We start from the raw sequence: 56,649 nt of genomic DNA on the forward strand, positions 1-56,649 counted from the left end.
CTGCTGCCGTTCTTCTCCTTCATGACCTTCCTCATCGCGGTCCCGACCGGTGTGAAGTTCTTCAACTGGATCGGCACCATGTGGAAGGGCTCGCTCTCCTTCGAGACACCCATGCTCTGGGCCACCGGCTTCCTGATCACGTTCGTGTTCGGCGGGCTGACGGGGGTGCTGCTGGCCTCGCCGCCCCTCGACTTCCATGTCTCCGACTCGTACTTCGTGGTGGCCCACTTCCACTACGTGATCTTCGGGACGGTGGTGTTCGCGATGTTCTCCGGCTTCCACTTCTGGTGGCCGAAGTTCACCGGCAGGATGCTGGACGAGCGCCTGGGCAAGATCACCTTCTGGACGCTGTTCATCGGCTTCCACGGCACGTTCCTGGTCCAGCACTGGCTGGGCGCCGAGGGCATGCAGCGGCGGATCCCCGACTATCTGGCGGTGGAGGGTCTGACGACCCTCAACACGGTGTCGAGCGTCTTCTCGTTCCTGCTGGGGATGTCGATGCTGCCGTTCTTCTACAACGTGTGGAAGACGGCCAGGTACGGCGAGCGGGTCACGGCCGACGACCCGTGGGGCTACGGCCGTTCCCTGGAGTGGGCGACCTCCTGCCCGCCGCCGCGGCACAACTTCGCCGCCCTGCCCAGGATCCGCAGCGAGTCCCCGGCGTTCGACCTGCACCACGCGCGGGTCGCGGCGGCGGAGCGGGAGCTGACGCTCCGATGACCGCGACGGGCGAACCGCCCGTGGACCTGCGGGCGTTCCACAACGAGGTCGAGGGTCATCTGCTCGTCGCAGCGGCACGTGCGGAGGCCCGCGCCGCCGCCGCCCGCTTCGCCGCCGGTCTCGACTGGCTGCCGGCGGCGCAACGGGCGGAGGTGGAGCGGCGGTTCGCGCAGGAGTACCTCACCCTCGCCCGGGCCTCCTGGGAACGCACGGCGCACCGCGGGGAGGAACTGCGGAGCGAGTACGAGGCGCTCTACCGGGGACTGAGGGCGCGGTTGCTGGCCGGCCTGCTGCTGGGGCTCGCACTGGTCGTGGGGGTGGACTTCGTCGTGCTCGCGGCGGGCTAGCGGATCAGCCCTTCGGCGCGGGGCGCGGCACCTCGATGAGGCCGGCGTAGCTGTCCCGTCCGTGGCCCACGGCGCTCGCCTTCTCCATCGCGGTCCTGAGCAGTCCGGGGAGGGCGTCGTCGACGCTACGGGCCTGTGCCGCGTGGATCAGATGGCCGGTGGCCGCGATCCGCACGTCGACGGTGGCGTCGTCGCCCGGGGCCGGGGTCTGACTCAGCCGCGCGGGCTCCACCCCGGTGGCCGCAGGATGCCCAGCAGTTGGCGGACCAGTTCGTCGACGACCTCGTCCAGGGTGGCGTCCACCCAGCCGGCGCTCCAGTCGTGCAGCAGGCCGTTGACGCTGCCGATGAAGCCGGTCGCCGCGAGCCGGTAGTCGCGCGGGGCGGCCTCCCCGCGCGCGGCGGCCGTCCCGGCCTCGGCACAGATGAGGTCGACCCAGTTGGCGCGGCGGGCGAGCCGCTGCTCCTCCAGGCGCGGGCTGACGCCGATGATCTCGACGAAGGTGATGCGGATCCGGCGCGGATCGGCGGCCAGGTTCCCGGCGTAGGCGCGGAAGATGGCCGTGGCGCGCTCGGCCAGCGGCAGGTCCGCCGCCGCGGCGGCCGCCTCCAGCACCGCCGCCTCGGCCCAGCCGTTGACCTCCAGGTGCAGCGCGGCGAGCACGTCCTCCAGGGTGCGGAACTCCTCGTAGAACTGACGGGTCGACAGGCCGGCCGCCTCGCTGAGCGCCGCGACGGTGGTGGCGCGGAAGCCGGGGGCGGCGCCGAACAGGTCGAGCGCGGCGTCGAGGAACCGCCGGCGCCGCTCGGCCTGCCGCTCCTCGGCGGTCCTGCCGCCGTAGCGGCCGGTCGGCGCTCTGAGTCTGCCCGCCACCGGCTCTCCCCTCTTCGGGCACGCATTCCTCGTTCGTGCACCGATTTTGTCGTGTACGCAGTCTTGTGGAGAAGCCGCTCCTTCCTTACTTTGCAGTAAGTTCACTCTAAAAGCACGTGTGTTCAGATTCCTCACCCCCACCGCAGAGGAGGGATCAGCCATGTCCGTCTTCCGACGACGGCACCTGTGCTCCCTGACCGCCGCCCTCGCCCTCGCCCTGACCACCGCCCTCCCCGCGACCGCCACCGCGTCGGCCCCGGGCTCCTCCGCAGCGCTGCGCGAGGTGCTGTTCGTGGGCAACAACTGGGAGGGCACCGCCGACGTCCTGAAGTCCACCGGCGACTTCGCGAGGATCGGCCGGATCGACGTCATCCCCGACAAGGACGAGCGGATGGCGGAGATCAACGCCGATCCGATCAGATGGATCGCCTTCATGACGATCCGCAACAGCGTCGGCGAGGGACACGACCAGTTCGTGGACGACATGTACTCCACGCCGGACGGCAGGTCGGTGGTCGTGTCCCGCCCCAGCTTCGCCGACGTCGTCTCGATCGACCTCGCCACCGGGCGAATCAACTGGCGCTTCCCGGTGTCCGGTTTCCGCGCCGACCACATGGCCGTCTCCCCCGACGGCAAGCGGGTCGCGGTGTCGGCCTCCACCGGCAACGCCGTGCACGTGCTGGACATCGAGACCGGCAGGCAGCTCGGCAGAGCCGCCACCGGCGACAAGCCGCACGAGAACATCTTCACCAAGGACGGCCGGTACATCTACAACATGTCGATCGGGGAGGTGAACACGCAGACCGACGCGCCCTGGCTGGATTGGACGAAGGGCGACCGCCGCATCACCGTCATCGACGCGACCACGTACCAGCAGGTCAAGGTCATCGACATGCGGTCACGCCTGGACGCGATCGGGCTGAAGGACTTCTCGGACGCGGTGCGCCCGGCCGTGTTCTCACCGGACGAGTCGAAGCTGTACTTCCAGGTGTCGTTCTTCAACGGCTTCTTCGAGTACGACCTGGCCGCCGACAAGATCACCCGCACGAAGACCCTGCCGAAGAACCCGGCTACCAGCGACGACCGCACCACCTTCGTCAACGACTCGCGCCACCACGGCCTGTCCATGAGCCCGGACGGCAGGAAGCTGTGCGTGGCCGGGACCATGGACGACTACGCCACGGTCGTCGACCGCGCGACCCTCCAGGAGGGCCCGCTCGTCACCGCCTCCAAGCCCTACTGGGCCACGGTCAGCGGTGACGGCAAGGCCTGTGTGGTCTCCGAGAGCGGCACCGACCAGGTCACGGCCATCGACTTCGCCACCGGCAGGAAGGCCGTGTCCGTACCGGTCGGCGACCACCCGCAACGTGTCCGGCTCGGTCAGGTGGTCGCCGGCTGGACGAGCCCGTCCGCTAGCTGACCTCCTTCGCCGCCCAGGCCGCCAGCTCCGAGCGGGCCGCGGCGAGCAGGTCCGCCGGGGGAGCCGTCGCCCCGTTGGTCACCAGCGCGTAGTGCAGGACCCCGGAGTCCCGCGCGGTGAGCAGCAGGCGGCGGCTTCCCGTGCCGCCCGGCTCCTCGGCCACCCCGACCGGGGCCGTCGCGGTGTACGCCGGCGGGGCGTGGACGGTGCCCAGGTCGGAGACGACCGTGGTGGACGCCACCGGGAAACTCGCCGGCAGATGCAGCTCGGTCGGCGCCGGACCGCCGTCCGACCGCCACAGCAGCAGCCCGTACTGGCCCTGCCCCACCAGCCGTTGCACGCTCGGCAGGTAGTTCGGCACCGGGTTCCAGGTGAGGGTCGTCGAACCAGAGGGAGCCGGACCGGGGCGCGGCGGTGGCGGGCGGGACGCCCGCCACCGCCGTCGAGCCGAAGAGGACGGCCAGGACGACCAGGGGACGCGCTCGGATAGTCGGCATGTCCACTACAGTCCGGTGATATCCGGACACCGTCAACACCCCTGACTCCGGAGTAAGTTACCGCTCGCCGGACGCGCCCACCTCAGCCGCTCAGCCGTCGCGTCACGTTCAGCAGGTACTCCTTCCTGTTCAGCGGGTTGTGGTCGGTGCGCGGACGCTCGGGAACGGTGCCGTGCGTGACCGGGGCGTAGTGCGCGAACGCACTTTCCAGTTCGCCCTCGCCCCGGGTGAGCCCCGGCAGCCGCTGTTCCAGGGCGTGCACCCGGGCCGCCGGCACGGTGCCCTGCAGGACGCAGAGGCCGTCCCGGTGGTGCGTCGCCTCCGGCACCGCCCCGAGGCCGGCGAGGGCCGGGAGCAGGGCGCCCAGGGTGTCGGCCGGCGCCTCGACGCGGAAGCGGTGCAGGGGCTCGTGCACCCGTGTCCCGGCCCGCCGCAGCGCCTCGACCAGCACCAGCGGGGTCACGCCGCGGAAGTCGGCGCCGGTGCTCGACATGCTCTTGTCGAACCCCTGGTGGGCGTGGCTCTGCCGGGGCGAGTAGCCGCTGTGCGTCATGGTGACCACGCAGTCGGGGACCTGCCAGCCGTGCAGCCCCTGGTCGAGGGTCTCGCGCACGGTGTCCTCGACGGCCTTGAAGAAGGCGTACGGCATGGAGCCCAGCTCCACCTCCAGCCGGAAGGAGACGCCCGAGCCCGGCGGTGCGGGCTCGACACGCAGCCCGACCGTCGCCAGGAACGGGTTCGGGTCCTTCTTGTTGAACTCGACGGCGTGCCCGGTGCCGACGAGTCGTTCGACGCACAGCGGCGTGGTCTCGCGGAAGGTGACGTCGAGGCCGTACTCGTCGGCGAGGGTGGCCTGGATGACCTCCTTCTGCACCTCGCCGTAGAGGGAGACGGAGGTCTCCTGGCGCCGTTCGTCGTGGCGCAGGCCGATCAGCGGGTCCTGCTCGGCGAGTTGGCCGAGGGCCAGGTGGAGCGCTCCCCGGTGGGTGTGCGGGCCGGGGACGACGACCGTCTCCAGGGTGGGCGGGGCGAAGACAGGCTCGTAGGCCTTGCGGGGTTCGCCGAGGGCGTCGCCGATCCTGATGTCGCCGAGCCCTCGAAGCCGGGCGATCCGGCCGGCGGCGACGGCGTCCGCGCGGGTGTCGGTGCCGTGGCCGAAGACGCTGATCGCGGTGACCCGGCCCTCGGCGCCGGCCGCGCCGAAGGGGATCCGGTCGCGCACGCGCAGGGTGCCGGAGAACATCCGGGCGTAGGCGATCTTCTCCCCCGCCGGGCCCCGCTCGACCTTGAACACGGTGCCGGAGACCGGCCCGTCCGGGTCCCCGTCGGCCGCCGGCAGCAGTTCCTCGATCCCGGACAGCAGCGCCTTCACACCGGCGCCCGTGGCGGCGGAGCCGAAATAGACCGGGTGGACCAGCGTCTCCCGGGTCAGAGCGACGAGGGAGCAGCGCAGGAGCGTGTCGGTGACCCGGTCGTCGAGGTACGCGGCCAGCAGGGCGTCGTCGTGCTCGGTCAGCACGTCGAGGGCGCCGGCCGAGCCGGGTCCGGGCCCGGGGACGAAGCGTGCCCGGCGGGTTCCGAGGCCGGTGACGGTCCCCATGGGGACGATTCCGGGCGTCAGCCGGGACGAGATCTCCCGCAGGACCTCCTCGTGGCGTGCGCCGCCGCGGTCGATCTTGTTGACGAACAACAGCGTCGGGATGCGCAGCCGCCGCAGCGTCCGCATCAGCACCCGCGTCTGCGCCTGTACGCCCTCGACGGCGGAGATCACGAGGACGGCGCCGTCCAGCACGCCGAGGACGCGTTCCACCTCGGCGATGAAGTCCGGATGGCCGGGGGTGTCGATGAGGTTGACGGTCACGCCGTCGAGCGGGAAGGAGACCACGGCGGACTTGATGGTGATGCCGCGCTGCCGCTCCAGCGCGAGGGTGTCGGTGCGGGTGTTCCCGTCGTCGACGCTGCCGATCTCGTCGATCACCCCGGCCGAATGGAGCAGCCGCTCGGTCAGGCTGGTCTTACCGGCGTCGACATGGGCGAGAATCCCGAGGTTGAGCAGGTGCACGAAGCGTCATGTCCTTCGAGGAGTGAGCCGTTGCTGACTGGGGGGACATGCACGCAGTGCGGCGCATCGGGATCTCCTCGGGACTCGGTGACATGGCTGTCCCGTGCAGTGCAGCAGAACGGCGCCACTGGCCACAACGGAATTACCCCCGCCGGGGTACCCGGCGGGGGTGCGCGAAGGAGAGGAGCGGCTGGTGCGTGACGTCCTGCCGGTGCTCGGCGGCTGGTACGCGGCCGGGGTTCCGTTCGGCCTCGCGACCGTGGTGGGGGTCAGCCGCAGCGCGCCGCGCGACCCGGGCGCGGCGATGGCGGTGGGCCCGGACGAGGAGGTCGTGGGCAGTGTGTCGGGGGGCTGTGTCGAGGGTGCGGTGTTCGAGCTGGCGCGGGAGGTGGTGGCGAGCGGCGCGGCCCGGCTGGAGACCTTCGGCTACAGCGACGAGGACGCCTTCTCCGTCGGTCTGACCTGCGGTGGCGAGATCACGGTGCTGGTGCGTGCCGTGTCGCCCGAGCTGGATCCCGCGTTCGGCGCGGTCGCGCGGTCCGTGGCGGCGGGCGAGCCGGTGATCGTGGCCGCCGTCACCGACGGACCCGCGCGGCGCGGTGCGGCGCTCGCCGTCTGGCCGGACCGGGTGCTCGGCACGCTCGGCGCGAGCGGCCTGGACGCGGCTGTCACGGCGGACGCGCGCGGGGGACTCGCCCTCGGCGCGACCGGCCTGCGGCACTACGGCCCCGAGGGGCAGCGCCGGGAGGACGCCGTCGCCGTGTTCCTGCAGTCGTTCGCTCCGCCGCCGCGGATGCTGGTCTTCGGGGCGATCGACTACGCGGCGGCCGTGGCCCGGGTCGGTGGTTTCCTCGGCTACCGGGTCACCGTCTGCGACGCCCGGCCGGTCTTCGCCACGCCCCGGCGCTTCCCCGAGGACGTGGAGGTGGTCGCGCGGTGGCCGCACCGCTATCTGCGCGAGACGGACACCGACGACCGCACGGTCATCTGCGTCCTCACCCACGACCCCAAGTTCGACGTGCCGCTGCTGACGGAGGCGCTGCGCCGGCCGGCCGCGTACATCGGGGCGATGGGCAGCCGCCGCACGCACGACGACCGGGCGGCACGGCTGGCCGCGGCGGGACTGACCGAGCGGGAGCTGGCGCGGCTGCGCTCACCGGTGGGGCTCGACCTGGGGGCCCGTACGCCCGAGGAGGTGGCGGTGTCCGTCGCCGCGGAGATCGTGGCACTGCGCTGGGGCGGCACCGGCGTGCCGCTGTCCGCGACGAAGGGGGCAGTGCATCCGCACCGGTCCTCCTGATCATCAGCCACGGCGGCACATCAGTACGGGTCCGTTCAGCGCGGGGTGCGGGGTGGCAGCCGGTGCAGTTCGACGTCCGTGAGGCGCCCGTCGGCGACCGTGGCGGTCATGTACGTGCAGTGCGGCTGGCGGCGGCGGTCCGTCGGGGAACCCGGGTTGAGCAGGCGCAGGCCGGTGGGGGCCGTGGTGTCCCAGGGGATGTGGCTGTGGCCGAAGACCAGCACGTCCAGGTCGGGGAAGCGGGCGGCGCACCGCTGTTCCCTGCCCTGTCTGGCGCCCGTCTCGTGGATCGTGCCGAACCGCACTCCTTCCAGTTCCGCGTACGCCACCTCCGGCAGCCGGGCGCGCAGCTCCGGCCCGTCGTTGTTGCCGTACACCCCGACGAGCCGGCGGCAGCGGGCCTCCAGCAGATCGAGGGTGTCCGTGTCGACCCAGTCCCCGGCGTGGAAGACGACATCGGCGTACGGGAGTTCGGCGAGCAGGGGGGCGGGCAGGCTCTTGGCGCGCTTGGGCAGGTGGGTGTCGGACATCAGGAGCAGTCGCACGTCCTCACTCTAGAGGGTGCCCTTCGATATCCACTTATACGGATGAATCGACCGGTCGCCCGCCAGGACCGGGTGCGTGTCCCCTTTCGACGCTCCTCGACCCCGGCTGCGCTTCCGGGGCCGACTACGACTTCCCCGCCCGCGACTTCCCCCGGACCGGAACCGCGCTGCCGGTGACGCGTCGCCTGTGCACGCTCGCACTGAACCGGCGGGTCGATCCGCCGACCGAGGATCTCCGGCTGGGCACGCTCGCCGCCCACCACGGCGTCCACCAGGTCAGGGCGCAGGCCGTCGAGGCCGGGCTGAACGTCATGGCGTCCGTCAGCCGGCACACCAGCACGCTGGTCACCGTGGATCTCGCCGGCCGAACCATTTTGACCGCGAACAGACAGACAGCGCAGCTCAGTTGCCCGCGGGCCGGATGATCACGGCGAGGTCTCGAAAGGTGAGGGGGCCTCGTCGAGCGGGTTAGCATCGGGCAACGCGCAGTACAACAGGACGTCTACGGCAAGCGACCCGAAGGGGCCCGGAAACCCGATGCCGGTCAAGGTCAGCGTCATCGTCCCCGTCTACAACCCGGGGATCTACATCGAGGACTGCATCTCCTCGCTGCAGCGGCAGTCGCTGCCTCCCGACGAGTACGAGGTGATCTTCGTCGACGACGGCTCGACCGACCAGACTCCGGCCCGGCTCGACGCGCTCGCCGCCGAGGACCCCCGGATGAAGGTCATCCACCAGGAGAACTCCGGCTGGTCGGGCAAGCCCCGCAACGTCGGCATCGAGGCCTCCCGGGGCGAGTTCGTGATGTTCGTCGACAACGACGACTACCTGGGCGACGAGGCCCTGGAGCGGATGTACGACTACGGCGTCGCCAACGGCGCCGACGTGATCGTGGGCAAGATGGCCGGCAAGGGCCGCGGGGTGCCGGTGGAGCTGTTCCGCCGCAACCACCCGCGCGCCACCGTCGAGAACGCCCCGCTCATCGACAGCCTCACCCCGCACAAGATGATCCGGCGGGCCTTCCTCGACCGCATCGGCCTGCGCTTCCCCGAGGGCAGGCGGCGCCTGGAGGACCACGTCTTCATCGCGGAGGCGTATCTGCGCGCGGAGAACGTCTCCGTGCTCAGCGACTACGTCTGCTACTACCACCTGCGGCGCGACGACGGCTCCAACGCCGGCTTCGAACGCTTCGACCCCGTCGGCTACTTCAAGAACCTGCGCGAGGCCCTCGACGTCGTCGAGCGGTACACCGAGCCGGGTCCGGTGCGTGACCGGCTGTTCCGCCGCTGGCTGCGCGTGGAGATGGTGGAGCGGCTGCGGGCCCGGCGGTTCGTGAAGCTGCCGGACGACTACCGCAGGGAGCTGTTCGCCGAGATCCACCAGGTCGTGGTCGAGCGGTTCGGGCCCGGGGTGGCGGCCGGCCTGCAGCCGACGCAGCAGGTCGTCGCCGCGCTGACGGCCGCCGACCGGTACGACGACGTGGTGGCGTTCGCCGAGTGGGAGGCGGGTGTCGCGCCCAAGGCGGCGCCCGGGGACGTCGAGTGGCGGGACGGCTCCCTCCGGATCGGTTTCACGGCCGAGTACGTGTCCGCGGGCGAGCCGATGGTGTTCCCCGCCGACGCCGAGGCGGCGCCGCTGACCGACGTGCCGAAGGACGTGACCGAGGCGGTGCGCTGGGTGGCCTCGGAGACCGCCGCGCGCTTCGGGCAGGCCACGGCCGACCTGCTGCTGCGGGAGCGTTCCAGCGCCGCGCAGTACTTCCAGCCGGTCGAGTTCACCCGCGAGACCGTGCCCGCCGGGGACGGCGAGCAGGTGCGGCTGGTGCTGCGGGCGACCGCCACGGTCGACCCCGCCGCCCTGCCGGCCGGCGGCGTCTGGGACGCGCTGGTCCGGGTCAAGCTGGGCGGCTGGACCAAGGAGTGCCGGCTGGGCCCGGCGCCCCGTGAGGACCGGCCCGCGCCGGGTGCCGGCGTCGTCGGCGACCGCACGGCCCTGCCGTACTGGACGCAGCCGCACGGCAACCTCTCCCTGGAGTTCAACACCCGCGGCAAGCGGCTCGGGCTGGGCGGAGTGCGGCGGACGGACGTCACCGCCTCCGGCAGTCGCTTCCAGGTCCCTGTTCCGCTGCACGTCCCGGCAGAGACGGAGGTGCGGCTGCGGCTCGTCTCCCGCAGCCGGTTCTTCGACGCGGCCGGCCTCCTCTCCCCCGCCCCGGACGGGTCGGTGCTGGAGGCGGACCTGCCCGCCGAGGACCTCTCGAACGGGGTCTGGCGCGTCGCGCTGTGCCCCACCCCGGGGGGCGAGCAGCCGCGCTTCACCGGCCTGCCGTTCGCGCTGCGCGCCGCCGACGGCAGGGCGCAGGTCGTGGAGGTGCCGCGGCCCGGAGTGGCGCTGCGGCTGGCACGGCGGGCGCGGCGCGTGCTCGGCAGGACGCGCCGCACGGTGTTGTCCCGGATCAGGACCGGAGGAAAGTGACGGAATGCGACCACTGGGGATAGAAGGCGCCTGGGTTCTGGAGCCCAAGGTCTTCCCGGACGACCGGGGCAGCTTCCACGAGTGGTTGCGGGGCGAGGAGTTCCGCGAGGCGACGGGCCGCGACCTGTCCCTGGCCCAGGCCAACTGCTCGGTCTCCCGGCGGGGTGTGCTGCGGGGCGTGCACTTCGCCGACGTGCCGCCCAGCCAGGCCAAGTACGTCACGTGCGTGCGCGGTGCCGTCCTGGACGTGGTGGTCGACATCCGCGTGGGCTCCCCCACCTACGGGCGGTGGGAGGCCGTACGGCTGGACGACGACACCCGTGCGGCGGTCTTCCTCGCCGAGGGCCTGGGCCATGCCTTCATGGCGCTGACCGACGACGCGACGGTGGTGTACCTGTGCTCGGCGGGGTACGCCCCGGAGCGCGAGCACGGCATCCACCCGCTCGACGCGGCGCTCGGCATCGAGTGGCCCGAGGGCATCACGCCGGTGCTGTCCCCCAAGGACGAGCAGGCCCTGACGCTGGCCGAGGCGGAACGGCAGGGGCTGCTGCCGTCGTACGAGGCGTGCCTCGCGTACTACGAGGAGCTGCGCGGCGGACGGCGATCCGGCTGACGCTGCGCGAGCACCGACGGCGCCGGCCGCCCTCCGGGGCGGCCGGCGCCGGTGTCTCAGCGACTGACGCCGACCTGTTCCAGGGCCCTGCGCAGGGGCTCCCAGCCCACGGATCGCGGCAGACCGCGGTTGCGGGCCTGGACCAGCGGGCGCCAGAAGCCGGCTTCGAGGAGCGTCTCGGGGCGTACGGCCCCGGCCCGCTCCAGGACCGCCTCGGGCACCTTCTGCGGGTCCGGGACCTTGTACTCGGCCATGATCTCGTCGTACTTGTCGTGCAGGACCCGGTTCTTCGGATCGGCGCCGAAGACGACCAGCTGGCCGGTGGGCGCGGTGTCCACCTGGATGGTGACCAGGTCGGGGCGGTAGCGGGCCAGCACCTCGGTGATCTTGAAGACGTCACCGGTCCAGGCGTTGGTGTGCCGGTCGCGGGCCGCCTCGTCGATGCTGCGCGGCAGCATGTCGTCGAGGACGATCACACTGCCCCAGTCCGAGTACTTCTCGACGTTCATGAAGTCGCGCAGCGCGAACTCGAACAGGTGCATGCCGTCGATGAAGGAGAGGTCGAGCGTGGTGCGGCGCCAGTAGCCGATCGGGCTGCGGCCCCGGCGCAGGTTGCGCAGCGGGTGCCGGCCGCCCTTGAGGTGCTGCAGCGGGTTGTCGCGGGCGAAGAAGTCGTCACTGGTGGCCTTCACCAGGTGGACGTCGCACTTCAGCTCCGAGACCACCTTGAAGGCGGGGTCGATCGCGATGCTGGGGACGCGGGACAGCGTCAAACTGCGCCCGTCGTTGACGCCGATCTCCAGGTAGTTGCGGTTGGCGCTGACCTTGTGCAGTTCCCGGAGGAACTCATGGCGTTTCACGAGGAAGACCTTCCTTGCGGATGCGGGGCAGTGCTTCATGCAGGGCGGAGCGCCACTCGCGCGGCAGCGGCAGGCCGATCTCCTGCCACCGGCGGTGTGCGAGGGCGCTGTAGGCCGGGCGGGGCGCGGGCCGCGGGAAGGCCGCGCTGCTGGTGGGGCGCACCCGGTCGGGGTCGGCGCCGATGAGGGCGAACACCTCGCGGGCCAGCTCGTACCAGCTGGCCTCGCCGGAGTTCGTGGCGTGGAAGACGCCGGACGTGTCCGGGCCGAGCCGGGGGCCGAGGTCGGCGATCCGCTCGGCGACGTCCGCGCTCCAGGTGGGCTGGCCGCGCTGGTCGTCGACGACGTCGAGGGTGTCGCGGCGCGCTTCGAGATCGATCATGGTTCGTACGAAGTTGCCGCCGTGGGCGCCGTACAGCCACGCCGTGCGCACGATCGCGCTCGCCCCGGGCAGTTCCTCCCGTACGGCCCGCTCCCCCGCCAGCTTGGTGCGGCCGTAGGCGGTGCGCGGGCCTGTCGGGTGATCCTCCGGGTAGGGGGTGGTGCGGGACTCGCCGGAGAAGACGTAGTCCGTGGAGACGTGGATCAGCCGGGCGTCGTGGGCGGCGCAGGCCCGGGCGAGCAGGCGCGGGCCCTCGCCGTTGATCCGCAGGGCGCGGGCCTCGTCGGTCTCGGCGTCGTCGACGGCCGTGTAGGCGGCGCAGTTCACGACGAGGTCGGGGGCGTGTTCCCGGACGGCCGTGCCGACGGCCTCGGGGTTCGTGATGTCCAGGGCGGCGCGGTCGAGGGCCACGACCGTCTCACCGCGCCGGGTGAGCTCCTCGGTGACGTCGTGCCCGAGCATGCCGCCCGCGCCGGTGATCAGCCACTTCATGCCCGCTCCTGGGCGACGCGCCGCTTCAGGGGTTCCCACCAGGCGCGGTTGTCGCGGTACCAGGCGACGGTCTCGGCGAGGCCGGTGGTGAAGTCGTGGCGGGGACGGTAGCCGAGTTCGTCGCGGGCCTTGGACCAGTCGACGGAGTAGCGCAGGTCGTGACCCTTGCGGTCCTCGACGTACTCGACCCGGTCCCAGTCCGCGCCGCAGGCCTTCAGGAGCAGGCCGGTGAGCTCCTTGTTGCTGAGCTCGGTGCCGCCGCCGATGTTGTAGACCTCGCCGGGCCGGCCCTTGGTGCGGACCAGGTCGACGCCCTGGCAGTGGTCGTCGACGTGCAGCCAGTCGCGGACGTTGCGGCCCTCGCCGTACAGCGGCACCGTCAGCCCGTCGAGGAGGTTGGTCACGAACAGCGGGATGACCTTCTCGGGGAACTGGTGCGGGCCGTAGTTGTTGGAGCACCGGGTGACGCGCACGTCCAGGCCGTGGGTGCGGTGGTAGGCCAGGGCGAGCAGGTCGGAGGAGGCCTTGGAGGCCGAGTACGGGGAGTTCGGCTGCAGCGGGTGGGTCTCCGGCCAGGAGCCGGTCTCGATGGAGCCGTAGACCTCGTCGGTGGAGACGTGCACGAACGGGCCCGTGCCGTGGCGCAGGGCGGCGTCGAGCAGGGTCTGGGTGCCGAGCACGTTGGTGCGGACGAAGTCGGCGGCGCCGGTGATGGAGCGGTCCACGTGGGACTCGGCGGCGAAGTGCACGACCTGGTCGGCGTCGGCCACCAGCTTGTCGACCAGTTCGGCGTCGCAGATGTCGCCTTGGACGAACTCCAGCCTGGGGTGTGTCAGTTCGAGGTTGTCGAGGGTGCCGGCGTAGGTGAGCTTGTCCAGCACAGTGACGCGCGGCGCGTCGGGCGCGTCCGAGGCGAGCAGTGCGCGCACGTAACGGGAGCCGATGAAGCCGGCGGCACCGGTGACGAGGAGGTTCATGACGTGATCCGCACCTTGCTCATGAAGTGATCTGCACCTTGCTGTGGTCTCCGAGGACGAAACGGTAGGCGCTGGGGACGCTGGGCGCCGGCGTCACCTCGACGTGCCGGCCGATCAGCGAGGCCTCGATCCGGCCGACGCCCAGGATCGAGGAGTCCCGCAGCACGATGGAGAACTCCAGTTCGCTGTCGGTGATCCGGCAGTTCTCCGCGACGGAGGTGAAGGGGCCCACGTAGGAGTTGCTGACGAGCGTGCCCGAGCCTATGACGACGGGTCCGACGACACGGGAGTTGACGATCCGGGCGCCCTCCTCCACCACGACCCGTCCGATGGTCTCCGATGCCTCGTCCACGTCGCCGTCGATGCGGCGCTCCACGCCTTCGAGGACGGTGCGGTTCACCTCGAGCATGTCGCCGACGTTGCCGGTGTCCTTCCAGTAGCCCTTGATGACCGTGGAGCGCACGTCGGCGCGGGCGTCGATGAGGTGCTGGATGGCGTGGGTGATCTCCAGTTCGCCGCGCCAGGACGGTTCGATGGCGCGGACGGCCTCGTGGATGAGGGGCGTGAACATGTAGACGCCGACGAGGGCGAAGTCGCTCTTGGGCTCCTCGGGCTTCTCCTCCAGCCCGATCACCTGGCCGGACGGGTCGAGTTCGGCGACGCCGAAGGCGCGCGGGTCGGCCACGCGTGTGAGGAGGATCTGCGCGTCGGGCCGGTGGGTGCGGAACTCGTCGACGAGGCCGGTGATGCCGCCGACGATGAAGTTGTCGCCGAGGTACATCACGAAGTCGTCGTCGCCGAGGAAGTCCCGGGCGATCAGGACCGCGTGGGCCAGCCCGAGGGGCCGTTCCTGGGGGATGTAGGTGACGTTCAGGCCGAACTTCGACCCGTCCCCCACCGCTTCCTCGATCTCCGCGGCCGTGTCCCCGACGATCATGCCCACGTCCGTGATGCCGGCGTCGGCGATCGACTCCAAACCGTAGAAAAGCACGGCCTTGTTGGCCACGGGCACCAGTTGCTTGGCCGACGTGTGAGTGATCGGCCTCAGCCGCGTTCCTGCACCACCGGACAGCACGAGAGCCTTCATTCAGCTCACCTTAGCCGCCATCCGGCGGATGTGAACATCACTTCTTTCGGTCGTCGACGCGTGCGGTTCTCCGGCACGTCACCGAGCGGCTTCCCGCGGAGCGGTCAGTCCTCACCCCGGACGATGTTCCACTCCGGGCCGGAGTGCGCGGGGGCGGCCCGGTCCTCCACGGCGGGGAGGCAGGTGCGCGGCGCGGCCTTGCCGCGCAGGCGGCGCGCCTTCGACCAGCCGGTCTCGGGCCGGCGGAGGAGCATCTTGTCAGGGCTGTCCATGGGCGTCACGACTCATCATCTTCCTTCTGCGTCCGCGGGTGTTCGAGTCCCCAGGGAGAAGGCGAACAAACACGGGCGCGGACGCCGGCACGCCCTCCCCCAACCCCTCGTGACGGTCCCGCCGTTCACCGGAACGTGCGACGGCCCCGCACACGGGGCGGGTGTGCGGGGCCGTCGGCCGGGTCGCCTCGGTCAGGTGTCGGGACGCGCGGCGCTGATGTCGCCGAGCGCGACTCCGGGTCGCGTTCCATGGCCAGGTCGCCCAGGGAGACGATGCCGACGGGGTGCCCGTGGCCGACGACCGGGATCCGGCGCACGGAGTGCTCACGCATCGGCTCCACGGCCTGCCCGAGGTCCTCCTCCGGGCGACGGTGACCAGCTCGTCGCTGCAGGCGCCGGCCACGGTGGTCTGCTCGGGGTCGCCGCCCCGGCTGAGGCACCGCACCACCAGGTCCCGGTCGGTGACCACCCCGCGCAGATCGTCGCCGTCCGTCACCGGGACGACCCCGAGGTCCTCGTCGCGCATGAGGCGCGCCACCTCGGCGACGGAGGTCTGCGGCTCGACGGTGACCGGGTCGGCGGTCATGATGTCGCGGACATGCCGAGCCATGACGTTCCTCTTCCTTCGGCTCGTGCGGTTCTCTCCGTCCTGTGCGGTCCGGGTGCCCGGACCGCACCCGCCGTCACCAGCCGCGTCCGGCCTCCAGCAGGCGGTCGCGGACGAGGGCGACGTGCGGGTTGCCGGAGGTGCCGGGTCGCTGGACGAGGTAACCGGTGTTGATCGGCGCGTCCTCGGGGGCGGCGAGGGGGACGAGGGCCCCGGAGGCCAGTTCACCGGCGCACAGGTAGCGGGGCAGGACGCTGAAGCCGGCGCCGGCCGAGACCAGCGCCAGGACGGCCCTGAGATCCGGTACCGAGACGGCCGCGCGGCAGTTCAGGCGCCGGCCGAAGACGTGCCGCCAGTAGCGGCGCACAATGGGCAGGTCCTCGGCGTACGTGATCAGCGGCACGCCGTGCAGTGCGGCGGGCCCCTCGGCGGCCAGCCGCTCGGTGATCCGGACGGCCCAGGCGGGGGCGGCGACCAGGACGAACTCCTCGTCCGTGAGCGGCACGGCCGACAGGGTGCGGCCGCGGGGCCGGGTCGTGGCGATCACCAGGTCGTGGCGGCCGGCCCGCAGTTCGTCGAGCAGGGGCTCGGTCAGCCCCATGGTGACGCGCAGCCGTACGCCCTCGGTGACGAGCGGGGCCAGGGCGGGCAGGGCGCGGGTGGACAGCAGCTCGGCGGGCCCGGCCAGGTGGACCGGCTCGGCGTGCGTCTCCTCGCGGGGGCCGTGGCCGGTGGCCTCGGCGAGCGCGTCGAGGGGGGCCGCGACCCGGGCGGCGAGTTCGTCGGCGACGGCCGTCGGCGCGACGCCGCGCGGCAGCCGTTCGAACAGCTCCCTGCGGGTCTGGCGCTCCAGTGAGCGGATCTGCGTGGTGACCGTCGGCTGGGACAGCCCCAGGATCTGCGCGGCGGCCGTGAAGGAGCCGGAGCGGTAGACGGCCAGGAAGGTGCGCAGCAGGTTGAGGTCGGGCTGGGCGGGCGTCCCGGCCGCGCCGAGGGGGTCCGGAGGTCTCACGCGTCCGAGCCTACCGGCCCGAGCCATGCGGATTCCTATGGCAGCCATCGATTACGCCATTGGAAAACGGGTGGTCCGGGCGCCTACGGTCGTCCGTGTCCCAGTCATCGCCGCGCTGTCCCACCGCGGCCGTCCCCACGGAGATGCACCACCATGTCGAAGATCCTCTTCGTCGTCACCGGCGCCGACAGCTGGACGCTGGCCGACGGCACCCAGCACCCCACCGGCTTCTGGGCCGAGGAGGCCGTCGCCCCCTACGAGGCGTTCCGGGCCGCCGGGCACGAGGTCGTCGTGGCCACGCCCGGCGGTGTCGTGCCCACCGTCGACCGGGCTTCGCTGGCTCCCGAGGTGAACGGGGGCGAGGAGAACGCCGGCCGGATCGCGAAGGCGCTGGAGTCCTTCACCGAACTGCGGAGTCCTCTCCGCCTGGAGGACGTCCGGCTGGACGACTACGCGGCCGTCTTCTACCCGGGCGGCCACGGCCCGATGGAGGACCTCGCGGTGAACGCGGACTCGGGCCGGCTGCTGGCCCGGGCCCTGGAGTCGGGCCGGCCGCTCGGTGTGGTCTGCCACGGCCCGGCCGCGCTGCTGGCGGCGGTGGACGCCGACGGCAGCAACGTCTTCGCCGGGTACGAGGTCGCCGCGTTCACCAACGCCGAGGAGATCCAGGGCGGCCTCGCCGACCGCGCGAAGTGGCTGCTCCAGGACCGGCTCACCGAGGCGGGCGTGACCGTACGGGCCGGTGAGCCGTGGGCCCCGCACGTGGTCACCGACCGCAACCTGGTCACGGGCCAGAACCCGGCCTCGTCGGCACCGCTGGCCGAGGAGCTCCTGAAGCGGCTGGGCTGAACCGCGGAAACCGCCGGGTCCGGCCGACCGCGGGGGATACGAAGTGGCCGAGCCCGGGAAACCGCCGGGCCGGTCGCGACGGGACCCCGTCCCGGGGCGTGCGCCACCGTCCGGCCGGGCGCGGCGGACACCAGTCGGCCGAACCCGGGGAACCGCCGAGCCGGCCGCGGCAGGAGCGCCCCGGGGAGCGCCCGCCAGGCTCCGGCCGGCCGCCGCGGATGCCAGGCGGCCGAACCCCCGGGAAACCGCCGGGACGGTCGCGGCGGGCCCCCGGCCCCGGGCGGGTGCGCCGCTCAGCGGTCCAGGTCCAGGTCCAGTACCAGTTCCGCCCACACCTGCTTGCCGCCGCTGACCGGCAGGGTGCCCCAGGTCGCCGAGAGGGCCTCGACGAGCAGGATGCCGCGGCCGCCGGTGGCCTCCCAGCCGATGCTGGTGGGTCGGACCGGGGTGCGCGGCGATGCGTCGGCGACTGCGACCCGCAGGCGGTTGTTGATGAGCGTCAGGTCCATGCGGACACGGCCGTCGGTGTGGACCAGGGCGTTGGTGACGAGTTCGGAGACCACGACGAGCACGGCGTCGTGGTCTTCGGTGACGCCCCAGGAGCGCAGCGTGCGCCGGACGAAACGGCGGGCCTGCCCGACCGCCTGCGGGACCCGCCACACCGTCCAGCTCTCCCGCAGCGGGCGCAGGTCCATGCCGTCGTAGCGCAGCAGGAGCAGGGCGACGTCGTCGCTGCGCCGGGCCTCGTCGAGGAGGGCGTCGGCGACGAGCCCAAGGTCGACCGGGACGGCTTCGGCCAGCCGGCCGGCCAGCCGGTCCATACCCTGGTCGATGTCGGCCTCGGGCGTCTCGACGAGGCCGTCCGTGGCCAGGGCGATCAGCGTGCCGGGCGGCAGCCGCAGCGGGCTCATGGGGAAGTCGGCCCGGGTGATCACCCCGAGGGGCGGGCCGCCCTCGGCCTCCGCGACCTCCGTCCGGCCGTCCGGGTAGCGCAGCACCGGCGGCAGGTGCCCGGCCCGCACGCACCAGGCGGAGCCCTCCTCCAGGTCGAGGTCGACGTAGCAGCAGGTGGCGAAGAGCTCGCTGTCCATGTCCATGAGCAGCCGGTTGGTGTGCGCGACCACCACGTCCGGCGGGTGCCCCTCGACGGCGTAGGCGCGCAGGGCGGTGCGCATCTGGCCCATGAGCGTGGCGGCGCCGGCGCTGTGGCCCTGGACGTCGCCGATGACGAGGCCGACGTGGTGGTCGGGCAGCGGGATGACGTCGTACCAGTCGCCGCCCAGTTCGAGCCCCGCGGTGCTGGGCAGGTAGCGGGCGACGGCCACCGCGCCCGGCAGCTGGGGCAGGCGGCGCGGCAGCAGCTGGCGCTGGAGCATGCCGACGAGTTCGTGTTCGGCGTCGAAGGCCCGGGCCCGCACGAGGGCCTGTCCGGCGAGGCCGGCGCACGCGGTGAGCAGGGCCCGCTCGTCGGCGCCGAAGTCGTGCGGGGCGTCCCAGCCGATCAGGCAGGCCCCGGCCATGCGGTTGCCTGCGGGCAGCGGCAGGACGGCGAGACCGCCGGGCCCGACCTCGCCGAGTGCGCGTTCCAGGGGGCTGCCGGCGGGCCAGATCCGGGCCCGGCCCTCGCGCAGCGCGGCGGCGAGGGTGGGCATGGCACGCACGGGCGCGTCGGGCCACTCGCCGCGCCACTCGGCACGCCACAGCTCGGGCCAGGCCTCGGGTTCGGGCGGGTCGAGGACGGTGACGACGAGCCGGTCGCTCTCCAGCTCGGCGAGCGCGATCCGGTCGGCCCTGAGCGGCCGGCGCAGCGCCGCGACCACGGCCTTGCCGACGTCGCGCACGGTGACGGCGGTGGCCAGCGCGGCGGCCAGGCGCTGCACGCGGGCCACGTCGGTGACGTCGGAGCGCAGGGTGGAGGCGTCGGCGACGGTCCCCACGAGCCGGGCGGGCCGGCCCTCGCCGCCGGGCACCAGGCGCCCGCGCAGCCGGAGCCACTTCGGTGGCCCGGCGGGCTGGAGCACGCGGAACTCCAGCTCCCGGTCGCCGATGGACATGTGGTCGGCCTCCACCACCGACATCAGGGACGGCAGGTCCTCCGGCACGGTGAGGCCGAGCAGGGTCTCGACGCGGCCGTCGAACCCGCCGGGATCGAGGCCGAACAGGTCCAGCAGGTCGTCGCCGACCCGGACCCGGCCGGTGTCCATGGCCAGGCTGAACGCGCCCGGCGGCAGCTCGGCGCCCTCGGCGGGCGCGGCCGGGGCGGTGTAGGCGACGGCCTCGGCGACGAGTTCCAGGCACTCGCGGTCGTCGGGGCCGAAGCCGTCGGGGCGCTCGCTGACGGCGAGCAGGCAGCCGCCGCCGTTGCCGTGGACGGGCAGGGCCGTCAGGTGGAAGTCCCGGGACGGTGTACGCCGGGACTGTGCGCGCGCGGCGAGTTCCGCCGGGCCGAGGGAGACGGGCCGGCCGTCGCGGTGGGCCTCGGCGACCGGGGACCGGCCGGCGCGCGGGTAGGTGTCGCGCAGTCCGTACAGGGTTCTGGGCACCCCGGCCGACTCGACCAGGCACAGCAGTTCGCCGTCCGCGCTGGGCGTGTAGACGGCGGCGAACGCCGCACCGGCGAAGACGAGTGCCTGTTCGAGGACGCGGCGCACCCGGTCGGGTGACTCCTGATCGGCCGCGACCGCTTTGAGGGCACCTTCGGCACGCGGCGTTCGCGTTCCGCGTTCTCGGGCGCCCGGACTGACCACGTTGGCCATTACAGCGCTAATGAGACACCCGCGCAGCCCCTGTGAGCGTTCCGTGCGCCCGCGCTCACCCGTGCACTCGAAAGGTGTCGAACGTGTCATGACCCCTGCGTTCCGCACGGTGACTCGTGACAGCCTTGACCGTGCGGGCCCCTCGGCCGGCCGGCAGGCACAAGTTCGTCCCGGACCGCACCTGCCGCACCTGCGCATCACCAAGTGCGCTGGGGCGCCGGAGAAGGCGCTGCGCTTCTCCAACGGCGACGGGGTACGGGGCCCGACACCCGCGACGGGCGCGAGGTCGTCGCGAAGGAGGGCCGGCCGCACGCGGGGCCCGCCTCGGACGGCGCTTCGGGGGCCGACTCCGTGTGACCGACGGTAACCGGCGCCGTCGCCGTCCGTTCGTCGTGCGCGACGGGCCGCCAGGGGGGAGATTTGTTCCTGGGCCCGGTCGCGCGGCCGTGCGAGGAGGTGGTCGGCGTGTCCGACGGGCAGTCGTCCGCGCAGGCGCCGGCAGCCGCCAGGGCGCCGGTCGGCCGGCCACTGCTGTCCCTGGCGCTGGCCTCGATGATGGACGAGGTGCACGCCCACTCCGGCGCGGTGTACCTGCTCGCGCCGGACCAGCCCGTGCTGGAGATGGCGGTCATGGCCGGGCTGCCCCGGGCGTTCGCCGCGCCCTGGGAACGGGTGGGGCTGAGCGCGCCGATCCCGGTGGCCGACGCGGCGCGCGAACGACGGCTGGTGTGGGTCGGCGGCGAGGAGGAGATGGCCCGCCGGTACCCCCGCATCGCCGTGGTGCTGCCCTATCCGTTCGCCCTCGCGGCGGTGCCGATCGCCACCGACTCCACGGTGTACGGCGCGGTCTTCGTGACCTGGCCGGGTGCGCATCCGACGGAGCTGTCCGACCACGAGCGCGAGCACCTGACGGCGGCCTGCGCCCGGCTGGCGGTCCGGCTGGAGCGGGCCGCCGAGCACAGCATCCCGCCGCACCCCGAACCCGACCTGGTCGCCGCGCCCCTGGTGGGCGGCGTGGCCGGGACGCTCGGCACGGTCGAGGCGGCCCGGATGGTGAGCCGGCTGCCCTACGGGCTGGTGTCGCTGGATCTGCACGGGCGGATCGGCTTCGTCAACGCGGCGGCGGCCGAGCTGCTGAACGTCCCGGTCAGCCGGCTGCTGGGCACGCAGCTGTGGGCGTCGGTGCCGTGGCTCAACGACCCGGTCTACGAGGACCGGTACCGGGCCGCGCTGTTCAGCCAGCACATCACCTCGTTCGTGGCGCTGCGCCCGCCCGGCGAGTGGCTGTCGTTCCGGCTGTATCCGAGCACGACGGGCCTGAGCGTGCGCATCACCCGGTCCCGGGCGGTGTCGGAGATGAACCGGACCGCGCCGCCGCCCGACGGGACGCCGTCCCGGCTGGTCACCATCTCGCAGGTGCTGAACCTGGCCGGGGCGCTCACCGAGGCGGTCGGGGTGCAGGACGTGGTGCAACTGGTCGCCGACGAGATCGCACCGGCCGTGGGCAGCCAGGCCCTGGTCGTGCTGGGCTCGCGGGCGAACCGGCTGCGGGTGCTCGGGCACCGCGGCTACCCGGACGCGCACGTGGTCGAGCGGTTCGACGGCCTGCCGCTGACCGAGCCGACGCCGGGCACGCAGGTGCTGCGGACGGGCGTGCCGGCGTTCTTCGAGTCGCAGGAGCAGCTGGAGCGCCTGTACCCGGCGCGGCTCGCCACGCCCGACGGCTTCGCGGCATGGGCCTATCTGCCGCTGATCGCCCAGGGGCGGCCGGTGGGGACGTGCGTGCTCGCCTACGCCGAGCCGCATCCCTTCCCGACCGAGGAGCGGGCGATCATGACCAGCCTGGCCGGGCTGATCGCCCAGGCGCTGGAGCGGGCGCTCCTCTACGACGCCAAGCACCGGCTCGCGCACGGCCTCCAGGAGGCGCTGCTGCCGCACTCGCTGCCGTCGCTGCCCGGCATCGTGGCGACGGGCCGCTATGTGCCGGCCACACAGGGCATGGACATCGGCGGCGACTTCTACGACCTGGTGCGCACGCAGGGCATGGCCGCGGCGGTGATCGGGGACGTCCAGGGCCACAACGTCACGGCGGCCGGGCTGATGGGGCAGGTGCGTACGGCGGTCCGGGCGTACACGGCCGTGGGCCAGGCTCCCGAGGAGGTCATGCGCAGCACCAACCGGCTGCTGCTGGAGCTGGGATCCGACCTGTTCGCCAGCTGCCTGTACCTGCGGCTCGACCCGGCGCAGGGGCGGGCCGTGATGTCCCGGGCGGGCCACCCCCCGCCGTTGCTGAGGCGGCCGGACGGGCGGGTGCGCGTCCTCGATCTGGCCGGGGGGCCGCTGCTCGGCATCGACGCCGGGGCGATGTACCCGACGACGGAGGTCGCCCTCACCCCCGGCTCCCTGCTCGTCCTCTACACCGACGGGCTGGTGGAGTCCCCCGGCACGGACTTCGAGGAAGCCCTGGCGGACCTGGGCCGCCGCCTGGCCGACGCCGGCGACCAGCCGCTGGACGAACTGGCCGACAGCCTCGTCCACCACGACCGCCATCACGCCGACAGCGAGGAACGCCTCGACGACATCGCCCTGCTGCTGATCAGAGCAGTCGGCTAGAACGACAGCCGCCCGGGGATCCGACCACGCGGGGCCGTCTGCCGGACGCAGACCGCCCTGGCCCCGGGCGTGGCGACCGGGTCCCAGGCAGCCGGCCCGTGGCGCGAGACCGCAGCCGCCCGCGCGCCGGAAGGCCCGTCCGTCACACCACCGGGCCGGCGAGCACCGGGCGGCACCAAACCACACAGACCGCTCGCCCCGGCTCCCGGCTCGCGGCTCGCGGCTCCCGGCTCGCGGCTCCCCGCTCCCGGCTCGCGCGATCCTCGGCGGGGCCGAAAATATCTGGCCGGGCCGCCTTCGATCCCGCACGCTGCGCGGCCGGAACACCGGCCACCGCCGAAGCACACGCTCCGAACCCGGAAGCGGGCCCACAGACCGCAGCCGCCAGGCCGCGCGGCCCGCGTGCCCGAGTCGCCGGCACCGGCAGGGCGACGGGCCGGTCCTCCCGCCGGAGGGCCGGCCCGTTTCACCGGCGGCCGGAATCGTGGCCGGACGGTGGCTGGGACGTCGGACAGCCGGTCCGGTTCCGCCAGGAAGGGGGGCGGGACCGGACCGGCTGCCGACGTGGTGGGGTCAGCGCGACTCGGTCAGACCCGAGTCGTCCCCGACGCCCTGGCCGGTGTCCTGACCGGCCCCGGCTCCTTCACCCGCACCGGCACCGGCCTCTTCACCCGCACCGGCCTCTTCACCCGCACCGGCCTCTTCACCCGCGCCCGCACCGGCCTCCTCGCCCGCACCGGCCTCCTCGCCCGCACCGGCCTCCTCGCCCGCACCGGCCTCCTCGCCCGCACCGGCCTCTTCACCGGCACCGGCCTCCTCGCCCGCGCCCGCTCCGCCGCCCGCGGCTCCGCCGCCGAGGGTCGCGCCGACCGCCTCCAGCGCCGTGGTGACCGGCTGGAAGAAGGTCTCGCCGCCGACCGTGCAGTCACCGCTGCCGCCGGAGGTCAGGCCGATCGCGAGTCCGTCCTGGGTGAACAGCGAACCGCCGCTGTCACCGGGCTCGGCGCAGACGTTGGTCTGGATGAGGCCGGTGACCGTGCCCTCCGGGTAGTTCACCGTGGCGTCGAGGCCGAGGACCTGGCCGTCGGCGAGCCCGGTGGTGCTGCCCATCCGGAAGACCTCCTGGCCGACGGTCGCCTCCGCGGCCTCGGTGATCCGCACCGTCTGGTTGCCGAGGTTGACCTCGCTGGGCGCCTCGGTCGCCGGGTCGTCGTACTTCACGAGTGCGAAGTCACCGTCGCCGGGGAACGTCGACTGGTCGACCGTGGCGATCGGCCGGCCGCCCTGCGCGTCGGACCACTCGTTGCCGCCGAGGGTGCAGTGACCGGCCGTCAGGAACGCCGGGGAGCCGTCGCCCGCGGTGACGTTGAAGCCGAGGGAGCAGCGCGAGCCGCCTGCGAAGATGGCGTCGCCGCCGGAGACGAACGGCTTGAAGGTGCCCGCGGACTTCTTGATGGTCGCCATGCCGGAGCCGAGGCTGCGCACGGTGGATTCCAGCCTGTCCCACTTGGCGCCGGTCACGGTGCTGTCGGCCGTCACCAGGAGCTTGTTGGTGCGCGGGTCGATCGACCACGAGGTGCCCGCGATGGTCGCCTCGGACTTCAGCGTGGACGCGCCCTGCTGGAGCTCCGACCAGCTGTTGTCGACCTCGCGCACCTTCGCGCCGGCCGCCTTCGCCTGCACGATCACGTTGTTGTTGTCGCCCGGTACGACGTTGACGACGAGCTGCTGGTTGCCGCCGTCGTAGTAGGAGCCGCCGAACGCGTCACCGAGGAGCCCGGCGAGCTGCGAGGCGAGATCCGAGGCGTCGCCGGCCTTCAGGGTCTTCGGCGCGGCGGCCGTACCGTCGGACGAACCGTCCTGCGACGCGTTGGCGTTGGGCAGCAGGATCGCGGCCGCGCCGAGCGCCACCACGCTGCCCGCCGCTATCGCGGCCTTGCGCTTCGGAATTCGCTTGTGACTCAAACTTCTCTCCTCCTGGGGGACGGAGTGGGGGCCGCCGTCCGGCAGCTCGTTGGGGGGCGCCTGGATGGCTGTTGGTACGCACGGGCCGCGCGGGGCGTTCAATCCCGTTTGCACATCGCCTCTTCGCATCACGGAGTCAGCCGGCCACCATCGGCCCGGCACGCTCCGCAAGGAAGCAGGAACGTTCCGTTGCGATCGCCGAGTTGAATCCCACCTCCAGCGAATCTGCACATCGCATGCTCAACCCGGTCACCGAAAAGCAGGTCCTCCGCCTGCCCTTCGCGTCGGTCACGCCTTTGGGGCCGGAGTGCCGGATTCGCCGTCCCGCGATACAAGAGCTGAATTGAGCCGATGCCGTGGCGCATGTGAAGAAGTCGCCACCAAGGCGTGCGCGGTTCTGCACGGATAAGCGCTTCTGCGTCGCAAGTTGCCTGGTGGGAGGGGTGGTTGATTGGAATCCCGCGCCCGCAGCGTGCTTTGATCCATCGCACCGCGGGGGCCGCGAAGGGCATTTGGAAACGGATGTCCGGCGCTCGTGGTCGCGGCCGTCATCTGTCCCCAGAGGGGGCCGCTCCCCCCTTGTGAGATATCCAATGAAGGGAAGTTCCATCATGAACTCCACCCCCCAGGTTGAGACCGTCGAGATCGCCGACGCCGAGCTCGACGCCGTCTCCGGCGGCCTGTCCGTGAACGCCGTGAGCACCGTCACCGAGACGGTGGACGGCATCGCTCCGGTTTCCGGCCTGGTGAACACCGCCGTCGGCACCGTCGAGGGTGTCACCGGCCTGAACACGGCCCCGGTCACCAACCTGGTCGCCGGTCTCTGATCCGGCCTCACGCCGTTGACTCCCGGAGCCGCAGCCGGCGGTTCCGGGATCTTCGGGTGCCGTGACCAGGCGCCCCGACAGCCTCCGCCACATCTGTAAGAACCTCTTCTACGGGTGAGGGAAGTTCCTTGCAGTTCCGCCAACAGGCCCTCGCCAAGCTCCAGTCGCCGGAGGAGCTCGACCTTCCGGTGCGGTTCGCGCGCCCGCAGGGCTGGCTCGTGCTCTCGGTGACGGTCGTCGCGATGGCGGCCGCCTCGGTGTGGGCGGTGACCGGCTCGGTGGCCTCCACCGTCAGTGCGCCCGCCATCCTCACGCACGGCCGGGGCAGTTACGTCCTGCAGAGCCCCGTCGCGGGCCAGGTCACCGCCGTCCTGGCCCGCCAGGGTGAGCAGCTCCCGGCGAACTCCCCCGTGCTCAAGGTCCGCACCCCCGGGGGCGAGACCGTCGTCCGCACGCTCGACGCCGGCCGGGTCTCCGCGCTCGCCGCGACCGTCGGGCAGATCATCCGGACCGGCGCGGACGTCGCCGCCGTGGAGAAGGTCGCCCGCACCGGGGACCCCCTCTACGCCACGCTCTACGTGCCCGCCCAGAACGCCGCCGCGATCCCCGAGGGCGCCGCCGTCGACCTGACCGTCCAGTCGGTTCCGACGCAGGAGTACGGCGTGCTGCGTGGCCATGTGAAGTCCGTGGACCGCTCGGCCCAGTCGCCGCAGCAGATCGCCGCGTTCCTCGGGGACAGCCAGCTCGGCGAGCAGTTCACGAGGAAGGGCAGGCCGGTGGCCGTGACGGTCCGGCTGGACAAGTCCTCCGCCACGAAGAGCGGTTACGCGTGGTCCTCCGCGGAGGGTCCGCCGTTCAAGCTGACGTCCATGACGCCGGCCTCCGGCTCGATCAAGCTGGCCGACCAGCGTCCCGTCGACTGGCTGCTGCCATGAGCGCGACCGCACAGGAGAACCGGGGCAGGCGCCGCGCCGCCCCGCCGAAACGCAAGGTGCCCAAGACCGCGGCGAAGACCGTACGCACCCCCACCGTCCTGCAGATGGAGGCCGTCGAGTGCGGCGCCGCCTCCCTGGCGATGGTGCTCGGCCACTACGGCAGGCACGTGCCTCTGGAGGAGCTGCGCATCGCCTGCGGCGTCTCGCGGGACGGCTCGCGCGCCAGCAACCTGCTGAAGGCGGCCCGCAGCTACGGCCTGACGGCCAAGGGCATGCAGATGGACCTGGCGGCCCTCGCCGAGGTGAAGTCGCCGGCCATCCTGTTCTGGGAGTTCAACCACTACGTCGTCTACGACGGCATGGGCCGCCGCTTCGGCCGCCGGGGCGTCTACATCAACGACCCGGGCAAGGGCCGCCGGTTCGTGCCCATGGAGGACTTCGACGGCAGCTTCACCGGTGTCGTGCTGGTCATGGAGCCCGGCGAGGACTTCACCCGGGGCGGCCGCAAGCCGGGCGTGCTGGGCGCGATGCCCGCCCGGCTGCGCGGCACCGCGGGCACCATGCCGGCCGCCGTCCTGGCGAGCCTGCTGCTGGTGGCCGTCGGTGCGGCGGTGCCCGCGCTCAGCCGCACCTACATCGACGAGTTCCTGATCGGCGGCCGGACCTCGCTGCTGGGCGTGCTGTTCACGGCGATGGCGGCGTGCGTGCTGCTCACGGTCGTGCTGACCTGGCTGCAGCAGGCCAACCTGCTGCACGGCCGGATCATCTCCTCGACCCTGTCCAGCGCCCGCTTCCTGCGGCATCTGCTGCGGCTGCCGGTGACGTTCTTCTCCCAGCGCAGCCCGGCCGACCTCGTCCAGCGGCTCCAGTCCAACGACGCGGTCGCCGAGACCCTCTCCCGCGACCTCGCGGCGGCGGGCGTGGACGCGATCGTGGTGGTGCTGTACGCGGTGCTGCTGTACACCTACGACCCGCAGCTGACGTTCGTCGGCATCGGCGTGGCCCTGCTGAACATCGTGGCCATGCGGGTCGTGGTGCGGCTGCGCGCCACCCGCACGGCGAAGCTGCGCGCCGACACGGCCCGGCTCACCAACACCGCCTACACCGGGCTGCAGCTCATCGAGACGATGAAGGCGACCGGTGGCGAGGACGGCTACTTCCGCAAGTGGGCCGGGCAGCACGCCACCACCCTGGAGGAGCAGCAGCGGCTCGGGGTGCCGAGCGCCTGGCTGGGCGTGGTCGCGCCGACGCTCGCCACCCTCAACAGCGCGCTGATCCTGTGGATCGGCGGCCTGCGGGCGGTCGAGGGGCACATCTCGGTCGGCCTGCTGGTCGCCTTCCAGGCCCTGGTCACCCGGTTCACCGCCCCGCTGACCCGGCTGAACGGCGTCGCCGGCCGCATCCAGGACTTCGCCGCGGACGTGGCCCGGCTCAAGGACGTGGAGAACTTCAAGGCAGACCCGCTCTACGGCCGCCCCGGCGCCGGCGAGTCGACGCGGCGCCTGACGGGTCATGTGGAGCTGGAGAACATCACCTTCGGTTACAGCCCGCTCGACAAGCCGCTGCTCACCGGCTTCGACCTGACCGTCGGGCCCGGGCAGCAGGTGGCGCTGGTCGGCGGCTCCGGCTCCGGCAAGTCCACGGTGTCGCGGCTGATCTCCGGCCTGTACGCGCCGTGGGAGGGCGTGATCCGCATCGACGGGCAGCGCATCGAGGACATCCCGCGCGGGGCGCTGGCCGCCTCCGTCTCCTTCGTCGACCAGGACGTGTTCCTCTTCGAGGGCACGGTCCGCGACAACGTGGCGCTGTGGGACCCGTCGATCCCGGACGACGCGGTCGAGGACGCACTGCGCGACGCCGCCCTGTACGACGTGATCACGCGCCGGCCCGGCGGCATCCACAGCAGGGTCGAGCAGGACGGCCGCAACTTCTCCGGCGGGCAGCGCCAGCGCCTGGAGATCGCCCGGGCCCTGGTGCGCCGCCCGAGCATCCTGGTGCTCGACGAGGTGACCAGCGCGCTCGACGCGGAGACCGAGCTGGTCGTGATGGACAACCTGCGCCGGCGCGGCTGCGCCTGCGTGGTGATCGCGCACCGGCTGAGCACCGTGCGCGACAGCGACGAGATCGTCGTCCTGCAGCACGGCACGGTCGTGGAGCGGGGTCGGCACGAGGAACTGGTGGCGCGCGGCGGCGCCTACGCGGCACTGGTCAGGGAACGGTGACATGACGACCGTCCACGAAGGACACGACGGGGACCTCGTCCTGGGCGCCTTCGGGCAGCTGGGCTCGCGCCTCGACTGCGCCGGGTTCAGCCGCCTGGACCTGGAGGGCCCGCAGGTGCTGTGGCTGGTCGCGGCCGGCGCGGTCGACCTGTTCGCGGTCGACGCCGGCCGGCAGGGCCACTGGCACCACCTGGGCCGGCTGGAGGCGGGCTCGCTGGTGCTCGGCCCGGTGGCCGGACCGCAGCACACCCTGGTGGCCCGCCCGCTGCGGGACTGTGTGGTGCACCGCATCGGCCTGCGCGAGCTGTACCAGCCCGCCCACACCGCGACCTGGTCGTACGACAGTCACGGCGACCCGCAGTACGTGCCGCCGACGACGAGCCCCCTGGAGTACGCGCTCGCCCTCGGCGTCGGCCGCAGCCTGTCCATCCTGTTCCAGGCACCGATGGCCACGGAACGGGCGGCCGCCCCCACGGACGACGACGTGTTCTGGATGCAGGTGCCGCCGGGCAGCGTGCAGTACGGCTCGCTCTACGGCGCAGAGGCGGCGGCGGACCTGCTGATGGACCCGGCGCTGTGGCAGTCCATGGTCGACCAGCAGTACCGGCTGCTGACCACGCTGGACCGCTGGATCGAGCAGCTGGAGCGCACCCACGAGGACCGCACCGCCGAGGGCATCAAGGCCGGTGAGGCGGTACGCGCCCAGGCCGATCAAACCCTGCTCGCCTCCATCGGCAAGCGGTCGGCGAAGCGGACCACCGCGGCCGACGCCGACGCGACCTACGCGGCGTGCAAGCTGGTCGCGCGAGCGGCCGGCATCAGCCTCTCGGAGCCCACGCAGAAGGGCACCGGAGGTGACCGCCTCGACCCGGTCGAGCAGATCGCCCTGGCCTCCCGGGTGCGTACCCGGGCCGTACGGCTGGACGGCCGCTGGTGGCGGGACGACGTCGGGCCGCTGGTGGGCCGGCGGGCCCTGTCGGGCGCGCCGGTGGCGCTGCTGTGGCGACGCGGCGGATACGTGGCGGTCCACCCTTCCACCGGGCGCGAGACACCGGTCGAGAAGGCGAACGCCGACGAGTTCGAGCCGCGCGCGGTGATGTTCTACCGGCCGCTGCCCGAGCGGGGGCTCGGTCCGCTGCGGCTGCTGCGGTTCTGTGTGCGGGGCATGCGCGGCGACCTGACGGCTCTGCTGCTCAGCGGGCTGGTCACGGTGGCGATCGGGGCACTGGTGCCCATCGCGACGGGCAAGGTGCTCGGCGAGTTCGTGCCCAGGGCGCAGACGGACCTGATCGTCCAGGTGTGCCTGGCGGTGATGCTCAGCAGTGTGGTCGCCGCGGCCTTCATGCTGTTGCAGAACCTCACCATCCTGCGGTTGGAGGGCCGTATCGAGGCCACGCTCCAGCCGGCCGTGTGGGACCGGTTGCTGCGGCTGCCGACGAAGTTCTTCACCGAGCGCTCCACCGGCGAACTGGCCAGCGCGGCCATGGGCATCAGCTCCGTCCGCCGGCTGCTCGCGGGGGTCGGGCCCACGGTCGCCCAGTCGGTGACGGTCGGGGTGATGAACCTCGGGCTGCTGCTGTGGTTCAGCGTGCCGATGGCGATGGCCGCGATCGGCATGCTCGTCGTCATCGCCGCGGTGTTCCTGGGACTCGGTCTGTGGCAGGTGCGCTGGCAGCGACGGCTGGTGGTGCTCTCCAACAAGCTCAACAACCAGGCGTTCCAGACCCTGCGCGGCCTGCCCAAGCTGCGGGTGGCCGCCGCCGAGAACTACGCCTACGCCGCCTGGGCGTCGGAGTTCGCGCGCAGCCGGGAACTGCAGCAGCGGGTCGGCCGCATCAAGAACATCACCTCGGTGCTGGGCGCGGTGTACCTGCCGCTGTGCACGCTGCTGATGTTCATGCTGCTGGCCGGTCCGGCCCGGGGCTCGATGTCGGCGGCGGCGTTCCTCACGTTCAACACGTCGGTGACGATGCTGCTGACCTCCGTCACCCAGCTCACCGGCGCGTTCGTCTCGGCGGTGGCGGCGCTGCCGCTGTTCGAGGAGATCAAGCCGGTGCTGGACGCCACGCCCGAGGTGCGCGCGGCGAGCACCCGGCCGGGTCCGCTGACCGGGGCGATCGAGGCGCGGCGGTTGTCCTTCCGCTACGCGGACGACGGGCCGCTGGTCCTGGACGACGTGTCGTTCGAGGTGCGGCCGGGCGAGTTCGTGGCGATCGTCGGCCCGAGCGGCTGCGGCAAGTCGACGCTGCTGCGTCTGCTGATCGGCTTCGACCGTCCCGTGTCGGGCAGCGTGCTGTACGACGGTCAGGACCTGGCGGCCCTCGACCAGTCCGCGGTGCGCCGCCAGTGCGGTGTGGTGCTGCAGCACGCGCAGCCGTTCACCGGCTCGGTCCTGGACGTCATCTGCGGCACCGAGCCGTACACGCCGGAGGAGGCGATGGCGGCGGCCGAGATGGCCGGGCTCGCCGAGGACATCAAGCGGATGCCGATGGGCCTGCACACCATCGTGTCGGGCAGCGGGGCCGTCTCCGGCGGCCAGCGCCAGCGGCTGATGATCGCCCAGGCGCTGATCCGCCGGCCTCGGATCCTCTTCTTCGACGAGGCGACCAGTGCCCTCGACAACGAGACGCAGCGCACGGTGATCGAGAGCACCAAGGCCCTCAACGCCACCCGGATCGTCATCGCGCACCGCCTGTCGACCGTGCTGGACGCCGACCGGGTCGTGGTGATGGAGGAGGGCAAGGTCATCCAGCAGGGCCCGCCCGCGCAGCTCCTCGCCGACACGAACGGCCGGCTGCACGAGCTGGTGCGGCGCCAGATGGCGTGACGGAGCGCACCCGCCGGACCTCCGAGGGCGCATCCTCGGCCATCCCGCGGGCGGAGCCGTTGGCCCGGGCCGGAAATGGGTACCCACCGCGCATGCGAATCAGCGTGGTGGACGTGGGATCGAACACGGTCAGACTTGTGGTCGCGGACGCGGAGGACGGGGTACCGCTGCCCGTGCACACCGCCAAGTGGCGTCTGAGGCTGTCCGAGCAGGTCACACCGTCGGGACCCATCCCGGAGCAGGCCGTGGAACAGCTGGTGCACGCGGTCGCGGAGGCGAGCAGGACGGCCACCCGGTGGGGCGCGGCCGGGCCGTTGGCCTTCGCGACCGCCGTGGTGCGCAACGCGCCGAACCGGCAGGAGGTGCTGCACACCGTCCGCACCCGCACGGGCGTGGACCTGTGCACGCTGCCCGGTGAGGTCGAGGCCGAGCTGACGTTTCTCGGGGCCCGCCGCTGGATGGGCTGGCGCTCGGGCCCCCTCGCCCTGCTGGACATCGGCGGCGGCACCCTGGAGGTCGCCTTCGGGCGCGGCCGGCTGCCGGACTTCGTGGCGTCGCTGCCACTGGGGGCGCGGCGGCTCACCCACGAGCACTTCGAGGACGAGGACCCGCCGTCGCCCGAGCAACTGCGTGCCCTGCGCCGCAAGGTCCGCCACCAGCTGCGGGACGTCGCGGCCCGGATCCGCTGGGAGGGCCCGCGCACGGCGGTCGCCACCTCCCGCACCTTCCAGCAGCTGGGCCGGCTGTGCGGCGCCGCGCCCGGACGCCACGGCCCGTTCGTGGACCGCGAGATGCGCCGGGAAGACCTGCGGGAGGCCATCAAGCAGCTGGCCGCCCTGCCCGCGGCGGAACGCGCGCGCCTGCCCGGCATCTCCGCGCCGCGGGCCGCGCAGAGCCTGGCCGGGGCCGTCGTCGGGCACACGGCGATGAAACTGACCGGCCTGCGCTCCCTCACCGTCTGCCCCTGGGCGATCCGCGAGGGTGTGATGCTGCGGCACATCGAGGACGGCCCGTCCTGGTGGGCGGAGGTGACCCGGCGCAACGCGGAGGCCGCCCCGGCCGAACCCGTACCGCTGCGCATCGCGACCGCCTCGACATGAGCCCGTGCCCTGCCCGGGGCGGCGGCAGCACCCGACGCACCGGCGATTCGCGTTCCGCACCGAGGAAAGGAGACCCCGTGTCCCACGACCAGCACCGCGACCACTCCGGCAAGCAGCCCGAGACGGCTCTGGAGGAGGTCCTGCACGAGATCGAGGACGCCGAGACCCGTACGCAGGACTCCGCCGGGCAGCGGCGCCACCTGGGCGAGGCCGCAGACGCCACCACCCCGAACACCGGCGCCCAGGAGCAGGCCGGAGGGGACTGAGTCCCACGGCGCCATGACCAAGGTCTCCCACTCCGGCGGTGACCTGGGGCCGCCTTCGGGTACCCGGCGCTCATGGAGCACGAAGAACCAGGACTGCCGACGCCGCGCGGCCCGCTGAGCCGGGGCGTCGAGGCGTATCTGCGGGGCGCGGGCCGGCTGCCCCGCATGGAGGACGTCGCCCGGGCCGCCGTGTACGGCGAGGACCTCCAGCTCGCCCTCTACGTCTGCTACGAGCTGCACTACCGCGGTTTCGCCGGGGTGCCCCCGGAGCGCGAGTGGGACCCCGACCTGCTGCGCGTGCGGGCGGCCATGGAGCACCGCTTCCTGTCCGCCCTGCGCACGGATGCCCGGGTCCACGACAGCGTGGACGAGGCCCTGGCGGCCCTGCTGGTCGAGCCCGTGGAGGGCACGGGCGTCTCGTACTTCCTGCGCGACGAGGGCGAACTGTGGCACCTGCGCGAGTACGCGGCACAGCGGTCGCTGTACCACCTCAAGGAGGCGGACCCGCACGCCTGGGTGCTGCCGCGGCTGTGGGGGCGGGCGAAGGCCGGGATGGCGGCGGTGGAGTTCGACGAGTGGGGCGGGGGGCGCGCCGACCGCGTGCACGCCCGCCTGTTCGCCGACCTGATGACGGACCTGGGCCTGGACACCACCTACGGCCGCTACCTCGACGCGGCGTCCGCCGAAGCGCTGGTCACCGTGAACATGATGTCCCTCTTCGGTCTGCACCGCTCCCTCCGGGGCGCCCTGGTCGGCCATTTCGCGACGGTCGAGATCACCTCGTCACCGGGTTCGCGGCGGCTCGCCGAGGCGATGCGCCGCAACGGCGCCGGGCCAGCGGCCGAGCACTTCTACGACGAGCACGTCGAGGCCGACGCGGTCCACGAGCAGGTCGTGCGGCACGAGGTCATCGGTGGTCTGCTGGAGCAGGAGCCCCATCTGGCCCCGGACGTCGCCTTCGGCATCGACGCCACCGAATTCGTCGAGGAGCGCTTCGGTGCCCGGCTGCTCGCCGACTGGCGTGCGTCACGTTCGTCACTGCGGGAACCGCTGGCCCGCGAAGCGACCCATATCTCCTGAGCAGCGGGGTACTCGGCGGCCGTGAATCCACTGGTACTCCCGGGCGTGTACGCCCCACAGGAAGACACCGAGCTGCTGGCCGGTGCCCTGTCCGACGAAGCGCTCCCCCCGGGCGCGGAGGTACTCGACGTGGGCACCGGCTCCGGCGCCCTGGCCCTGGAGGCCGCCCGCCGCGGTCTGCGGGTCACCGCCGTCGACGTGTCCTGGGGCGCCGTGCTGGCCGCCCGGCTGAACGCCCGGCGGGCAGGGCTGCGGGTCCGCATCCGGCACGGGAACCTCTTCGGGCCGGTGCGCGGAGAGACGTTCGACCTGATCCTGGCCAATCCGCCGTACGTACCGGCGCCGCACGGCCACCGTGAGCCGCGCGGCGCGGCCCGGGCGTGGGACGCGGGCGGCGACGGGCGGCTCGTCGTCGACCGGATCTGCCGGGAGGCGCCCGCGGCGCTGCGGCCGGGCGGTGTGCTGTTGCTGGTGCAGTCGGCGCTCAGCGACCCGGACCTCACCGTCCGGCAGTTGCGCACGGCCGGTCTGAAGGCCGCGGTGACCCGCCGGCAGCACATTCCGTTCGGTCCCGTGCTGCGCGGCCGGGAACGCTGGCTGCGGGAGCAGGGGCTGCTGTCCGCCGAGGAGGACAAGGAAGAGCTGGTGGTGATCCGTGCCGAACTCCCCGTCTGACCGGTCCGAGGCACCGCGCCGCGTCTCCGTGCAGCGCAAGGGCCCGTTGCTGATGGAGGGCCCGGTGGAGGTGGAGCTGGAGGACGGCTCCGTCGTCTCCTCCGACCGCTTCCGCGTGGCCCTGTGCACCTGCCGCCGCAGCCGCCGCTACCCGTGGTGCGACACGAGCCATCGTGACCGGGCCTGAGGCACCGGGACGCGACCGGGCCCGGGACGTGAGAAAGGCCCGGGGGCCGGCGGGCGGCCCCACTCCGCCCGCCGGCCCCCTTGTACGAGATCGCGGCCCCCGTGACAGCGGCCCGGCTCCCCAGCCACGGCCCGCTGTGGATCACGGGAACGGCGCGATCCCGGTTCATGGGAGTGCCGGCCCCTAGAAGGAGAAGACGCCCGTTCCGTAGGCGTTCTTCATGCACTCGTTGGAGAAGGTGCGCTCGTAGGAGACGCGCTGGCCCTGCCAGACGCCGTCCACGGTGACGACCACCGGGTCGTACTGCTTGGTGCACATCACGCCCTCCGTGGCGGTCAGGGCGTCGAAGTCGCCGCTGACGCCGCGCAGCTCCGCGCAGGCCTCGGCGGCGGCCGGGTGCGTGCCCGCCGGCCGCGGGGCACAGGTCAGGGTGACCGCGCGTTCCGGAGTCGCGGAGATCGCGCTCTCGCCGTGGCCCACCGTGAGGACGAGGGCCGACGGGGCGTAGAGCGCGGTGGGGGCCTGACCCGCGTCGGCGAGCGCGGCCCCGGAGAGGGGCCCGCAGACGGCGGTGGCCGTCAGTCCGACAGTCATGGCCCAGCGCGCGGTGGTCCGCATTGTGTGCATCCTTCCGCTCGATTACAGGGTGTGCCGGCCCGTGCTCGGTCGGTGCCGGGTCGGCGAGCGCCACTCTGCCGAGTCCGCCGCGGAAACACACATCGACCCCACGGGTTTCAGTAACATTGCGTATTGAATCAGTGGCGCGAAGTTACGGAATCGGAGCGGGTGAAGCCCGCAACCGCACGGCCTCCGGCATCACGAAGCGGCCAGATGGCCGATTCTCATGTGCTCCTTAATAGGCCTGAAACATTCCGATTCCGCTCCCAGGTGACCACTTTGCAACCGCTTGCGTTCATGCTCCGTCTCCCCGAAGGCCTCTTCGAGGACCTGACCGAGGTCACGGCCAGGGGCCCTGAGCCGGGACCTTCCATACCGCTCGGTATCGTCGCCCGCACGGCACGGTCTCGACGAGGAGACGACGAGAGGCGGATACGTACGGTGGCCAAGCACTGGGCGGACTTCCAGTACGAGATCTATCTGAACGGGATGACGGGTGCCGTACCGCGGCTGCCCACCGATCTGACCCGGCTGGAGGAGCTGACCGAGCAGCGGCTCGGGCCCGGCCCGGTCGGCTACGTGGCGGGCAGCGCGGGCGCCGGCAGTACCGCCCGGGCCAACCGGGCCGCCCTGGAGCGGCGCCGGATCGTGCCGCGCATGCTGCGGGACGTGCACGAACGGGACCTGTCGGTGGAGGTGCTGGGCCGTGCCCTGCCGGCCCCGCTGGCGCTCGCCCCGGTCGGCGTGCTGTCGATCATGCACCCGGACGCCGAGTCCGCCGCGGCCCGTGCCGCCGCCGCACAGGGCGTGCCGTACATCCTGTCCTCGGCGTCCAGCACGCCCCTGGAGCAGGTCGCCGAGGCGATGGGCGACGCCGAGCGGTGGTTCCAGCTGTACTGGCCGAAGGACCCGGAGGTGGCGCGCAGCTTCCTCACCCGGGCGAAGGCGGCGGGGTTCGGCGTGCTCGTCGTCACCCTGGACACGCCGCTGCTGGCCTGGCGGCCCCGCGACCTCGACCAGGCCTATCTGCCGTTCCTGCACGGCGTGGGCACGGCGAACTACTTCTCCGACCCGGCCTTCCAGGCGGGCCTGGCCAAGCCGGTGCACGAGGATCCGAACGCGGCCGTGATGCGGTTCGTCGGCATGTTCTCGGACCCGGCCAAGACCTGGCCGGACCTGGCGTTCCTGCGGGAGAACTGGGACGGGCCGATCGTCCTCAAGGGCGTACTGCACCCGGACGACGCCCGGCTGGCCGCCGACGCGGGCATGGACGGCGTGGTCGTCTCCAACCACGGCGGACGGCAGGTGGCCGGCTCCGTCGCGGCGGCCGACGCGCTGCCCCGCGTGGTGGAGGCCGTCGGCGACCGGCTCACCGTCCTCTTCGACAGCGGCGTGCGCACCGGCGACGACGTCTTCAAGGCCCTCGCCCTCGGTGCCCGCGCCGTCCTGGTCGGCCGCCCCTACGTCTACGGCCTCGGTCTGGACGGGCAGGCCGGCGTCGAGCACGTCATCCGCTGTCTGCTGGCCGAACTCGATCTCACCCTCGCCCTGTCGGGCCACGCCACGCCGGGCACGATCGGGCCGGGCGACCTCGTCGAGGACCCGGCGTGACGACGGGACCGCGCGGCCCGAGTTCCGCGCGGCCCCGTCCGGCCCGAAGGGCCCCGGTTCAGCCGGTGCGGCCGGCCGGGACGGTCACCTGGCGGGCCGCCGGGCTCTGCCGCTCCTCGATCGACAGGGAACCGGACGCCGTCGCCACGGGCTCGGCCCGCCAGCGCTGGGCGTCGGAGCGGTCGCGGACCTTGACGACGATGTCGGCGTCCGGGTCGTCGTCGGCCGGGGCGAGGGCGAGCTGCTCGTCCCAGCGGGGCAGCAGCTCTCCGCGGACGGTGAGGTCGTAGCGCACGTCGTCGCCCCGCTCGGCATCCTCGTCGGCGCAGGTGCCGAGGACCACGACGCCGGCGTCCTTGTGGGAGTCCAGGCACAGCCCGGGATCCGCGACGCTGCGCAGCGACCCGTCCTTCTCGTACGTCCACTGCTGGGTCCACACCGTCGAGCACGGTGCCAGCTTCGTCCCCGATCCCTCCTTCGGCAGGCCCCTGATGTCGAGGCACAGGTCGGCGCCGGTGTTGCGCAGCCGTGTCACGCCCGGCGCGGTGGGCAGTCCGGCCGTGCCGGGCGGCGTCGCGGCGGTGGCACCGCCGCCTCCGGCGGCGCTGTCGGAGCCGGCCGGGTCGGCCTTCCCGCCGTCGTACGACGAGGTGCTCAGGACGAGCACGGTCGCCAGCACGCCGGCCGACACCGCGCCGACGCCCGAGAGCAGCGCCCGGGAGGAGCGCAGGGCCTGCGGGATCCGCGCGCCGGGGACGCGCGCCGGCAGCGGGACGCGGGAGAGCAGCCGGCGGCCGCCGGTGCCGCGCCGCCCTCCGCGCCGGCCGGCGCGACCGCCCCGCGTGCCGTGCACGGCCCGGCCCGGACGGGAATCGAGGTAGCGGCGGGCGCCCCAGCCCAGCACCGCTTCGGCGATCAGCGGGCCCAGTGGCCCCTCGAAGTGCCCCAGCTGCTCGGCCGCGTCCCGGCAGTAGCGGCACTGGGCCACGTGGTCCTGGACGTCCGGCAGGAGGGCGCCGCCCCGGCGGATGGGGACGTCGAGCAGGCGGTTGTAGAACCGGCAGTCCTGGGTCGGCGCGAGTTCGCGATGGGCCCGTACACAGCCTTCGCGGAATGTGTCACGCGCCTGTTCGAGGGCGGCCGAGGCGATGTCGGTGTCCATGCCCAGCAGACCGGCCGGGACGGTTATGGGATCGGCCTCGACCTCGACGTGCCAGAGCAAACAGCGCGCGGCCGCGGGAAGTGCCTGGAATGCCCGCTCCGTGAGGGCCCGATTTTCGGGGGTCATGGACGTGGCCGCACGCAGTCCGCGTCCTCCGGCCGGTTTCTGCAGTGCGGGCAGAACGGCCGATATTCGATCGTCGCCGGACCACTCGCGGATCGTGTCGCGCACGGTCACCAGAAGGGCCGGGCGCAGCGCGACGGCCGACTCCCCGAAGGCGAGGCGGTTGAGGGTCCGGTGGAAGGCGGTCCCGGTGACCATCGCGGCGACCTGCGCCGAGGAGGCGAGACAGATGACCGCGTAGTCGTGCACCGGCTGATAGTGCCGCGCCATGAGCAGCGCGACGGAATGGGCGGCTACCCCGCCCTCCGGGCTGCCTCTCAACGGGGCGGCGAGGCTTTCGTCGGATTCCCCCGGATCCCCGCCGGGCGGGGGATACGGAGGTCGAGGGGGGTGGGGGGTGGGCACTGAGATGGTTCCTTCCCACGCGCAGGTGGCACACAGAAGTCCTGCCGCCGAAAAAGGAGCCCGGTTGGTGCGTACCTTTTTGGGCGCGGCGCGGGGGGTGCGAATTCGCCGACGGGAATCGGACCCGGTCAACAAATGCCGTGCGACTCTTGGTCATTCCCCCCGCACATGCGTTGCACTCTTGCACAATCCCCACACGGCCAACAAGGCGCACGGACAACATCCCTGCCATTGACAGAAAGTCAGAACGGAACGCCTCTTCGCAGGTCGCACCGGTTTTCGATCCTTCATATCTGCCAGGCGCGCAGCCGGTCCGCCGCGCCGTAGACGTCGGTCGTGCCGGACATCAGATCGCGGGCCAGATCGACGAGGGCGCCGTACGGCGGGTCGATGCCGACGCCGCTGACGAACATGTAGGCCACGGCCGTCGCACAGGCGAAGCGGGCGTTGGCCGAGGGCAGCGGCCGCAGTACGGCGAGGGTGTGCAGCAGCGCGGCGGCCCGCCACGCCGGGTCGGAGTTCACCCCGAGGCGCGGCGGGTCGACGCGGTGCCGGGCGACGGCGGCGACCAGCGCGGAGAAGTCGTTGATCGTGGGCTGGTCCGGCAGGACCTCTTCGTGGCGCTGGAGCAGCCAGGGCACGTCGATATGGAGGACGGGTGCCATCGGTCAGACGGCCCGTCCCTCGCCCTTGGTGGGCGGTTCGTCCTCGGGGAAGGCGGCGGCGAACTCGTCGGCGTGGGTCGCGAAGAACCGCCGGAAGGCCTCCGCTCCCTCCTGCAGCGCACGGTGGCGGGCTATGTCGGCGGCGGCCGCCTCCCGCACGAGCGCCTTCATGGACGTACCGCGCTCCTTGGCGATCTGCCGCAGGTCCTCAAGTTCGCGGTCGCTGAACTCGACGTTGAGAGCTGGCATGCCTTCACGGTAGCGCTCGGGTACTGGCCCGTAAATAGCCCCAGGTCACACCGAGTACGGACCGGTACCGCCCAGGCGTCCCGCCCGTCCGGGAGCTGAGAGGTGGGTCACATCCACCAGGGGGATGTCACATTGCGGGGCCCTGCCCTGCTCGCAGAGGTGAGCGCGTACACGGGAGGGCCACGCATGACCGAGATCTCCGCACCCGGCACCGACGCCCCGCTCGACGAGGCGACCGGGGTCTTCGTCGACCACCGCGAGCTGCTGTTCGGCGTCGTCTACAACATGCTCGGCAGCGTCGCCGACACCGAGGACGTCCTGCAGGAGACATGGCTGTCCTGGACCGCCCGCGGCGGGGGTGCTCCGCTGGCCGGGGTCGACAACCCCCGCGCCTATCTGGTCCGGGTGGCGGTCAACCACGCGCTGCGCCGCCGCGCCGCGATCAGCCGGCGGCGGGAGACGTACGTCGGCCCGTGGCTGCCCGAGCCGCTGGTCGCCGACGAGGACGCCGGCACCGCCGACGGCCCGGCCCTGCGCGGCGAGGCGGTGTCGCTGGCGATGCTGGTGGTCCTGGAGTCACTGACGCCACTGGAGCGGGCGGTGTTCGTGCTGGGCGAGGTGTTCGGCTATCCGCACGCCGAGATCGCCGGCATCATCGACCGCTCCCCCGCCGCCGTGCGTCAGCTGGCGCACCGGGCACGGGAGCACGTGCACGCGCGGCGTCCGCGCTACCAGGCGCATCCGCGGGTGCGCCGGGAGGCGACCGAGCGGTTCGTGCGGGCGGCGCTCGGCGGGGACATCGCCGAGCTGATGGAGGTCCTCGCGCCGGACGTGACCGCGTGGACGGACGCCGGAGGCAAGCGCCGGCGGGCGGGCCTGCGCCCGGTGCACGGCCGGGACAAGGTGACCCGCCTGCTCACCTCGGGCCGGGGCGGACCGGAGCACCCGGTGTGGCGCTACCGGCGCGTCAACGGCGACGACGCGGCGGTGCTGTTCGACGGCGACGCGCCCTTCGCCGTGCTGGTCCTGGACCTCACCCCGGAGGGTGACCGGGTGCGCGGCATCTACGTCGTGGCCAACCCCGACAAGCTGGCCCACCTGTCCCGGGAGGCGGCGTGAGCGCGGGGCGGGGCGAGCGGGTCACCGACTGGTTCGACGGCCGGCTCGGCGTCCACACGCTCGGCAGGAAGTACCTGCGCAAGGTGTTCCCCGACCACTGGTCGTTCCTGCTCGGTGAGATCTGCCTGTACAGCTTCGTGGTGCTGGTCCTCACGGGCGTGTACCTGACGCTGTTCTTCCACCCGTCGATGAACGAGGTGGTCTACGACGGGAGTTACACCCCGCTGAACGGGGTGCGCATGTCCGAGGCGTACGCCTCCACCCTGGACATCAGTTTCGACGTGCGCGGCGGGCTGCTGATCCGGCAGCTGCACCACTGGGCGGCGCTGGTCTTCGCCGCCGGGATGCTGACGCACATGATGCGGCACTTCTTCACGGGCTCGTTCCGCAAACCCCGTGAGGTCAACTGGCTGTTCGGCTGGCTGCTGCTCTTCCTCGGCCTGTTCGAGGGGCTGTTCGGCTACTCGCTGCCGGACGACCTGCTGTCGGGCACGGGCCTGCGGTTCGTGCACGGCGCGCTGCTGTCGGTGCCGATCGTGGGGACGTACCTGGCGATGTTCCTGTTCGGCGGCGAGTTCCCCGGTGACGACATCGTGGCCCGCTTCTACGCGCTGCACGTGCTGCTGGTCCCCGGGGTGATGGCGGCGTTGATCGTGGTCCACCTGCTGCTCGTCGTGTACCACAAGCACACCCAGTTCGCGGGGCCCGGGCGCACCGAACGCAACATCGTGGGGACGCCGTTCATGCCGGTGTACCTGGCGAAGGCCGGCGGTTTCTTCTTCCTGGTGTCCGGGGTGCTCGCGCTGATCGCGGCGGTGGCGACGATCAACCCGGTCTGGTCGTACGGCCCCTACCGCGCCGACCAGGTGTCCACCGGTGCCCAGCCCGACTGGTACCTGGGCTTCGCGGAGGGGCTGGTGCGGATCATGCCCGGCTGGGAGATCACGCTGTGGGGTCACACGCTGGTGGCGGGCGTGCTGATCCCCGTCGTGGTGTTCCCGCTGCTGCTGGTTTTCATCGGGGTGTACCCGTTCCTGGAGGCCCGGTTCACCGGCGACCGGCACGAGCACCATCTGCTGGACCGGCCGCGCAACCGCCCGGTGCGCACGGCGATCGGGGCGGCCTGGATCGCTCTCTACCTGGTCCTGCTGGCGGGCGGCGGCAACGACGTCGTGGCGACCCGCTTCCACCTGTCGATCAACACGGTGACGTGGGCGGTGCGGATCGGGATGTTCGTGGTGCCGGCGGTGGTCTTCGTCGTGACCCGGCGGATCTGCCTGGGACTGCGGGCGCGCGACCGGGAACTGGTGGCGCACGGCAGGCCGACGGGGGTGATCAAGCGGCTGCCGCACGGCGAGTACGTGGAGGTGCACGAGCCCCTGGACCGGGCGCGGCTGCACACGCTGACCGCGCACGAGCGGCCCGGGGAACTCGTCGTCAGGAAGGGGCGCGACAGAACTCCCGGACGGTCCGGTTGAACGCCTCCGGGGCCTCGATGTCACTGAGGTCCCCGGCACCGGGCAGCACCACCAGCGTGGCCCCGGATCGCCGCGAGGAACGCGCGGGCGACGAGGTCGACCGGGGAGCGGCGGTCGAGCTCGCCCCACGGCAGCAGCGTGGGCACCGTGATCCCGGGCAGCAGGTCGCTGAGGTCGGCCTCGGCCATGAGGGCGGGCTCGGTGCGCAGTCGGGCGGGGCCGAAGCGCGCCGGTCCGTCCCAGGCGACGACGGTGAACTCGTCGGCGGGAGTCCCCAGTTGCGGACGGAACAGGCGGGCGTCGGTCGTCGCACCGTGCGCGAGCACGAGGGGCGGACCCTGGCCCACCCGGTCGTACCCGACCTCGGTGCCGTCGACCCGCACCGCGTGCATGGCAGCAGGCTACGCGCGGGTACCGGGGGCGTCCTGACGCGGGGACGCCCCCGGTACCCGCGGCGGTGCCGCGGTGCTAGCCCTGGTCCGCCACGAAGGAGGCCATGCGGGTCAGGGCGGCGTTCCAGTTGATCGTGTGCTCGTTGGTCGACCAGGACTGGATGTCGTCGATGTAGCAGAACTGGCCGACGCAGCCCTGCAGCTTGCTCTGCGCGTAGGGGTCCTGGATGCTCGAGTTCGGCCCGCCCGCCAGCGTGCCCGCCGGCGGGTTGGGCAGCGTCGGGTCGAGCTGGCGGGCGTACCAGCGGCTGTGCTGGTTCTGGGCGCTGACCTCGCCGTAGCCGGTGACGTAGGAGATGTTGAGCGCGTTGCGGCCCAGGATGTAGTCCATGCTCTGCAGCGCGCCGTCGCGGTACTTCGTGGCACCGGTGATGTCGTACGCGGTGGCGAGGACGACGGCGTTGTTCAGGACCTGGTGGCTGGAGCCCCAGTCGTACCTGGCGCCGTCCGGGGCGTACGGCATGCCGTAGGGGTGTGCCTTCAGGGTGGCCAGGTAGCCGTCGGCGCCCTTGATCACGGACTGGCGCACCTTGTCGCGGCCGGGCAGCCTGCTGGGCACCGTGGCGAGGTCGAGCCGGCCGGCCGCGCCGGTGCGGGCCCAGTCGAAGCCGAGGGGCTTGAACAGGTCGGCCGTGTGAACGGGTGACTTCAGCAGGTACTCCTCGAAGCGCCGCTCCCCCGTGGAGAGGTACAGCTCGGCCGCCGCCCAGTAGAAGTCGTCGGACACGTCGGTGTCGGGGTAGGCGCCGCCGCCGATGCCGTCGTTCTCGGAGGCGTAGCGGTCGGGGTGGGCGAGCGCCGCCGCCCAGGCCTTGCGCGCGGCGGCGAGCGCCTTTCCGGCGAACGCCTTGTCGTGGGGCCGGTACAGGCGTGCCGCCTGCGCGGCCGTGGCGGCCAGGTTCAAAGTCGCGGCCGTGGACGGCGGATGCAGTTCGCGCTTCTGCGGGTCGTCGTGCGGCATCAGCGGCAGGCCGGTCCACTGCTCGTCGTGGATCTTGTGATGGGCCATGCCCGCCAGCGGCTGCCCGTCGGGCACCTGCATCCTCAGCAGGAACTCCAGCTCCCAGCGGGCCTCGTCGAGGAGGTCGGGCACCTTGTTGCCGCTCTCGGGGATGGCCAGGCTGCCGTCTCCGAGCTTGCCAGCGTCGCCGGTGCGGGCGTGCAGGGCGCGTTCGTAGGTGCTGAGCAGTTCCCAGGTGGAGATGCCGCCGTTGACGACGTACTTGCCGTGGTCGCCGGCGTCGTACCAGCCGCCGCTGACGTCGAGCGTGTAGTCGCAGACGCCGGGCTGGCAGGGCACGGCCGTGTCGCCCTGGTTGGGTGCCACGCCGGCGTGCCCGGCCGGGCGGCCGTAGCCGGGCCGCAGGTCCTCGCGTATCGCGGTGCCGCTGCGCTGGGTGTAGTAGTACTTCGCCGAGTCCAGCCGGAGCCGCTCGTAGGCGCCCGCGTCGATGTCGAAGGGGCGGCTGGTCTCGCCGTCGGCGACGAGGGTGAGGCCCGTGCCCTTCTGTCGGTAGGCGCCGAAGTCGATGGAGTGCACGTTCTGCCCGGAGGAGGCGTCGACACCGCGCGGCACGCTGGTGCCCCGGGCGACGACCGTCCCCGCGGAGTTCCTCAGCTCCCAGGGCAGCTTCGCCGTGGCGTCGGTGACGAGGGTGGCGTTCTTCGGCCCGGCGGGCAGGTAGGCGACCTGGTTGACGCGGACCCGGGGCCCGGTGTCGGGCTCGTACGGCTCCGGCGTCACCCCGCCCAGCAGCGACACGTCGTCCATGCAGAAGCGCCACGGGTCCGCGCTGCCACCGAGCTGGAAGCCGACCTGGCCCTGGGCGGTGTCGACGGGCGAGGTGAAGGTGTACGCGTAGGTGTCGCCGGAGACGCTGAGCTGCGGCGTCACCTCGTGGTACGTGTCGTACGGCGCCACCGACAGGCCGACGATCGCCCGGACCACGTGTCCGGCGGGGCTGCCGGTCGCGCTGAAGGAGAAGCGGTAGGTCTCCCCCTTCACGAGGGTGATGTCGTTCTGGCCGACGGCGGCGTCCCAGCGGTTGGTGGTGCCGCCGGGGACATCGGCGCAGAGCCGGCCGTCGGACAGGCCGGCGGTGACGTTGCTGGTCGTCCACCACGGTTCGGTGGTGGTGTCGAAGGTGCCGTTCCTGACCTGTTCGGCCTCCTCGGCACCGGCCGGTGCGGAGGGCAGCGCGGTGAGCGCGGTCGCCAGCAGGGCCGTCAGGGACAGCAGGGCGGTTCTGCGTCGTTTCACGTCTCGGCTCCTCCGGGAGGTGCGGGTGGCGCTCGGCGTGGGAGCGCTCCCAAATGCGGACGCAGGCCATGGTTGTGGCAGATGTGACGCGCCGTCAACGGTCCGGACGTGACTGGCTCGGAGAAGGCATCGACTCCCGTCCGGACCACCGCGCGCCCTGGTCGCGGACGGCGCGGCCGTGACGGGCGCGTGCCTGCGCGTACGGGCTTGTCGCGGGCCTGCCCGCACCCTGACATCCGTCAGTGTCGCGACGCCCCTGGCGCGCCCTACGGTCCGAGGCGCTGACGCGGGGAGCTCCCGGCCGGTACGGCACCCGGTGGAGCAGGAGAGATGAGCGCTCCGGTCGGGTGCCAGCAGCAGCCGTGGTGACGGCGTCTCGCCGTTGGAAGGGCTGCGTCGGTTGCGACTACTGAGGGGATCACATGAGCCTGAGAAGAATCGGAACACGGGCGGCTGCGATGGTCGTGACGATGATCGCCGCTGTCCTCGTGCCGCTGGCGGTGTCGGCGCCGGCACAGGCAGCACAGGACGGTGCGGCCGGAACGACCGCATGGACACCGCAGATCTCCCCGCTGTTCTCGGGCGAGTGGGTGAAGCGGGACGTGCCGGCCGACAAGCGGAACTCGGAGCTGCTCACGTGCTCCCTGGCATCCGGGATCGCCTGCGTGGCGGTTGGTCAGGGCGACGGCAAGCTCAGCGTCTTCCACCTGTTCAGGTGCGAAACGCGCTCGCTCTCGAACTTCGTCGACTCGCTCTTCGCCCGCAACAACCAGACCGGCGGAGCCCAGGTCCGTTTCTGGGGTCCCACGTACTCGTACTACGCCCCCGCGGACGGCAAGATCTACAGCTTCCCGGACTACGCGACGTACGACTTCAACAGCCTCGACATCTGCTGAGGGCGCATCGACCCGGGTCGGTCACCGACCCGGGTCGGTGACGCCGCCCGCACGGCTTGACGGCTGACGCCTCGACAGAGTCTGTTTGGTCACGATCAGTTGTGAGTACTCCTGGGCCTTGATGAGGGAGAGCCGCCCTGCGCTTGTGCCCCCGCCCTCACATCGGCCTGATCGCGCCTCGGCCGCGCTGGGCCGGACCGCATGGGGGTTACCCCTCCGCGCCGGGCATCCACGGACTAGTCTGGAACTCAACTGACCTCCCTGTTCACTGTGAGTGTCCGTATGGAGTGGCGACGATGAGCCCGGACGAGCCGTTCGACGACGGCGTGGCGGCCCGTGCCGTCATCGCCGCCGACGGCACGCTCACCGAGTGGAACGAGGGCGCCCGCCGCCTGCTCGGGCACCCGGCCGACGAGGTCGTGGGCCGCCCGGCCGCGCGGTTGCTGGCCGACGGGGCGGACGCACCGCCCACGCCCGTCGACGCCCGCTGGAGCGGCACCCTGCGTCTGCGTCACCGCGACGGCCGCACACTGTCCGTGTGGGTCCTCGCCCACCGCCGGCCCCCCGACGGCCCGGGCATCACCGACTGGCTCGCCGTGGCCCCGCCCGAGATGCCGGACCACGACGCCTCGGTCGACCCGCTGCTGCGGGCGGCCCTGACGCAGTCACCCTGCGCCACGATGATCTTCGACGAGCGGCTGCGGCTGCACGGCGTCAACGACGCCATGGCGGACCTCGTCGGGCTCCCGGCCGACCGCCTGCGCGGGCTGCGGCCGACCGACATCGGCAGCCGGCCGCAGAGCCGGGAGCTGGAGGAGCACCTGCGCCGAGTGCTGCGGACTGGCCGGCGGCAGGACATGCAGACCTACATGAAGGCCACCGGCGAGGACCGGGGGCCGCACGCCTGGCTGGCCCGGATCGCCCCGCTCACCGACGACGCGGGGCGGGTGCGGGGCGTGTGCGTGACCGCCCACGACTTCTCCGAACAGTACCGGTCACGCGAGCGGCTGCAGCTCGTCAACGAGGCGAGCGTGCGTGTCGGCACCACCCTCGACGTCACCCGTACGGCCCAGGAGCTGGCGGACGTGTGCGTCCCGGCGCTCGCCGACTTCGTCAGCGTCGACCTGCTCGAACCGCCCGCGCAGGGCGGCGAGCCGTCCGGACCGCCGGCACCGCCGGTGAGCCTGCGCCGGGCCGCCCACCAGTCGGTCAACCCGGGCAGTCCGGAGGCCGTCGCCAAGCCCGGCCAGGTGGACGTCTACCCGGAGGGCTCCCCGCAGGCCGCCTCCCTGGTGGCCGGCCACACGGTCGTGGCCTCCGGGTCCTCCGCCGACCTGGAGCGGTGGCTGGCCTGGGACCCGGTCCGCTTCCGGCGGGTCCGCGAGTACGGCATCCACTCCACGATGTCCGTCCCGCTGCAGGCCCGGGGCACCACCCTCGGCGTCGCGGTCTTCACCCGTTTCCGGCGTCCGGAGCCCTACACCGACGACGACGTGCTGCTGGCCGAGGAGGTCACGGCCCGCGCCGCCGTCTGCATCGACAACGCCCGCCGCTACTCCCGCGAGCGCGAGACCACCCTCGCCCTGCAGCGCAGCCTGCTGCCCCGCACCCTGCCGCGCACGGCGGCGGTGGAGGCGGCCTCCCGCTACCTGCCCGCCATCCGCTCCGGCGTGGGCGGCGACTGGTTCGACGTGATCCCGCTGTCCGGGATGCGGGTCGCCATGGTCGTCGGGGACGTCGTCGGCCACGGCATCCAGGCCTCGGCCACCATGGGCCGGCTGCGCACGGCCGTCCGCACGCTCGCCGACATCGACCTGGCCCCCGACGAACTGCTCACCCACCTCGACGACCTGGTCGTCCGGCTCTCCCAGGAGTCCGGCGGCGGTGACCCGGGTGCCGGGGAGGTGGGCGCGACCTGTCTGTACGCGGTCTACGACCCGGTGTCCCGGCGCTGCACCCTGGCCCGGGCCGGGCACCCGCAGCCCCTGCTGGTGCCGCCGGACGGTCCGGCCCGGCAGCTCGACCTGCCCTCGGGGCCACCGCTCGGGGTCGGAGGGCTGCCGTTCGAGTGCGCCGAGGTGGACCTGCGGGAGGGCAGCGTCCTGGCGTTCCACACGGACGGGCTGCTCGCCGGCCGCGACCGGGACGTCGACGCGAGCCGGTCGATGCTCCGCGAGGCCCTGTCGGCGCCCGCCGACTCCCTGGACGAGACCTGCGACCGGGTGCTGCACGCCCTGCTCCCGCCGGGCGGCTCCGCCGACGACGTGGCCCTGCTCCTCGCCCGCACCCGCGGTCTGCCCTCCTCGCAGGTGGCGACCTGGGACATCCCCGCCGATCCGGCGCTGGTCGCCCCCATCCGCAAGCAGGTCGTCGACCAGCTCGAACGCTGGGGCCTCCTGGACGCCACGTTCACGGCCGAGCTGGTGGTCAGCGAGCTGGTCACCAACGCCATCCGCTACGGCGCCCCGCCCATCCGGCTCCGGCTGATCCACGACGCGACCACGCTGATCTGCGAGGTCTCCGACACCAACCACACGGCACCGCACCTGCGGCGGGCCAAGACCTGGGACGAGGGCGGGCGCGGCCTGCTCCTGGTCGCGCAGCTGACCCAGCGCTGGGGCAGCAGGCACACCACCGAGGGCAAGACGATCTGGGCGGAGCTGGCGCTGCTCGACGAGGCCTGACCCGGCCGGCGGGGCGTTCGCGGCTCTTTGCGGATTCTTACCTCCACCTGGTTCCCTGTGCGGGCACGACCTGCCCGCGTCCCGGAGGACCCCCTGCACACCCCGCTCGCCGAAGTCCTGTCCGTGACGCTGCTGGCCGCCGTGCTCCTGTGGGCCGTCGCCCGTCCCAAAGGGCTGCCCGAGGCCGTGCTGGCGGTGCCGGCCGCCGCGCTCGCCGTCACCGTCGGCATCGTCCCGCCCGGCCACGCCTGGGAGGAGATCCAGCGGCTGGGCCCCGTGGTCGGTTTCCTCGCGGCGGTGCTGGTGCTCGCCCACTTCTGCGACGTCGAGGGGCTCTTCACCGCGTGCGGCGCGTGGATGGCCCGGTGGGCCGCGGGGCGACCCACCCGGCTGCTGACGGCGGTGTTCGCCCTCGCCTCCGTCATCACGGCCGTGCTCAGCCTGGACGCCACGGTCGTCCTGCTCACCCCGGTCGTGCTCGCCACCGCCACCCGCATGGGCGTCCGGGCCCGACCGCACCTGTACGCCTGCGCCCACCTGTCGAACACCGCCTCGCTGCTGCTGCCGGTCTCCAACCTGACCAACCTGCTGGCCTTCACGGCGAGCGGGCTGAGTTTCACGCGGTTCGCGGCCCTGATGGCCCTGCCCTGGCTGGTCGCGATCGCCGCCGAGTACCTGGTGTTCCGGCGCTTCTTCGACGACGAGCTGAGCGCCCCGCTCCCCTCCCCGGACGCCGCCGGGCCGCCCGAGCCGCTCCCGCTGTTCGCGCTCGTCACGGTCGGCTGCACGCTGGCCGGGTTCGTGGTGGCCTCGGCCGTCGGCATATCACCCGCGTGGGCCGCGCTGGCCGGGGCGCTGGTGCTGGCCGGGCGGGCCCTGCTGCGGCGGCGGGCCACCCCGCTGACGGTGCTGCGGTCCGCCGCGCCGGCCTTCCTGGCGTTCGTGCTCGCGCTCGGCGTCGTCGTGCGCGCGGTCGTCGACCACGGGCTGGCCGACGCGCTGCGGCGGGTGCTGCCCGGCGGAACCGGCCTGCTCGCCCTGCTGGGCATCGCCGCCCTGGCCGCCGTGCTGGCGAACCTCATCAACAACCTGCCCGCGGTGCTCGTGCTGCTGCCGCTGAGCGCGGGGGCCGGTCCCGGTGCCGTGCTGGCGGTGCTGCTCGGTGTGAACATCGGCCCCAACCTGACCTACGCCGGGTCGCTGGCGACCCTGCTGTGGCGGCGGATCGTGCAGCGGCACGGGCACCGGGTCGGGCTCGGGGAGTTCACCCGGCTCGGCCTGCTCGCGGTGCCGGCGGCGCTGGTACCGGCCGTGGTGGCGCTGTGGCTGTCACTGCGCGTCCTCGGGGTCTGAGGGACCGGACCGGCGGCGGCTCGCCCGCGGGTCAGCGGCGGCCGTCCCCGTGGCCGCCGTATCCGTAGCCGCCGTATCCGTCGTATCCGTAACCGGGGTAGCCGTAGCCCGGAGGGCCGTACCGGCCGTCCTCGTCGCAGTAGTGGCCGTAGCGGTGACAGGGCGGTTCGCTGGAGGCCGAGCCGCTGTCCGGCGCGGGCTCGGACGTGGTCGGGGCAGCGGACGGGGGCGGTGCCGGCGTGGTCGTCCGGGACGGGGTCGGGCTGGGTGTCGGGGTGGGCGTGGGCCGGGGGGACGGCAGGGCGGCGTCCCAGGTGACGGCCTCCATCCGCAGGTCGGCCTTGGCCGTGTCGATCACCCAGCGCTGCGCGTCCTGGTCCGCCCGGGCCTTGAGGACCAGGGAGCCCGAACCGTCCGTCGCTGCCGGGGCCAGGGCCAGGTCCTGGTCCGAGCGGGGCACCAGGGCGCCCTGGAGGGTGAAGTCGTAGCGGACGTTCCTGGTGTCCGGCTGGGAGGCGCCCGTACAGGGGGCCAGCCGCACGGAGTAGCCGAGCCGCGAGTCCAGGCACAGCTCGGGAGCGGCGCCGCTGCGCAGCAGACCGTCGGTCTCGTACGTCCACTGCTGGGCGGAGGCCGCGGAGCAGGGGACGAGTTCGGCCTCCGCGCCTTCGACGGCCTTCCCCCCGTCGACGCCGACGCACAGGCCGGAGCCGACGTTGTGCAGCCGGCCGCGCAGCGCGCCCTTCCCGGCGTCGCCCGCCCCGGCCCACGACGGGTCGCGGGTCTGCTCGCCGGGACCGGCATCGGGTGCCTCCTCGGCACCGCGCCCGGCGCCGGAGGGGCCGTCGTCACCGGGGTTCGCGAGGGACCACAGGACCAGCGGCAGGACGACCAGGCCGCTGACGGTCAGGACACCCGCGGTGAGGTGACGGCGGCGGGCCGCGCGGCGGGCCGCCTTGTGGGCGGATCTGCGGGCGGCGGCGCGAGGTCCCACGGCGCGCGGGCCGGGGATCGTGCCGACGGGTGCCGTGGTGCCGGGTGCGGGGGCGGGGCCCGGGCCGGCATCGTCCTGAGCGGCTTCGGCGCCCGCCGGGGTTGCGGGCGGTGCCACGCCGCCGCCCCGGGCCGCGGCGTGGTCCGTGAACGACCCCACACTGCCACCCCCGGCCCCAGCGTGGTCCGTGAACGATCCCACACTGCCACCCCGGGTCGCGGCGGGGTCGGTGAACGACTCGCCGATCGCGCCGGCCAGGGCTACCGGGTCCGGGAAGGGCTCCCGGGCGGGACCGGCCGGACCGGGACCGGCCGGACCGGGGGCGGCCTCACGCGGGGGATCGGACGGGGCCGTGAACAGCTCGGGGGCCGGGACGGCGGGTGCTCCCCCGGCCGCCGTGCCCGCGGGCATCCCGCTCTCGGGCCACAGCTGCGGGGTTCCGCTCAGCCGGCCCTCGGCGTACTGCCGCCCACCCCAGCCGAGCACCGCCTCCGCCAGGGCGGCTCCGAGGCCGCGGTTGAAGCAGCCCAGCTGGTCGGCGGCGGCGCCGCAGTGCCCGCAGTTGCCGATATGCGCGCGGAGATCGGGGTCGATGTCGCGACCGCCCCGCCGGTAGGTCACGTCCAGCAGTCGGAGGTAGCGCCGGCACTCCTCGTCCGGGGCGAGTTCGCGGTGGAGTTGGAGGCACTCCTCGCGCAGCCGGTCGCGGGCCCGCTCCAGTTCGACGCGAGCGCCTTCCTCGTCCAGGCCGAGCAGCCCGGCGGGGGCGGCCGGCGGTTCCGCCTCGACCTCGACGTGCCACAGCAGACAGCGGGCGGACTGGGGCAGCCGCGGGAACGCCCCGGACAGCAGACGCCGGTGCGGCGGGGGCAGCAGCCGGGCGGCCGGCCGCTCGGCGCCCTTGGTGCGCAGGTCGGGGTGGAGCATGTCGCGCCGGTGGTCTCCGGCCCATTCGGCCGCGATGCGCCGGACGGTCACCAGCAGGTGCGGACGCCAGGCGGAGGTCGGGCCGTTCTGGCGCAGGGTCTCCCCGAAGAGCCGGGTGAACGCGGCGGTGGTGAGGATGCCCGCGGTACGCGGGCCGTCGGTGCACAGCCGGGCGTAGGCGAAGCCCGCCTCCCAGTGCCGGTCCAGCAGCTCGCCGACGGGGTGCAGTGCGGGGGTCGCCCCCGTCCACCTCCGGAGTTCGGCACTCAACTGCTCGTCCGTCGCTCCGGACCCGCGGGAGTGGGCCGGGGAATTCGACGGGCCTGCGTCATTCACGACTGCATTCCTCTCAAGGACATGCGGGAGAAAGTCCAGACCAAGGGGTATGCCGGCACATCGGCCTCGCGCATACCGGAATGGCGTGTTGTCCGCACGCCGACACGGCACACCTTTGCACAGGTCAGCGAGAGGGAACAAGAGATCCCTCGGTTTCGTGCATTGCGTGCGCGACCAACGCCTTTTGACAGAATGTCGAACAGCGAAGGGATTGGGATTTCCGCTCTCTTCCCGCATTCAGCGGCGGGCCCGGTAGGCACCGGGCGGTATCCCGTAGCGCTCCCGGAAGGCCCGGTTGAAGTGGAAGGGGCTGGCGAAACCCGAGGCCGCGGCGACGCGTTCCACGGGCAGGTCGGTGTTCTCCAGCAGCCGGGCCGCGTGCCGCAGCCGGGCCTCACGCAGGGCCCGCATGGGCGACTGGCCGAGCTGCCCGCTGAACAGGTGGGCGAAGCGGGACGGTGACAGGGCGACGTCCTCGGCGAGCGAGCGGACGGTGTGCGGGGCGCCCGGGTCGGCGGCGATCAGCTCCTCGGCCCGGCGGACGCGGGCGTCCAGACCCGGCCGGCTCACCGCCGGCCGGGCGGCGGCGGTGGTGAGGACGACGATCTCCTCCAGGGCGCACAGGGCGAGTTCGCGGGCGGCGCTGCCGTGTGCGACGGCGATCTGCCCGTCGGAGGCGTCCGGGTCGGGCGGTGCGCCGGTCCCGGTCCAGCGGGCGTCGGCGTGCGTCCGCCGGAAGGCCGCCTCGACACGGCCGTGCAGTGCGGCCGGGACCGACGGGACGGCGTACACCCCGTCGCCGGTGCCGTACGGCCGCAGCCAGGCGGTCCACGCCGGGCGGGCCTGGCAGTGCGCCCACCAGAACCGCCAGTGCCGGGCGCCGGGTCGGACCGCGTAGCCGTGCGGGACGCCCGGGGCGAGCACGACGAGGTCGCCCGGGCCGGCCGGGGTCCGCGCACCGCCCTGCCACAGCAGTCCCCGGCCCCCCGTGGTCCAGGTGACGAGCCAGCTCGGGGAGCCCTGCGGCCGGTCGACCGCGTAACCGGAGGGCTGGTCGAAGTGGCCGAGCACGACCAGGCCGGGCGGCGGGGCCGGGTCCCCGCCGTCACCCCGCGCAGCAGTGCCGGGCAATCCGTCAGCACGCACGGGCATCCTCCTCGGCATCGCGGCGGCCTAGCGTGAGGACCGGGGAGGTCACCGACCGAGGAGTGCGTTCATGACAGTCACGGGCAACGGCGCCACCGGCGCTCCCATCCTGGACCACGCCGGGCTCCGGCGGTACCGCGAGGGCTTCGAGGAGGACGGCTGCACGGTGGTGCGCGGCCTGTTCGGGGCCGCCGAGATCGACCGTTTGTGCGGGGAGTTCGCGGCGCTGCGCGAGGCGGGCCCGGTGCCCGGGCACTTCGCGCCGCGCGCCGCCACGCCGGACGCGGATCCGCTGCGCGTGTGGCCGCGCGTGATGCATCCGCACGAGATCAGCGACCGCGCGCGTGCGGTGCTGCTCGACGCCCGGCTGCGGACGGTGCTGGAGGCGCTGCTCGGGGAGGAGGTGCTGGCCGCGCAGAGCATGTTCTACTTCAAGCCGCCGGGCGCCCGGGGGCAGGCGCTGCACCAGGACAACTTCTACCTGCGGGTCGAACCGGGCACATGTGTGGCGGCGTGGGTGGCCTGCGACGTGATCGACCGGGAGAACGGCGGTCTCGAGGTCGTGCCGGGCACGCACCGGATGGACCTGTTCTGCCCCGAACTCGCCGACTCGGAGGTGTCCTTCGCGCGGGAGTACGTCCCGCCGCCGCCCGGGCTGACGGCCGTGCCCGTCGACATGCGGCCGGGGGACGTGCTGTTCTTCAACGGCAGCCTGGTGCACGGCTCACAGCCCAACCGTACGGCCGACCGGTTCCGGCGGTCGTTCATCGGGCACTACGTGGGGCGGTCCGCCGAGCGGATCGGGGCGTTCTACCGGACCCTGTCGATGAACGGGGCGCGGGTGGCGCTGCCGGAGAGCGAGGGCGCCGGGCCCTGCGGCACGGAGTTCGCACCGCAGGGACCCCACTAGTCACACGGCCTCAGTGACCGGCGATGGGGTGCGGGGCGTAGGGCCGTTCCAGCTCCTCCAGTTCCTTGCCGTCGAGTTCCAGCTCCACCGCGGCCACCGCGTCCTGGAGGTGCTGCGGCTTGGCGGCGCCGACGATCGGGGCCGTCACCGTGGCCTGCTGGAGGAGCCAGGCCAGGGCGACGCGGGCGCGCGGCACGCCGCGGGCCTCGGCGATGCGCGTGACGGCCTCGACGATCGCGCGGTCGCCGTCCTGGTAGAGGGTGCTGCCGAAGGTGTCGGTGGCGCTGCGGCCGGTCGTGGTGTCCCAGTCGCGGGTGAGGCGGCCGCGGGCGAGCGGGCTCCACGGCAGCACGCCCACGCCCTGGTCGGCGCAGAGGGGCAGCATCTCGCGCTCCTCCTCGCGGTAGATCAGGTTGTAGTGGTTCTGCATGGAGACGAAACGGGTCCAGCCGTTCAGCCGCGCGGTGTACTGCATCTTGGAGAACTGCCAGGCGTACATCGAACTCGCCCCGATGTAGCGGACCTTGCCCGCCCTGACGACGTCGTGGAGCGCCTCCATCGTCTCCTCGACCGGGGTGTGCGGGTCGAAGCGGTGGATCTGGTAGAGGTCGACGTAGTCGGTGCCCAGACGGGCGAGGCTCCGGTCGAGCTCGGTCATGATCGCCTTGCGGGACAGCCCGCCGCCGTTCGGCCCGGGGCGCATCCGGCCGTGCACCTTCGTCGCCAGCACGATCTCGTCGCGGCGGGCGAAGTCGCGCAGGGCCCGGCCGACGATCTCCTCGCTGGTGCCGTCGGAGTAGACGTTGGCGGTGTCGAAGAAGTTGATGCCCGCCTCGACCGCCTGCCGGATCAGCGGACGGGAGGCCTCCTCGTCGAGGGTCCACTCGTGCGTGCCGCGGTCGGGCAGGCCGTAGGTCATGCACCCCAGACAGATCCGCGAGACGTCCAGGCCCGTCGAACCGAGCTTCACGTACTGCATCGTTGCTGCTCCTGCCTTCGGGAGGGTTTCCAGGGCCACCGTACGTGCTGGTGTGCCCTCGAAGTCGGGGCCGTCCGGCGGCCGGGCGGTGGTTGCTGCCCTCAGGTGACCGCCCGGCGTGGGAGCGGTGGGGCGGCCCGTCCGACGGCGCATCCTCGGCGCAGGTGACCGGCGCCCGGCCGGTCGGTCGCGTACGGGAGGACACGTGGCGACACGACGGAGGACACTCAGGATTTTGACCGGCGCGGCCGCGGTCTCCGCCGCGCTCGTCTCCACCGCCTGGAGCCGCCCGGTGCCACCACCGGCCGACGTCCGGGCCGAGGCATCGGTGGCCGGGACATCGACGGCCGAGGCATCGGTGGCCGGGACATCGACAGTCGGGACATCGGTGACCGGGACGTCGACGGTCGGGACATCGACGGCCGGGACATCGGTGACCGGGGCAACGGCGGCCGGGACATCGACGTCCGGAGCGCCGGCGACGCTGTGCGCGCCCGCTGGTGTGCTGCGGGGCGCGGGCGGTGAGCGGGCCGTGGTCAGCGTGTGCGCGGGCAGCGGCACCCCGGTCATGGCCGTCTCGGCCCCCGCCTCCTGCCGCCGCCCCGGGACGTCAGTCCGGTACGCGTGTCTGACCTCCGGCAGCTGGACGGCGCGGCGCGACGGGACGACCGTGGCCTCCGGGACCCTGCCCGGTTCCCATCCGTACCCCGGCCCGGGCACCTACGACATCACCGCCTCGGTACACGTGCGGTCCACGCCTTCCGGTGTGGACCTGCACGGCACGGTCCGGGCCACGCTCACCCTGACCGCGCCGAAGCAGCGGCCCACGCACCGGGTCGAGGTCGACCGGCTCACCCTGCGCCCCGGCACCACGACCACGCTGACCTACCGGGTGTACCGCGACAGCGACCAGGGCGACGGCAGTGCGCGGTTCGGGCTGATCGGCGAGGAGGCCAGCGGGGTGCGGATCAGCACGGCGGACGCCCGGTGCGTCAATCCGCTCGTCGGCCGGGCCCCGTCGCGGGACCGCCTGCGGTACGCGGTGGACTGCGCGCTCACCGACCTGCAGCCGGGGCGTGCCGCCACCGTGCGGGTGAAGGTGCGGCTGTCGTCGGCCTGCTCGACGGTGGTCTCGAAGCTGGGCTACTGGATGCCGCGCGGGCAGGCGCTGTACACCGGCGGCATGGTGGAGGGCCCGACGGTCGGCTGCTCCTGACCTCAGTCGTGTGCGAGCAGGTCCAGCGCCCGCTGCCAGGCGAACTCCGGCCGTCCGCCGTCCGGTCCGGGCTCTGAGGAGTACGGCCCGCCGAAGCGGACGCCCATTCCGCCGAGCCGTTCGAGGGCCGCCCGGTAGGCGGGGTGGGTCGCCAGCGCCTCGGCCACACACGGCAGGACGGCGATGGGCACCCCCAGCCCCGCGGCCTCGCAGAGGGTGCCGA

General features: G+C 73.0%; 48 protein-coding genes and 2 pseudogenes (1 of these 50 only partly in view). 26 read left to right on the plus strand and 24 right to left on the minus strand.

Annotated elements, in window-relative coordinates; genetic code table 11:
* Positions 1–720 (plus strand): cytochrome c oxidase subunit I (locus ABTZ58_RS06415; RefSeq protein ID WP_351351009.1); only part of this gene is annotated, 720 nt, incomplete at its 5' end.
* Positions 717–1,067 (plus strand): hypothetical protein, encoded by a 351-nt coding sequence (locus ABTZ58_RS06420; protein ID WP_351351011.1) that lies wholly within the window; start codon positions 717–719, stop codon positions 1,065–1,067. The genes ABTZ58_RS06415 and ABTZ58_RS06420, both read left to right, overlap by 4 nt.
* Before the next feature lie 4 nt (positions 1,068–1,071).
* Here ABTZ58_RS06420 and ABTZ58_RS06425 read toward each other — a convergent pair whose 3' ends face one another.
* On the minus strand, positions 1,072–1,299 hold the full coding sequence (locus ABTZ58_RS06425; RefSeq protein ID WP_351351013.1) for an imine reductase family protein: 228 nt from the start codon (positions 1,297–1,299) through the stop codon (positions 1,072–1,074).
* Positions 1,281–1,940 (minus strand): TetR/AcrR family transcriptional regulator, encoded by a 660-nt coding sequence (locus tag ABTZ58_RS06430; protein ID WP_351351015.1) that lies wholly within the window; start codon positions 1,938–1,940, stop codon positions 1,281–1,283. Before ABTZ58_RS06430 ends, ABTZ58_RS06425 begins: the two co-directional genes overlap by 19 nt.
* Positions 1,941–2,100: 160 nt before the next feature.
* On the opposite strand from ABTZ58_RS06430, the gene ABTZ58_RS06435 reads away from it, so the two are divergent.
* Positions 2,101–3,360 carry a YncE family protein gene (locus ABTZ58_RS06435; protein WP_351351017.1) on the plus strand — a complete coding sequence of 420 codons (1,260 nt, stop codon included), beginning with the start codon at positions 2,101–2,103 and terminating at the stop codon, positions 3,358–3,360.
* Here the strand turns inward: ABTZ58_RS06435 and ABTZ58_RS06440 are convergent.
* Positions 3,353–3,748, minus strand: a pseudogene (locus ABTZ58_RS06440) (endoglycosylceramidase); the annotation flags it as partial. The gene ABTZ58_RS06435 and the pseudogene ABTZ58_RS06440 sit on opposite strands and share 8 nt — an antisense overlap.
* 191 nt (positions 3,749–3,939) lie before the next feature.
* Positions 3,940–5,919 (minus strand): GTP-binding protein, encoded by a 1,980-nt coding sequence (locus ABTZ58_RS06445; protein WP_351351019.1) that lies wholly within the window; start codon positions 5,917–5,919, stop codon positions 3,940–3,942.
* Positions 5,920–6,112: 193 nt separating this feature from the next.
* On the opposite strand from ABTZ58_RS06445, the gene ABTZ58_RS06450 reads away from it, so the two are divergent.
* Positions 6,113–7,219: an XdhC family protein gene (locus ABTZ58_RS06450; protein WP_351351021.1), complete on the plus strand. Its 1,107-nt coding sequence runs from the start codon at positions 6,113–6,115 to the stop codon at positions 7,217–7,219.
* Positions 7,220–7,254: 35 nt separating this feature from the next.
* On the opposite strand, the gene ABTZ58_RS06455 is transcribed toward ABTZ58_RS06450, so the two are convergent.
* A complete protein-coding gene (locus ABTZ58_RS06455; RefSeq protein WP_351351023.1) occupies positions 7,255–7,764 on the minus strand; it encodes a metallophosphoesterase family protein in 510 nt (169 codons plus the stop codon).
* Between the two features lie 173 nt (positions 7,765–7,937).
* Here ABTZ58_RS06455 and ABTZ58_RS06460 point away from each other — a divergent pair, with 173 nt between their 5' ends.
* The 3 genes from ABTZ58_RS06460 to rfbC all read left to right on the plus strand — a co-directional run bounded on the left by ABTZ58_RS06460 (position 7,938) and on the right by rfbC (position 10,852).
* The gene (locus ABTZ58_RS06460; protein ID WP_351351025.1) at positions 7,938–8,189 is read left to right on the plus strand and encodes a hypothetical protein; all 252 of its coding nucleotides are present in this window, start codon (positions 7,938–7,940) and stop codon (positions 8,187–8,189) included.
* A 112-nt stretch (positions 8,190–8,301) separates the two neighbouring features.
* Positions 8,302–10,239: a glycosyltransferase family 2 protein gene (locus ABTZ58_RS06465; RefSeq protein ID WP_351351027.1), complete on the plus strand. Its 1,938-nt coding sequence runs from the start codon at positions 8,302–8,304 to the stop codon at positions 10,237–10,239.
* Between the two features lie 4 nt (positions 10,240–10,243).
* A complete protein-coding gene (rfbC, locus tag ABTZ58_RS06470; RefSeq protein WP_351351029.1) occupies positions 10,244–10,852 on the plus strand; it encodes a dTDP-4-dehydrorhamnose 3,5-epimerase in 609 nt (202 codons plus the stop codon).
* 56 nt (positions 10,853–10,908) lie between these two features.
* Here the strand turns inward: rfbC and ABTZ58_RS06475 are convergent, their stop codons facing one another.
* From ABTZ58_RS06475 to ABTZ58_RS06505, 7 genes and pseudogenes are all read right to left on the minus strand, one after another.
* Entirely contained in the window at positions 10,909–11,712 is an 804-nt protein-coding gene (locus tag ABTZ58_RS06475) for a class I SAM-dependent methyltransferase (RefSeq protein WP_351351031.1), read from the minus strand.
* Positions 11,699–12,586: a dTDP-4-dehydrorhamnose reductase gene (gene rfbD / locus ABTZ58_RS06480; RefSeq protein ID WP_309097328.1), complete on the minus strand. Its 888-nt coding sequence runs from the start codon at positions 12,584–12,586 to the stop codon at positions 11,699–11,701. The genes ABTZ58_RS06475 and rfbD overlap by 14 nt, the downstream gene beginning before the upstream one ends.
* Positions 12,583–13,563, minus strand: coding sequence for a dTDP-glucose 4,6-dehydratase (rfbB, locus tag ABTZ58_RS06485; protein ID WP_351351034.1), 981 nt, complete (start codon positions 13,561–13,563; stop codon positions 12,583–12,585). The genes rfbD and rfbB overlap by 4 nt, the downstream gene beginning before the upstream one ends.
* A gap of 19 nt (positions 13,564–13,582) precedes the next feature.
* Positions 13,583–14,650: a glucose-1-phosphate thymidylyltransferase gene (locus ABTZ58_RS06490; protein ID WP_351351036.1), complete on the minus strand. Its 1,068-nt coding sequence runs from the start codon at positions 14,648–14,650 to the stop codon at positions 13,583–13,585.
* A 104-nt stretch (positions 14,651–14,754) separates the two neighbouring features.
* Positions 14,755–14,922: a hypothetical protein gene (locus tag ABTZ58_RS06495; RefSeq protein WP_351351038.1), complete on the minus strand. Its 168-nt coding sequence runs from the start codon at positions 14,920–14,922 to the stop codon at positions 14,755–14,757.
* 192 nt (positions 14,923–15,114) lie between these two features.
* Positions 15,115–15,532: pseudogene (locus ABTZ58_RS06500) on the minus strand (CBS domain-containing protein).
* A 73-nt stretch (positions 15,533–15,605) separates the two neighbouring features.
* The gene (locus ABTZ58_RS06505) at positions 15,606–16,568 is read right to left on the minus strand and encodes a LysR family transcriptional regulator (RefSeq protein WP_502996020.1); all 963 of its coding nucleotides are present in this window, start codon (positions 16,566–16,568) and stop codon (positions 15,606–15,608) included.
* A gap of 126 nt (positions 16,569–16,694) precedes the next feature.
* Here ABTZ58_RS06505 and ABTZ58_RS06510 point away from each other — a divergent pair, with 126 nt between their 5' ends.
* On the plus strand, positions 16,695–17,390 hold the full coding sequence (locus tag ABTZ58_RS06510; protein WP_351351042.1) for a type 1 glutamine amidotransferase domain-containing protein: 696 nt from the start codon (positions 16,695–16,697) through the stop codon (positions 17,388–17,390).
* 293 nt (positions 17,391–17,683) lie between these two features.
* Here ABTZ58_RS06510 and ABTZ58_RS06515 read toward each other — a convergent pair whose 3' ends face one another.
* Positions 17,684–20,146: a SpoIIE family protein phosphatase gene (locus ABTZ58_RS06515; RefSeq protein ID WP_351351044.1), complete on the minus strand. Its 2,463-nt coding sequence runs from the start codon at positions 20,144–20,146 to the stop codon at positions 17,684–17,686.
* 465 nt (positions 20,147–20,611) lie between these two features.
* Here ABTZ58_RS06515 and ABTZ58_RS06520 point away from each other — a divergent pair, with 465 nt between their 5' ends.
* The gene (locus ABTZ58_RS06520; protein ID WP_351351046.1) at positions 20,612–22,759 is read left to right on the plus strand and encodes a PP2C family protein-serine/threonine phosphatase; all 2,148 of its coding nucleotides are present in this window, start codon (positions 20,612–20,614) and stop codon (positions 22,757–22,759) included.
* A 573-nt stretch (positions 22,760–23,332) separates the two neighbouring features.
* On the opposite strand, the gene ABTZ58_RS06525 is transcribed toward ABTZ58_RS06520, so the two are convergent.
* Complete coding sequence (locus ABTZ58_RS06525) at positions 23,333–24,724, minus strand: S1 family peptidase (protein WP_351351048.1); 1,392 nt, start codon at positions 24,722–24,724, stop codon at positions 23,333–23,335.
* A 611-nt stretch (positions 24,725–25,335) separates the two neighbouring features.
* Here ABTZ58_RS06525 and ABTZ58_RS06530 point away from each other — a divergent pair.
* The 9 genes from ABTZ58_RS06530 (at position 25,336) to ABTZ58_RS06570 (ending at position 34,843) form a co-directional block, all read left to right on the plus strand.
* Positions 25,336–25,551 (plus strand): type A2 lantipeptide, encoded by a 216-nt coding sequence (locus tag ABTZ58_RS06530; RefSeq protein ID WP_351351050.1) that lies wholly within the window; start codon positions 25,336–25,338, stop codon positions 25,549–25,551.
* A gap of 128 nt (positions 25,552–25,679) precedes the next feature.
* Positions 25,680–26,486, plus strand: a complete 807-nt coding sequence (locus tag ABTZ58_RS06535; RefSeq protein ID WP_351351052.1) for an HlyD family efflux transporter periplasmic adaptor subunit — start codon at positions 25,680–25,682, stop codon at positions 26,484–26,486.
* Complete coding sequence (locus tag ABTZ58_RS06540) at positions 26,483–28,708, plus strand: NHLP family bacteriocin export ABC transporter peptidase/permease/ATPase subunit (protein WP_351351054.1); 2,226 nt, start codon at positions 26,483–26,485, stop codon at positions 28,706–28,708. Before ABTZ58_RS06535 ends, ABTZ58_RS06540 begins: the two co-directional genes overlap by 4 nt.
* Before the next feature lies 1 nt (position 28,709).
* Complete coding sequence (locus ABTZ58_RS06545; protein WP_351351056.1) at positions 28,710–31,535, plus strand: NHLP bacteriocin export ABC transporter permease/ATPase subunit; 2,826 nt, start codon at positions 28,710–28,712, stop codon at positions 31,533–31,535.
* A gap of 92 nt (positions 31,536–31,627) precedes the next feature.
* The gene (locus tag ABTZ58_RS06550; protein ID WP_351351058.1) at positions 31,628–32,635 is read left to right on the plus strand and encodes a Ppx/GppA family phosphatase; all 1,008 of its coding nucleotides are present in this window, start codon (positions 31,628–31,630) and stop codon (positions 32,633–32,635) included.
* 77 nt (positions 32,636–32,712) lie between these two features.
* Positions 32,713–32,901, plus strand: coding sequence for a hypothetical protein (locus tag ABTZ58_RS06555; RefSeq protein WP_351351060.1), 189 nt, complete (start codon positions 32,713–32,715; stop codon positions 32,899–32,901).
* 72 nt (positions 32,902–32,973) lie between these two features.
* On the plus strand, positions 32,974–33,981 hold the full coding sequence (locus tag ABTZ58_RS06560; protein WP_351351062.1) for an iron-containing redox enzyme family protein: 1,008 nt from the start codon (positions 32,974–32,976) through the stop codon (positions 33,979–33,981).
* A 21-nt stretch (positions 33,982–34,002) separates the two neighbouring features.
* Positions 34,003–34,656 carry a HemK2/MTQ2 family protein methyltransferase gene (locus tag ABTZ58_RS06565; protein WP_351351064.1) on the plus strand — a complete coding sequence of 218 codons (654 nt, stop codon included), beginning with the start codon at positions 34,003–34,005 and terminating at the stop codon, positions 34,654–34,656.
* Positions 34,637–34,843 (plus strand): CDGSH iron-sulfur domain-containing protein, encoded by a 207-nt coding sequence (locus ABTZ58_RS06570; RefSeq protein ID WP_351351066.1) that lies wholly within the window; start codon positions 34,637–34,639, stop codon positions 34,841–34,843. Before ABTZ58_RS06565 ends, ABTZ58_RS06570 begins: the two co-directional genes overlap by 20 nt.
* Before the next feature lie 183 nt (positions 34,844–35,026).
* On the opposite strand, the gene ABTZ58_RS06575 is transcribed toward ABTZ58_RS06570, so the two are convergent.
* Positions 35,027–35,461, minus strand: coding sequence for a protease inhibitor (locus ABTZ58_RS06575; RefSeq protein WP_351351068.1), 435 nt, complete (start codon positions 35,459–35,461; stop codon positions 35,027–35,029).
* Between the two features lie 441 nt (positions 35,462–35,902).
* On the opposite strand from ABTZ58_RS06575, the gene ABTZ58_RS06580 reads away from it, so the two are divergent.
* Positions 35,903–37,072 carry a lactate 2-monooxygenase gene (locus ABTZ58_RS06580; protein ID WP_351351069.1) on the plus strand — a complete coding sequence of 390 codons (1,170 nt, stop codon included), beginning with the start codon at positions 35,903–35,905 and terminating at the stop codon, positions 37,070–37,072.
* A gap of 58 nt (positions 37,073–37,130) precedes the next feature.
* Here the strand turns inward: ABTZ58_RS06580 and ABTZ58_RS06585 are convergent, their stop codons facing one another.
* The 3 genes from ABTZ58_RS06585 to ABTZ58_RS06595 all read right to left on the minus strand — a co-directional run bounded on the left by ABTZ58_RS06585 (position 37,131) and on the right by ABTZ58_RS06595 (position 39,676).
* Entirely contained in the window at positions 37,131–38,762 is a 1,632-nt protein-coding gene (locus ABTZ58_RS06585) for an RICIN domain-containing protein (protein ID WP_351351071.1), read from the minus strand.
* Positions 38,763–39,049: 287 nt separating this feature from the next.
* Positions 39,050–39,427 (minus strand): toxin Doc, encoded by a 378-nt coding sequence (locus ABTZ58_RS06590; protein ID WP_351351073.1) that lies wholly within the window; start codon positions 39,425–39,427, stop codon positions 39,050–39,052.
* Between the two features lie 3 nt (positions 39,428–39,430).
* Complete coding sequence (locus ABTZ58_RS06595) at positions 39,431–39,676, minus strand: hypothetical protein (RefSeq protein ID WP_351351075.1); 246 nt, start codon at positions 39,674–39,676, stop codon at positions 39,431–39,433.
* 186 nt (positions 39,677–39,862) lie between these two features.
* On the opposite strand from ABTZ58_RS06595, the gene ABTZ58_RS06600 reads away from it, so the two are divergent.
* Positions 39,863–40,795, plus strand: coding sequence for a sigma-70 family RNA polymerase sigma factor (locus tag ABTZ58_RS06600; protein ID WP_351351077.1), 933 nt, complete (start codon positions 39,863–39,865; stop codon positions 40,793–40,795).
* The gene (qcrB, locus tag ABTZ58_RS06605; protein WP_351351079.1) at positions 40,792–42,273 is read left to right on the plus strand and encodes a cytochrome bc1 complex cytochrome b subunit; all 1,482 of its coding nucleotides are present in this window, start codon (positions 40,792–40,794) and stop codon (positions 42,271–42,273) included. Before ABTZ58_RS06600 ends, qcrB begins: the two co-directional genes overlap by 4 nt.
* A 20-nt stretch (positions 42,274–42,293) precedes the next feature.
* On the opposite strand, the gene ABTZ58_RS06610 is transcribed toward qcrB, so the two are convergent.
* Complete coding sequence (locus ABTZ58_RS06610) at positions 42,294–42,665, minus strand: alpha/beta fold hydrolase (protein ID WP_351351081.1); 372 nt, start codon at positions 42,663–42,665, stop codon at positions 42,294–42,296.
* A gap of 76 nt (positions 42,666–42,741) precedes the next feature.
* Complete coding sequence (locus ABTZ58_RS06615; RefSeq protein WP_351351083.1) at positions 42,742–44,985, minus strand: glycoside hydrolase family 9 protein; 2,244 nt, start codon at positions 44,983–44,985, stop codon at positions 42,742–42,744.
* Positions 44,986–45,407: 422 nt separating this feature from the next.
* Between ABTZ58_RS06615 and ABTZ58_RS06620 the strand changes: the two genes are divergently transcribed.
* From ABTZ58_RS06620 to ABTZ58_RS06630, 3 genes are all read left to right on the plus strand, one after another.
* Complete coding sequence (locus tag ABTZ58_RS06620) at positions 45,408–45,881, plus strand: hypothetical protein (RefSeq protein WP_351351085.1); 474 nt, start codon at positions 45,408–45,410, stop codon at positions 45,879–45,881.
* A gap of 296 nt (positions 45,882–46,177) precedes the next feature.
* Positions 46,178–48,565 (plus strand): SpoIIE family protein phosphatase, encoded by a 2,388-nt coding sequence (locus tag ABTZ58_RS06625; protein WP_351351087.1) that lies wholly within the window; start codon positions 46,178–46,180, stop codon positions 48,563–48,565.
* 93 nt (positions 48,566–48,658) lie between these two features.
* The gene (locus ABTZ58_RS06630; RefSeq protein ID WP_351351843.1) at positions 48,659–49,918 is read left to right on the plus strand and encodes an SLC13 family permease; all 1,260 of its coding nucleotides are present in this window, start codon (positions 48,659–48,661) and stop codon (positions 49,916–49,918) included.
* 31 nt (positions 49,919–49,949) lie between these two features.
* Here the strand turns inward: ABTZ58_RS06630 and ABTZ58_RS06635 are convergent, their stop codons facing one another.
* Together ABTZ58_RS06635 and ABTZ58_RS06640 are read right to left on the minus strand one after the other, a co-directional pair.
* Positions 49,950–52,175 carry a ricin-type beta-trefoil lectin domain protein gene (locus ABTZ58_RS06635; protein WP_351351089.1) on the minus strand — a complete coding sequence of 742 codons (2,226 nt, stop codon included), beginning with the start codon at positions 52,173–52,175 and terminating at the stop codon, positions 49,950–49,952.
* Between the two features lie 237 nt (positions 52,176–52,412).
* Entirely contained in the window at positions 52,413–53,327 is a 915-nt protein-coding gene (locus tag ABTZ58_RS06640) for a helix-turn-helix domain-containing protein (RefSeq protein WP_351351091.1), read from the minus strand.
* A 64-nt stretch (positions 53,328–53,391) separates the two neighbouring features.
* Here ABTZ58_RS06640 and ABTZ58_RS06645 point away from each other — a divergent pair, with 64 nt between their 5' ends.
* Complete coding sequence (locus ABTZ58_RS06645) at positions 53,392–54,231, plus strand: phytanoyl-CoA dioxygenase family protein (RefSeq protein ID WP_351351093.1); 840 nt, start codon at positions 53,392–53,394, stop codon at positions 54,229–54,231.
* Positions 54,232–54,241: 10 nt separating this feature from the next.
* On the opposite strand, the gene ABTZ58_RS06650 is transcribed toward ABTZ58_RS06645, so the two are convergent.
* Positions 54,242–55,210 carry an aldo/keto reductase gene (locus ABTZ58_RS06650; RefSeq protein ID WP_351351095.1) on the minus strand — a complete coding sequence of 323 codons (969 nt, stop codon included), beginning with the start codon at positions 55,208–55,210 and terminating at the stop codon, positions 54,242–54,244.
* Between the two features lie 205 nt (positions 55,211–55,415).
* On the opposite strand from ABTZ58_RS06650, the gene ABTZ58_RS06655 reads away from it, so the two are divergent.
* Entirely contained in the window at positions 55,416–56,426 is a 1,011-nt protein-coding gene (locus ABTZ58_RS06655) for a hypothetical protein (RefSeq protein WP_351351098.1), read from the plus strand.
* Positions 56,427–56,428: 2 nt separating this feature from the next.
* Here the strand turns inward: ABTZ58_RS06655 and ABTZ58_RS06660 are convergent, their stop codons facing one another.
* Positions 56,429–56,649: the end of a flavoprotein gene (locus ABTZ58_RS06660; protein ID WP_351351101.1), read on the minus strand. The gene runs 316 nt beyond the window's last position; 221 of the gene's 537 nt are visible here — the last part of the coding sequence; its start codon lies beyond the right edge, outside the window; the stop codon is at positions 56,429–56,431.

Source organism: Streptomyces sp. NPDC094143, assembly GCF_040303825.1.
Lineage (GTDB): Bacteria > Actinomycetota > Actinomycetes > Streptomycetales > Streptomycetaceae > Streptomyces.

Excerpts from the sequence above, each read along its gene's own strand:
- ABTZ58_RS06465 (WP_351351027.1), top strand. The coding sequence starts at position 8,302 with ATGCCGGTCAAGGTCAGCGTCATCGTCCCCGTCTACAACCCGGGGATC.
- ABTZ58_RS06490 (WP_351351036.1), bottom strand. The coding sequence starts at position 14,650 with ATGAAGGCTCTCGTGCTGTCCGGTGGTGCAGGAACGCGGCTGAGGCCG.
- ABTZ58_RS06435 (WP_351351017.1), top strand. The coding sequence starts at position 2,101 with ATGTCCGTCTTCCGACGACGGCACCTGTGCTCCCTGACCGCCGCCCTC.
- ABTZ58_RS06650 (WP_351351095.1), bottom strand. The coding sequence starts at position 55,210 with ATGCAGTACGTGAAGCTCGGTTCGACGGGCCTGGACGTCTCGCGGATC.
- ABTZ58_RS06640 (WP_351351091.1), bottom strand. The coding sequence starts at position 53,327 with ATGCCCGTGCGTGCTGACGGATTGCCCGGCACTGCTGCGCGGGGTGAC.
- ABTZ58_RS06515 (WP_351351044.1), bottom strand. The coding sequence starts at position 20,146 with ATGGCCAACGTGGTCAGTCCGGGCGCCCGAGAACGCGGAACGCGAACG.
- ABTZ58_RS06530 (WP_351351050.1), top strand. The coding sequence starts at position 25,336 with ATGAACTCCACCCCCCAGGTTGAGACCGTCGAGATCGCCGACGCCGAG.
- rfbB (WP_351351034.1), bottom strand. The coding sequence starts at position 13,563 with ATGAACCTCCTCGTCACCGGTGCCGCCGGCTTCATCGGCTCCCGTTAC.
- ABTZ58_RS06620 (WP_351351085.1), top strand. The coding sequence starts at position 45,408 with ATGAGCCTGAGAAGAATCGGAACACGGGCGGCTGCGATGGTCGTGACG.
- ABTZ58_RS06495 (WP_351351038.1), bottom strand. The coding sequence starts at position 14,922 with ATGGACAGCCCTGACAAGATGCTCCTCCGCCGGCCCGAGACCGGCTGG.
- ABTZ58_RS06625 (WP_351351087.1), top strand. The coding sequence starts at position 46,178 with ATGAGCCCGGACGAGCCGTTCGACGACGGCGTGGCGGCCCGTGCCGTC.
- ABTZ58_RS06595 (WP_351351075.1), bottom strand. The coding sequence starts at position 39,676 with ATGCCAGCTCTCAACGTCGAGTTCAGCGACCGCGAACTTGAGGACCTG.
- ABTZ58_RS06510 (WP_351351042.1), top strand. The coding sequence starts at position 16,695 with ATGTCGAAGATCCTCTTCGTCGTCACCGGCGCCGACAGCTGGACGCTG.
- ABTZ58_RS06545 (WP_351351056.1), top strand. The coding sequence starts at position 28,710 with ATGACGACCGTCCACGAAGGACACGACGGGGACCTCGTCCTGGGCGCC.
- ABTZ58_RS06550 (WP_351351058.1), top strand. The coding sequence starts at position 31,628 with ATGCGAATCAGCGTGGTGGACGTGGGATCGAACACGGTCAGACTTGTG.
- ABTZ58_RS06600 (WP_351351077.1), top strand. The coding sequence starts at position 39,863 with ATGACCGAGATCTCCGCACCCGGCACCGACGCCCCGCTCGACGAGGCG.
- rfbC (WP_351351029.1), top strand. The coding sequence starts at position 10,244 with ATGCGACCACTGGGGATAGAAGGCGCCTGGGTTCTGGAGCCCAAGGTC.
- ABTZ58_RS06610 (WP_351351081.1), bottom strand. The coding sequence starts at position 42,665 with ATGCACGCGGTGCGGGTCGACGGCACCGAGGTCGGGTACGACCGGGTG.
- ABTZ58_RS06560 (WP_351351062.1), top strand. The coding sequence starts at position 32,974 with ATGGAGCACGAAGAACCAGGACTGCCGACGCCGCGCGGCCCGCTGAGC.
- ABTZ58_RS06505 (WP_502996020.1), bottom strand. The coding sequence starts at position 16,568 with ATGGCTCGGGCCGGTAGGCTCGGACGCGTGAGACCTCCGGACCCCCTC.
- ABTZ58_RS06645 (WP_351351093.1), top strand. The coding sequence starts at position 53,392 with ATGACAGTCACGGGCAACGGCGCCACCGGCGCTCCCATCCTGGACCAC.
- ABTZ58_RS06420 (WP_351351011.1), top strand. The coding sequence starts at position 717 with ATGACCGCGACGGGCGAACCGCCCGTGGACCTGCGGGCGTTCCACAAC.
- ABTZ58_RS06575 (WP_351351068.1), bottom strand. The coding sequence starts at position 35,461 with ATGCGGACCACCGCGCGCTGGGCCATGACTGTCGGACTGACGGCCACC.
- ABTZ58_RS06540 (WP_351351054.1), top strand. The coding sequence starts at position 26,483 with ATGAGCGCGACCGCACAGGAGAACCGGGGCAGGCGCCGCGCCGCCCCG.
- ABTZ58_RS06590 (WP_351351073.1), bottom strand. The coding sequence starts at position 39,427 with ATGGCACCCGTCCTCCATATCGACGTGCCCTGGCTGCTCCAGCGCCAC.
- rfbD (WP_309097328.1), bottom strand. The coding sequence starts at position 12,586 with ATGAAGTGGCTGATCACCGGCGCGGGCGGCATGCTCGGGCACGACGTC.